Source organism: Streptomyces sp. KL116D, assembly GCF_030766975.1.
GTDB classification, from domain to species: domain Bacteria; phylum Actinomycetota; class Actinomycetes; order Streptomycetales; family Streptomycetaceae; genus Streptomyces; species Streptomyces longispororuber_A.
Map to the genome: position 1 here is coordinate 55,625 of NZ_JASERH010000109.1, position 56,618 is coordinate 112,242.

The following is a 56,618-nucleotide window of genomic DNA, read 5'->3' on the forward strand; positions in this document are numbered from 1 at the left end:
CTCCTCGCGATGCAGGGCAGGCAGGAACCCGAGGACGCGCAGGGCTAGCCGCTACCATCCCCGCTGAGGATTCCGGTGGCACCTGGGGAGGGGCTCATGCAGGGACAGGGCGGGGAGACGCGGACGGGCGCAGGGGAGGCGGGGGAGGCCGGGGAGCACGTGGAGCTGGAGTACCTGCCGACGCGTGCCGACGTGCGTGCGGGGATCGGGGTGCGGGAGCACCTGCGGCGGATCCACCTGGTGCGGTGGGGGCTGGTCGGCTTCTTCCTGCTCCTGGCCCTGCTCACCGTGGTGGCCTCGTTCTCCCTCTTCTCCCTGCTGGTCGCGCTCTTCTGCGCGGCCGTGATCTGGGCGATCCCGACGCTGCAGGCCCGTCAGGTGCACGGTCTGGTCGGCTGGCAGGGGGCGTACCGCACGACCGTGGGCGAGGCGGGCATCACCGACGTCACCGCGCACATGCGGCTGCTCCAGCGCTGGTCCGTCTTCCGCGGCTACCGCGAGACCCACGGCCACTTCGTGCTGGTCGGCGCCGACCCGGGCATGCAGATCCTGGTGGTCCTGCCCAAGCGGGCCACGCAAGAGCCCGGGGGCGCCGTCACGACGGACGCCCTCCGGGCTCTGCTGGACCGGCACAGCCGCCGGGGCTGACTCAGCTCTGGGCGGGCGCCGCCGCGCACTCCGCGCACGTACCGAAGATCTCCACCGTGTGCGCCACGTTCACGTAGCCGTGCTCGGCGGCGATCGCCTCGGCCCACTTCTCCACCGCCGGGCCCTCCACCTCCACGGCCTTGCCGCAGACGCGGCACACCAGATGGTGGTGGTGGTCGCCGGACGAGCACCGGCGGTACACCGACTCGCCCTCCACCGTGCGCAGGACGTCGACCTCGCCCGCGTCCGCGAGGGACTGGAGCGTGCGGTAGACCGTGGTCAGGCCGACCGAGTCGCCCTTGTGCTTGAGCACGTCGTGCAGTTCCTGGGCGCTGCGGAACTCGTCCACCTCGTCGAGCGCCGCCGCCACGGCCGCGCGCTGGCGGGTCGACCTGCCTCGAACCGGGGCTGCCACGGGTTCCTCCTCACATCCCTGCCACCTACGTACCGCCGCCATTGTGCCAGGCTGCGTCATGGCCGGGTCATCCACGAACCGAGGGAACCGGGGCCTGCTGTCCCGGGATCGCGCACTCCGCCGGGTCGCCGGCCGCCGTCGTCGCCGCGCGGGCCCGGCGCCGCGCCAGCGGTGTCGCCAGCAGCGTCAGGACGATGAAGACCGCGATCGTCAGGAGCACGATCGTGGCGCCCGGGGGCACCGGCTGGTAGTACGACGTCACGGTTCCGCCGAGCGTCACGACGACGCCGATCGCGACCGCGACGACGAACGTCGCCCGGAAGCTGCGGGTCAGCTGCTGCGCCGCCGCCACCGGGACGACCATCAGGGCCGACACCAGGAGCAGGCCGACCACGCGCATCGCGACCGTCACCGTCACCGCCGCCGTGACCGCGACGAGGAGGTTCAGGGCGCGCACCGGCAGACCCGTGACCCGGGCGAACTCCTCGTCCTGGCTGACCGCGAACAGCTGCCGGCGCAGGCCGACCGTCACCAGGATCACGAACGCGGCGAGCCAGCAGATGGCGGTGACGTCGGACGGCGAGACGGTGGTGAGCGAGCCGAAGAGGTACGACTGGAGGTTGGCCGTGGAGCCGCCGGGCGCGAGGCTGATGAGCATCACGCCGCCCGCCATGCCCCCGTAGAAGAGCATGGCGAGCGCGATGTCGCCGCGCGTCTTGCCGTACCAGCGGATCAGCTCCATGATCAGCGCGCCGACGACGGAGACGGCCATGGCCGTCCACACCGGTGACGTCGACAGCAGGAAGCCGAGGCCGACGCCGGTCATCGCGACGTGGCCGATGCCGTCGCCCATCAGGGCCTGGCGGCGCTGGACCAGGTAGATGCCGATCGCGGGGGCCGTGATGCCGATGAGGACGGCGGCGAGCAGGGCCCGCTGCATGAAGTCGTACGCGAGGAAGTCCATGTCAGCTCAGCAGTCCCGTGCGGATCGGTTCGGCGTCCGCAGCGGAGTGCGGGTGTACGTGGTCGTGGCCGGGCAGCGCGTGCTGGCCGACGGCCTTGGGCGGCGGCCCGTCGTGCAGCACGCAGCCGTCGCGCAGCACCACCGCGCGGTCGATCAGCGGCTCCAGCGGGCCGAGCTCGTGCAGGACGAGGAGGACGGAGGCGCCCGTCGCGACCTGCTCGCGCAGGGTCGTGGCGAGGATCTCCTGGCTCGCCAGGTCGACGCCCGCCATCGGCTCGTCCATGATCAGCAGCTCGGGCTCGGCGGCCAGGGCGCGGGCGATGAGGACGCGCTGGTGCTGGCCGCCGGAGAGCGCGTCGACCGAGTCCCCGGCCCGGTCCGCCATCCCGACCAGGTCGAGGGCGCGGCCCACCGCGGCCCGGTCCGCCTTGCGCAGCAGGCCGAAGCGGGCCCGGGACAGCCGGCCCGAGGAGACCACCTCGGCGACCGTCGCGGGCACGCCGCCCGCGGCCGTGGTGCGCTGCGGCACGTAGCCGACGCGCGCCCACTGCCGGAAGCGGCGCCGCGGTGTGCCGAAGATCTCGATCTCGCCACCGGTGAGCGGGACCTGGCCGATGATGCCGCGCACGGCGGTGGACTTGCCGGAGCCGTTGGCCCCGAGCAGCGCGACGACCTCGCCGCGCCCCACCGTCAGGTCGATGCCGCGCAGGACGGGGCGTCCGCCCAGTTCCGCCGTCACCTTGCGCAAGGTGATCACGGGGTCACTCATGTCCGCGCCGCCCTTCGAGCTGCTTGATCGGTACGTCACTTGGCGCCGAGAGCCTTCTGCAGCGCCGCGAGGTTGGACTTCATCACCTGGAGGTAGTCGTCACCCTGGGACTTGTCGGTGATGCCCTCGATCGGGTCGAGGACGGCGGTCGTGAGCTTCGCGTCGTTCGCCAGGGTCTTCGCGGTCTTGTCGCTGACGAGGGTCTCGTAGAAGACGGTGGTCACGCCGTCGGCCTTCGCCATCTCCTGGAGGTCCTTGACGCGCGAGGCGCTGGGCTCGGACTCCGGGTCGAGGCCGCTGATGGCCTCCTCGGTGAGGCCGTAGCGCTCGGCGAGGTAGCCGAAGGCGGCGTGCGTGGTGATGAAGACCTTGGAATCGGTGTTCTTCAGGCCGTCCTCGAACGTGGTGTTGAGCTGGTCCAGCTCCTTCACCAGGGCCGCGGTGTTCTTCTCGTAGTCCGCCGCGTGGTCCGGGTCGGCCTTCTGGAGGGCCTTGCCGACGCCCTCGGCGACCTCGGCGTACTTCACCGGGTCGAGCCAGATGTGCGGGTCGGTGCCCTCTTCGCCGCCGTGGTCGTGGCCGTCGTGCTCCTCGGCGTGCCCGCCGACCTCGCTGCCGTGCTCCTCCAGGGTGGTCAGGGACGCCGCGTCGACCTTGGTGGAGATGCCGGACTGGCTGATCGCCTCGTCGACGGCGGGCTGCAGGCCCTTGAGGTAGACCGCGGCGTCGGCCTCCTCGAGCTGGGCGCGCTGCTGGGCGCTGACTTCCAGGTCGTGGGGCTCCTGGCCGGGCTTGGTCAGGTTCGTGACGGAGACGTGGTCGCCGCCGATCCTCTCGGCGAGGAACTGCATCGGGTAGAACGACGCCACGACGTCCAGCTTGCCGTCGCTGTTCTTGCTGTCGGCGGCGGAGGAGCCGCACGCGGTGAGCGTGCCGAGGCCCAGCACCGTGGTGGCGGCGACGGCGGTCGTGGATATGAGGCGGCGGCCGGGACGGCGACCGGAGAGGCGTACGTTCATGACAGTCATTTTCAACAAAACTGGAAACGATTGTCAACAAGCTCTTCGTGCCGCCCTTCGTCCTGCTCTGTACCGACTCCGGCCCGGGAACCGATTTGGTTCGGGGGGTGGGCCCGCCGGTAACCTGAAGCTTCGCTCCCGGAGCGCGTATCCAGCGCGCTCACCGCCGTCGTAATGAAGAGAGCACCGTGGCCGCCGACAAGATCGACACCATCGTCAGCCTCAGCAAGCGCCGTGGCTTCGTCTACCCCTGCAGCGAGATCTACGGCGGTCAGCGTGCCGCCTGGGACTACGGGCCGCTGGGCGTGGAGCTGAAGGAGAACATCAAGCGTCAGTGGTGGCGCTACATGGTCACCTCGCGCGAGGACGTCGTCGGTATCGACTCGTCGGTGATCCTGGCCACCGACGTCTGGCAGGCATCCGGCCACGTCGCCACGTTCACCGACCCGCTCACCGAGTGCACCTCCTGCCACAAGCGGTTCCGCGCGGACCACCTGGAAGAGGCGTACGAGGAGAAGAAGGGCCGCGCTCCCGAGAACGGCCTGGCGGACATCAACTGCCCGAACTGCGGCACCAAGGGCGCCTTCACCGAGCCCAAGCAGTTCTCGGGCCTGCTCGCCACGCACCTCGGCCCGACGCAGGACAGCGGCTCGATCGCCTACCTGCGCCCCGAGACCGCCCAGGGCATCTTCACCAACTTCTCGCAGGTGCAGACGACTTCGCGCCGCAAGCCGCCGTTCGGCATCGCCCAGATGGGCAAGTCGTTCCGCAACGAGATCACGCCCGGCAACTTCATCTTCCGCACCCGTGAGTTCGAGCAGATGGAGATGGAATTCTTCGTCAAGCCGGGCGAGGACGAGAAGTGGCAGGAGTACTGGATGGAGCAGCGCTGGAACTGGTACACCGGTCTCGGCCTGCGCGAGGAGAACATGCGGTGGTTCGAGCACCCGCAGGAGAAGCTCTCCCACTACTCCAAGCGCACCGCTGACATCGAGTACCGCTTCCGCTTCGGCGGCAGCGAGTGGGGCGAGCTGGAGGGCGTCGCCAACCGCACGGACTACGACCTGTCCGCGCACTCCAAGGCCTCCGGCCAGGACCTCTCCTACTTCGACCAGGAGAAGGGCGAGCGCTACACGCCGTACGTCATCGAGCCCGCGGCCGGTGTCGGCCGCACGATGCTGGCGTTCATGCTCGACTCGTACTTCGAGGACGAGGCGCCGAACGCCAAGGGCAAGATGGAGAAGCGCACGGTCATGCGCTTCGACCCGCGCATCGCCCCGGTGAAGGTCGCGGTGCTGCCGCTGTCCCGCAACCCGGAGCTGTCGCCGAAGGCCAAGGGTCTGGCGCAGGCGCTGCGCCAGCACTGGAACATCGACTTCGACGACGCCGGCGCCATCGGCCGTCGCTACCGTCGCCAGGACGAGATCGGTACGCCGTTCTGCGTGACGGTCGACTTCGACACCCTGGACGACAATGCGGTGACCGTGCGCGAGCGCGACACCATGAAGCAGGAGCGGGTGTCTCTCGACCAGATCGAGGGGTATCTGGCGGCGCGGCTGATCGGCTGCTGATCGCCTCTCCGGCGTGGGTCCGGGTCTTCCGCTGCGGCGGGGGCCCGGGCCCTTTTTCTTGCGCCTTGCCGGGGTGACGTCTCGGGGCTCTGCCCCGGGCCCCGCTCCTCAATCGCCGGAGGGGCTTGAGGGGGCGGAGGTTGATTTGTTGGCGAACTGCTTGGGCAAAGGCGGGAGTTGATGTTCGTCATGCGCCACACTGCCGCTGTGCCTCATATGACGAGCAGCAGAGTGAGCCGCTGGGACCAGCACGGCCGGGGGCATGTCGTCCTGGTCGAGAAGGCGGGGATGCAGCGGCAGTTGACGTGCGAGACGTGCGGGTGGCGCAGGACCGCCCAGTTCCTGCCGTGGCTCAAGGCGCAGGAGCACCTGGAGCAGGAGCACCAGGCCACCGTGGACCCGGCGGCCGGCGACTGACGCGCTAGCGCGTCGCGATGCCGCGCAGTACCAGCGCCACCACGGCGTCGAACGCCTCCGTGCTGTCCGGCTTCGACCAGTCAGGGGCGTACACCGGGTCGTGGAAGTGGGCGGTGGCCTCGAAGACCGCGCGGGCCGTCGCCGCGACGTCCTGCGTCTCGAACTCGCCCCGGTCCACGCCCTCCCGGACGATCGCGGTCAGCTGGTCCGTGAGCTCGCCGATGTGCGCGTCGACCACGCCGCCGTTCTCGGTCGTCAGCACCGTGTAGGTGGCGAACAGCTCCGGGTCGTCGCCCGCCTTGTGCCGCTTCGCCTCGAAGAGTGCCGTGAGCCAGTGCCGCAGCTTGGCGGCCGGGTCCTCGGAGCCCGCGACGACCGCCGCGAGGATCCCGGTGGTCCGGTCCAGCCACCGCTTGGTCACGGCGCCGCGCAGCTCCGCCTTCGTACGGAAGTGCCGGTACACCGTGCCGTGGCTGACCCCGAGCGCCCGCGCCACGTCGACGACGGTGGCCTTCGCCGCGCCGTGCCGGCGCAGCACCTCCTCGGTCGCGGCGAGGATGCGCTCGGGCGTCAGGGTCTCGGTGGTCGGTGCCATGTCAGTGACCGTACCGGGCGTTGATCAGCGCTCGCTGTCGAGGTGTGCCATCTGGGCGGCCGGGTACCGCTCGCCCGCCGCGGCGTCCGCGGGGACGGCCTCCTCGATCGCGGCGAGGTCGGCGGCGTCCAGGGTGACGTCGAGCGCGCCCAGCGCCTCCGTCAGACGGTCGCGGCGGCGCGCGCCGACCAGCGGCACGATGTCGTCGCCCCGGCCCAGCACCCAGGCGATGGCGATCTGCGCGACGCTCACGCCCTTCTGCTCGGCGATCTTCCTGAGCCGGTCGACGAGGTCCAGGTTGTGCTGGAGGTTCTCGCCCTGGAAGCGGGGGCTCATGCCGCGGAAGTCGTTCGCCGCGAGCTTGCGGTCGCGGGTGAAGTGGCCGGAGATCAGGCCGCGGGAGAGGACTCCGTACGCGGTGACGGAGATGCCCAGCTCACGGGTGGTGGGGAGGATCTCCTCCTCGATGCCGCGGGTGATGAGCGAGTACTCGATCTGGAGGTCCGAGATCGGGGCGGTGGCGGCGGCCCGGCGGATGGTGTCCGCGCCGACCTCGCTGAGCCCGATGTGCCGCACGTGGCCCTTCTCGACCAGTTCGGCGATGGCCCCGACGGTCTCCTCGATCGGTACGTCGGGGTCGACGCGGGCGATCCGGTACACGTCGATGTGGTCGACGCCGAGGCGCTGCAGCGAGTACGCGGCGAAGTTCCGCACCGCGGCCGGGCGGCCGTCGTAACCGGACCAGCCGCCGTCCGGGTCGCGCAGGGCGCCGAACTTCACGCTGGTCAGCGCCTTCTCGCGGGCGGCGGCGGACGCGCCGCGCAGGGCTTCGCCGATCAGCATCTCGTTGTGCCCCATGGCGTAGAAGTCGCCGGTGTCGAGGAGCGTCACGCCCGCGTCGAGCGCGGCGTGGATCGTCGCGACGGACTCGGCGCGGTCGGCGTCGCCGTACAGCGCGGACATGCCCATGCAGCCGAGGCCGAGGGCGGACACCTGGGGGCCGGTCGTTCCGAGAGTGCGCGTGGGAAGGTTCATGCCTCCAGGTTGCCATGACAGATGACAGATTTCAATATCTGTCATCTGTTACCTGTCATCTGTCATGCGTAGTTCGCGCGGGCCGGACGCCGGGCGGGGGAGTTCAGACGCCGATGGCCCCGTCGATCCGCTCCCTGAGCAGGTCCGCGTGGCCGTTGTGGCGCGCGTACTCCTCGATCATGTGGATCACCACCCAGCGCAGCGACACCGTGCCGCGCCAGGAGTCCGTGCCCTCGACGTCCAGGTCGGGCGCCTCGGCGAGGAAGCGGTCCGCGAAGGCGCACTCCGCGCGCCAGGCCGACCAGGCGGCGGCGACGGCCGCCGGGTCCGCGTCCCGCGCGCCGTCGAAGTCGCCGTCCGGGTCGTCCGGCGCCGAGTACAGCGCCGGGGCGTCCTGCCCGGCCAGCACCTGGCGGAACCAGCGCCGCTCCACATCGGTCAGGTGCCGGACGAGACCGAGCAGCGACAGCGTCGAAGGGGTCACGGAACGGGTCGCCAACTCGGCCTCCACGCCCGCGCACTTGAGCTCCAGGGTGGTGCGCTGCGCGGTCAGGAACGCGGCGAGCATCCGGCGTTCGTCGCCGGTGGCCGGTGTGTGGAAGCGGGACTCGGACGCGGGGGCAGGGAAGACGTCGCCCCGGCGGGTGGGCCCGGACGCGTCGGCGGTGGTCGTCATGACGGCGCAGGCTAGCCGAGGGCGGGCAGCCTGCGCGGTTCGATGCGTTCCTCCTCGGCCGTGCCCCCGGGACCGCTCCGGCGGACGATGTACGCGCCCTTGCCCGGCACCTCCGTGACGGCCTCGACGAGCCGGGTGCCCCGGTAGACGAGCCCCACCCCGTCGTCCGTGCAGTGGGTCTCGGGCAGGGTGCCGTCGGCGACCAGCCGGTGGGCGAGGGGGCGACGGCCCGGATCGCCGTCGTAGTGCACGCCGTTGCCGTACGGCAGGATGCCCAGCGCATCGGTCACCGGCCGGAGTTCGGGACCGTACGAGTCGGTCGTGCCGCCCTCGAACCAGCACAGCGAACCCGCGCTCACCCCGCTGAGCACCACCCCCGCCCGCCACGCGCGCCGGAACACGCCGTCCAGGCCGTGCACCCGCCACACCGCGAGCAGGTTCGCGACGGAGCCGCCCATCACCCACACCACGTCCTGCTCCAGGACCGTGCCCTCGATGTCCGCCACGTTCGGCATGGGGAACAACTGCAGTGGCGTGAAGTCGAATCCGGCGACCCGCGCGGCCTCGCCCATCCGCGCGGTGAAGTGCTCCGCGTCGCCGATCGCCGTCCCCACGTACATCAGGCGCGGTCGGCGCCCGTGGACGCCGGACAGGTCCACCGCGTGGTGCACGAGCGCGTCGAAGGTCACCCGGGTCCGGCCGCCGACGCGGTGTCCGCCGGAGGTGGCGACGATGGTGGGTTCAGAAGCGGGCATGGTCGGACCCTACTCGGCCGCCGCTGCGCCCCGGTCAGCCGATCGACCGCGGCAGCCGCAGGCTGAGTCCCACCGTCAGGGCCACCGTGGCGAGTTGGACGAGCAGCGTCGTCACCAGCGCGTCGCGCATGCCCAGCGCGGGCGTCAGCGACAGGAACAGCGAGCCGAGCGTGGCCACGCCCAGGGCGAGGGCCGCCTGCTGCGCCGTCGTCATGACGCCGCTGCCGACGCCCGCCCGGTCCGCGGGCACCTCGGACAGGATGATCCGGAAGAGGATGGGCAGTTGCAGCGCCTGGCCCGCGCCCGCGAGCGCCGCGCCCGGCAGCAGTTGCGCCACCCCGAGGTCCGGCCAGGTCCGCCAGGCCGCGAGCGCGATCAGCGCCACCCCGGCGCCTTGCAGCAGACCGCCCGCCGTGACGACCCGGCTGCCCCAGCGGGCCACCAGCCGCGGACCGGCCAGCGACGTCGCGAAGAACACCGCCGCCATCGGCGCGAGCGCGAGACCCGCCGCCGTCGCGCTCTGCCGCTCGCCCTGCTGCAGGGCCACCGCGATCACGAACATGAAGCCGCTGAAGCCGACGGAGAAGGGCAGCACCATCACCAGCCCCCGGCGCAGGGACAGGATGCGGAAGAGGGACGGCGGCACCAGCGGGGTGCGGCCCGCGCGGTCGGCCCGGCGCTCCACCGCGTAGAACGCGCAGGCGAGCCCGGGGAACGCGGCCAGCGACAGCCACGTCCACAGCGGCCAGCCCGCCGCCCGGCCCTCCGTCAGCGGGGCGAGCAGCGCGGTCAGGGCGAGGGCGAGCAGCACCGTGCCGGGACCGTCGACCGGCTCCGGACGCGGCGAGCGGGTCTCGGGGACCGTACGGGCGGCGAGCACCAGGGCGACGATCGTCACCGGCACGTTCACGAGGAACACCGAGCGCCAGCCGGAGCCGAGCACGTCCGCCGAGACGAGGACGCCGCCGAGCACCTGGCCCGCCACCATCGACAGGCCGGCCGTCGCCCCGTACATGCTCATCGCGCGGGCCCGGCGCGGGCCGCTCGTGGTGGCCTGGATCGTGGCGAGGACCTGCGGCAGCAGCGCCGCCGCGGCCGCGCCCTGGGCGACCCTGGCCGCCACCAGCGTCCAGGCGGTGGGCGCCAGACCGCAGGCCAGCGACGTCAGGCCGAAGGCCGCCATGCCGCCGACGAACAGCCGGCGGCGGCCCAGCAGATCGCCGAGCCGGCCGCCGAGGACGAGGAGGACGGCGTACGCGATGCCGTACCCGGCGACGACCAGCTCCAGGACCGGCTCGCTCGCGGACAGGTCACGGCCGATGGTGGGCAGGGCGACGTTGACGATGAAGAAGTCGATGAGCGGCAGGGCGCCGCCCAGCAGAACGGTGAGCAGACCCGGGCCGCCGAGCGCCGGCGCGACGGGCCCGGCGGCGGCACGGACCGCGGGAGACTGCGTGTGGGTGGTCATGCACCGAGCCTCGGCCGTCCGTCAGACGGGTACCAGAGTGTTCTTATCCTGGTAGAACCTCTACCTGGAAACAGGTTCGCGGTCGGTCCAGGCTGGGAGCGTGACCACCATGACGCAGGACGTGCAGTACGGGGCCGACGCCCGGCCCGGGGAGATCCGGCGGCACGAGCTGGCCGGGTTCCTGCGCAGCCGCCGCGAGCGGATCACGCCCGAGGAGGTCGGCCTGCCGCGCGGACCGCGCCGCCGCACCCCGGGGCTGCGCCGCGAGGAGGTCGCGCACCTCTCCGCGGTCGGCGTCACCTGGTACACGTGGCTGGAGCAGGCCCGCGACATCCAGGTCTCCGCACAGGTCCTCGACGCCCTCGCCCGCACGCTGCGGCTCGACGCGAGCGAACGCGTCCACCTGTTCGGCCTGGCCGGCGCGATCGACCCGACACCGGCGGCCAGCTGCACCACGCTCACCCCCGAACTCCTCGACGTGATCGCCCAGTTGGAGCCGTTCCCGGCCTGCGTGCAGAACAGCCGCTACGACATCCTCGCCTACAACAGCACCTACCGGATGCTGCTGTGCGACCTCGACGCGATCCCGCCCGAGGACCGCAACTGGATGCTCCTGGCGTTCACCCACGAGGACTGGCGGTCGGCGATCGTGGGCCTCGACGACGTGCTGCGCGTGATGGCCGCCAAGTTCCGCTCCGGCATGGCCGAGCACCTCGCCGAGCCCGCCTGGAAGGTGGTCCTGAAACGGCTGACCGAGGAGTCCGCCGAGTTCCGCGAGCTGTGGGAGCGCCACGAGGTGGTGCAGTCCGTGCCCAGCAAGGTGAAGCACTTCCACAATCCGTACGTGGGGCCGCTCGACGTCGTCCACACCGACCTGTGGCTCGGCCGGGACTGCGGGGCGCGCATGGTCACGTACACGCCCGCCGACGACGCGACCCGGGAGCGCCTCGGCCGGCTGCGGGAGCTGGCGCTCAGCCGGAGCTCGTGAGGTCGGCGTCCGCGCGGACCTCAGGATCCGAGAGCCGCTCCGCCGTCCGCCGCGCCGTTCCCCGCGCCCACCGCCCGCTGGTCAGCGCGCCCAGCAGCAGCACCGCGAGACCGCACCCGGCGATGATCCACCAGCAGGTCCGGCTCGCGCCGACGAACGCGTCCGCGTACGACGATCCGGCGACGCCCGAGGCGAGCACCGCGCCGATGACGGCGACGCCGAGGGTCTGGCCGATCTGCCGGCTCGTGGAGGCGACGGCCGCCGCGACACCCGCCTGCGTCCGGGGCATGCCGGAGACGGCGGTGTTCGTGATGGGGGCGTTCACGAAACCGAAGCCGATGCCGAACAGCACGTAGCCGACGAAGAGCGTCACGTTCGAGGTCTCCGCGTCGAACGCCGCGAACAGGACACCGCTCGCGGTCATCATCACGCCCGCCACCAGGAGCGGCAGCCGCGGCCCCCGGTTGCCGACGAGACGGCCCGACAGCGGCGCGCAGACCAGCGTCATCGCCGCCATCGGCAGCATCCACAGGCCCGCGTGCAGCGCGTCGAGACCGCGGACGTCCTGGAGGTACAGCGTCGACAGGAACAGGAAGCCGCCGAGCGCGGCGAACCCGCAGATCGCGATGACCGTGGCGCCGCTGAACGGCGCCGAGCGGAAGAACCGCAGGTCGATGAGGGGTTCGGCGCGGCGCGGCTCGTAGTACAGCAGACCGGCCAGCGAGGCGACGGCGAGCGCCGCGAAGGCGATGGTCCGGCCCGACGTCCAGCCCGCGTCCGGCGCCTCGATGATCGCGTACGTGAGGGAGCCGAGCAGCGTGATCACCAGGAGCTGGCCGACCGGGTCGGGGCGGCGGGCCCTGGGGGCGCGGGACTCGGGGACGTAGCGGACCGTCAGCAGGAGCGCGGCCAGGCCGACGGGCAGATTGACCCAGAAGATCGACCGCCAGCCGACCGAGTCCACGAGCAGGCCGCCGACCAGCGGGCCCGCCGCCATCGAGATGCCGACGACACCGCCCCACACCCCGATGGCGCGGGCCCGCTCGCGCGGGTCGGTGAACGTGTTCGTGATGATCGACATCGCCACCGGGTTGAGCATCGAGCCGCCCACCGCCTGCACCATCCGGAACGCCACCAGGGCCTCCAGGTTCGGCGCGAGCGAGCAGGCCACCGAGGCCGCGGTGAAGACGATCAGCCCGATCTGGAAGACCCTGCGCCGCCCGACCCGGTCCGCGGTCGAACCGGCCAGCATCAGCAGCGCGGCGAGGACCAGCGTGTACGCGTCGATCGTCCACTGCATGCCCGACAGCGTGGCGTCGAAGTCCTTCGCCATGGACGGCAGGGCGACGTTCAGGATCGTGTTGTCGAGGCTCACGATCAGCAGGCTCATGCAGCAGATGGCGAGGACGAGCAGGCGCCGCCGGTGGCTCAGGGACTGTGGTGCATCGGGCATGTATTCGACGGTATCCGGAGCGGCTCCGGGACGGGTACGTGAGGTCATGCCCCCACGGTCGTCGCCCGCTCAGCCGGGTACCAGAGTCTCCTTATCGTGTTACAGGCAGTACCTGGCAACAGGATGAGCGCGGGAGCATCCTGGTGGCATGACCCCCGCCGCCGCCACCGCCGCAGCCGCATCGGCCGACGGACTGCGCCGCGCCGAGCTGGCCGCGTTCCTGCGCAGCCGCCGCGAGCGCATCACCCCGGACCAGGTCGGCCTGCCCGGCACGGCCCGGCGCCGCACCCCCGGCCTGCGCCGCGAGGAGGTCGCGCACCTCGCCTCGGTCGGCATCACCTGGTACACGTGGCTGGAGCAGGGCCGCGCCATCAACGTCTCGGCCGCGGTGCTGGACGCCATCGCCCGCGCGCTGCGGATGGACCCCGCCGAGCGGGCCCACGCCTTCGCGCTCGCCGGGACCACCGACCCGCGCGCCGAGCCCGACCGCCCGGCCGTCACGCCCACCGTCCTGCGGCTGCTGCGGCGCCTGGAGCCCTGGCCGGCCGAGGTGAAGAACGCCCGGTACGAGATCCTCGCGCACAACGCGGCGTACGCCGGCGTCTTCGGCGACCCCGCCGAACTCGAACCCGGGCACCGCAACGCCCTGTGGATGATGTTCATGAACCACCGCAGGGGCGTGCAGTACCTGGACCGCGACGTGATGCTGCCCGAGCTCCTCGCCAAGTACCGCAAGGCGATGGCCGAGCACGTCGCCGAGCCGGCCTGGAAGGCGCCGGTCGAGGAGCTCCTCGCGGTGTCGCCGGAGTTCCGCGAGCTGTGGGAGCGGCGCGAGGTCGCGCCGATGGTCTCGCACGTCAAGCGCTATCTGCACGCGGACCCGGAGATCGGCCTGCTGCGCCTGGAGCACCGCCACATGTGGCTGGCCCCGGACAGCGACGCGTACCGGGTCGTCGCCTACGTCCCCGCGGACGACGAGACCGAGGAACGCCTGGAGAAACTGGCGGGGCGGACGGCCCTGACGGGGTGAGCGCCGGGTGAGGGACAATGGAGCTCTGTCCGTGCCCCATGAAGGTTTTCTCGTACGTCTCCGGAGACCGCCCCGATGACCCAGCAGCCGCTCCACGTCGGCCCGCACACCGTGCAGCCGCCGGTGGTCCTCGCCCCCATGGCGGGGATCACGAACGCGCCGTTCCGCACCCTGTGCAGAGAGTTCTCGGGCGGCAAGGGCCTCTTCGTGAGCGAGATGATCACGACGCGCGCCCTGGTCGAGCGCAACGAGAAGACCATGCAGCTGGTCCACTTCGACGAGACCGAGAAGCCGCGCTCGATCCAGCTGTACGGCGTCGACCCGGCCACCGTCGGCAAGGCCGTCCGCATGATCGCGGAGGAGGACCTCGCCGACCACATCGACCTGAACTTCGGCTGCCCTGTCCCCAAGGTGACCCGCAAGGGCGGCGGCTCCGCGCTCCCGTACAAGCGCAACCTGCTGCGCGCGATCCTCAAGGAAGCGGTCTCGGGCGCGGGCGACCTCCCGGTCACCATGAAGATGCGCAAGGGCATCGACGACGACCACATCACCTACCTCGACGCGGGCCGGATCGCGGTCGAGGAGGGCGTCACCGCGATCGCGCTGCACGGCCGCACCGCCGCCCAGCACTACGGCGGCACGGCCGACTGGGACGCGATCGCCCGCCTCAAGGAGCACGTCCCGGAGATCCCCGTCCTCGGCAACGGCGACATCTGGTCCGCGGACGACGCGCTGCGCATGGTCCGCGAGACCGGCTGCGACGGGGTCGTCGTGGGGCGCGGCTGCCTCGGCCGGCCGTGGCTGTTCGCCGATCTGGTGGCGGCGTTCGAGGGACGCGAGGAGCGGGTCCGTCCGACCCTTCGGGTGGTGGCCGACGCGATGGTCCGCCACGCGATGCTGCTCGGTGAGTGGATCGGCGACGAGTCGCGCGGCGTCATCGACTTCCGCAAGCACGTCGCCTGGTACCTGAAGGGCTTCTCGGTCGGCTCCGAGATGCGCAAGCGTCTCGCGATCACGTCGTCGTTGGCCGAGCTCCGGGCCGGCCTCGACGAGCTGGACCTCGACCAGGACTGGCCCGACGGCGCGGACGGTCCCCGGGGGCGTACCTCCGGCAACAACCGGGTCGTTCTCCCGGACGGCTGGCTCAAGGACCCGTACGACTGCGCGGGCCTCTCGGAGGACGCGGAATCGGACACGTCCGGCGGCTGAGCCCGGTACGGCTCCGCGCCCGCGGGGTTCGGTTCGCCGTGTCGTGCCCGGCCACGCAGTTCCCCGCGCCCCTGGGCGTCTGCCGTGTTGCGGCGGGTTCTTCGAGTGCGGGTCTCGTCGTGGCTGTTCGCGCAGTTCCCCGCGCCCCTGAAGGCATGCGCTTCGCGCAGCCTTCCCCCGCCGGGGAGAGGCCGCCCGAAGGGCGCATCTCCAGGGGCGCGGGGAACTGCGCGAGAAGCTCCACCGGGCCGCGGTCGAAGAACCCGCCGCAACACGGCAGACGCCCAGGGGCGCGGGGAACTGCGCGACCAGCCCCCACGCAGCCGCAGCCGGACCCCGACCTCAACCCCCGACGGCGCTGAGCAGTGCCAAGGGGGCCGCCGCCGAGCGGGACTCGCGGACGCACGCGTACGGGTAGGGGACGGGCGCCGGGTACGCCTCCCGCTCGTACCCGGCGAGCACCTCCGGAAGCCGCCCGCCGCAGGCGCCCGCCGCCGACACCAACCCCTGCGCCACCGCCCGCGCCTCGTCGTGCAGCCCGTACCGCGCGAGCCCCAGCGCGATGAGCGCGTTGTCGTGCGGCCACACCGAACCCCGGTGGTACGACAGCGGGTGGTACGCGGCCTGGCCGGAGGCCACCGTGCGGACGCCCCACCCGGAGAAGAAGTCCGGTTCCAGGAGCCGCCGCCCGACCGCCTCGCCGTACTCCTTGTCGAGCAGCCCCGACCACAGCAGGTGCCCCGCGTCGGACGCCAGCGCGTCCACCTGCCGCCCGTCACCGTCCAGGGCCAGCGCCGGGAACCCGTGCTCGGCCATCCAGAAGTCCCGCAGGAACCGGTCCCGCAGATCGGCCGCGGCTTGTTCGAGGAGCTCGGCGTACACCACGTCGTCCCACACGGTCCTGGCCAGCGCGGCCGTGCGGCGCAGCGCGTCGTACGCGTAGCCCTGCGCCCCGGCCGCCATCACGGGCCCCGTGGCCCGGCTGCCGTCGGCGCAGCAGATCGCGCCGGGGGAGTCCTTCCAGTTCTGGTTGGCGAGCCCGCCCTGGTCGGCGCGGTAGACGAGATAGCCGCGCGACGTGAGCCCGCCGTGGTCGAGCATCCAGCCGACCGCGGCCCGCGCCGCCGGCTCCAGGCGCCGCGCGAGCCGGAGGTCCGCGGTCTGCTCGGTGTACGCGCCGAGCAGCACCAGGAACAGCGGTGTCGCGTCGACCGACCCGTAGTACCGCCCGTACGGCACCTGCCCGAAGTGCGCGAGCTCGCCGTGCCGCACCTCGTGCACGATCTTCCCGGGCTGCGCCACGGCCCCGTCGATCCGCTCGGTGGCCTGCGTCGCGGCGAGCACCGGCAGGGTGGCGGCGGCCAGCTCGGGCCGGTACGGCAGCGCGAACAGGGACGTCAGGAGCGCGTCCCGGCCGAGCAGCGTCAGGAACCACGGCACCCCCGCCGCCGGCACCAGCTGCCGCTCCCCGTCGGGCCCGGCCGCCGGAACCCGCAGCACCGCGAGGTCGGCGAGCCCGCGCGAGCACGCCGCCGCCAGCTCGGGCCAGGCCCCGGGCAGCTCCACCCCGGCCGCGAAGTCCCGTACGGTGTCCGCGAGTTCGGCGGCCACGGACGCCGGGCTCAGCGGCGCCCGCCCGCCGTTCGCCACCACCCGCAGCGTCAGCTCGGCGCTGTCCAGCGGGTCGAGGTCGAGCGCCCACACCAGGCGGCGCGCCCCGGTGCCGGTCTCCTCGACCGCGTCCGGCGCCGGTTCGCTCGTCACCGTCGTCGAGGACCGCCAGTCCCCGCGCGTGTACGTGAACTCCACGCCGTCGTCGAGGACGTCACGGGTGCGGACGGCGCCGGTCTTGACGTACGTACGGTGGTCGGCGCGCAGCTCGAACTGGTCGGCGAAGTCCGCGTCGACCGTCAGCGCGAGCCGTACGGTCATCGGCTCCGGACGGTTCGACACCACCCGAAGGAGCTCCACGAACGATCCTTCCCCGACGGCCTGTTCACGGAAGAGCGTGTACGCGGCGGGTTCCTGGCGGCCGCCGCCGCGCGGCACGAGGACGCAGCGGGCGGCGCCCCCGGTCGCGTCGTCGTACGTCATCCGGGAGAGCACGTCGGGCGCGGCCCCGTCGGCCGTGAGCTGCCAGCGGCACAGGTGCCGGGCGTCCCGTACGAACAGGCCGTCCATCGAGGACCCGCCGCGCACCGCCGTCAGCGCCCCGCCCGCGTCCATCGCGGCGAACGTGGCCCCCCGGACGAGGAGTTGGCGTGCGTGTCCGTGCTCATCGGTCATCCCGAGGTCCTCTCGCCCAGCAGATCAAGGGTCAGCGCGGCCGTCCAGCCGAACCCGCGGGCGCCGCAGCCCGCTCCCGTGTACGGGTCGACGTACTCGGCGAAGTCCGACGTCCCGGCCGTGTCGAGCAGCGCGGCCCGCAGCAGCGCCGCCCGCGCGTGCTCGCCGTGCAGCCGGAGCCCGCGCTCCAGCAGCCAGTTGGTGTTGAACCAGGCGGGCCCGCGCCAGTACCGGTGCGCGTCGAACGCCGCCCCCAGCAGGTCGTAGCTCGGCGCGAGCCGCACCTGGTCGCCCACGCCGAAGTGCGGTCCGCACGCGGTGCGCACGAGCGCGGCCACCACGTCGCGCGGCAGGGCGGGCAGGATCAGTGGGATCAGCCCGGAGACCGTGTACTCCTCGACGAGCCGGCCGCCGTGCAGGTCCCGGCCGAAGAACATGCCCGCCGCCGGGTCCCACAGCCGGTCCACGAGCGCCGCCGTCAGCCGCTCCGCGCGCGCGTGCCGGGCCGTGCCCGCGGCCCCCAGCTCGCAGGCGATCCGGGCCAGGGCGTGCTCGGAGGCGGCCAGCAGTGCGTTGAAGGAGGGGTCCTCGACGGCGAACTGCCCCTGCCCGTCGGCGTATTCACCGTCGCGGTAGTCCATGGCGAGTCGCACGTAGCGGCCGTAGTCCAGGTCCGTCGGGCGGTCGTCGGCCGCGCCGTGCTCCAGGTCCGCGCGCCGGAAGGTGCGCGCGGGGGCCGGTGTCACCCGGCTCAGCGGGGCGTCCCAGCACGGGCTGTTGTCCATGCCCTGCTCCCACGGGTGCACCACCGACGCGAGGCCGCCGCCGCCCAGGTCGCGGCGGTGCAGGAGGTAGCGGTGCCACGCGGCGAGTCCGGGGTAGACGCGGGTCAGGAAGCCGCGGGAGCGGGACAGCGCCGGGTCGGCGCGGTGCACCAGCCACGCGGCGAGCGCGTGGACCGGGGGCTGCACGATCCCGGAGGTCTGCACGGTGCGCGGGGCGCCCGCCGCGCGGCCCGCGCCGGACGAGCGCCAGAAGTCGGGGCTGGGGAAGTACGCGTCCAGCGGGACGTCCGGGTTGAAGACGATGTGCGGGATGCGGCCGTCGCCCCACTGGGCGGCGATGAGGGTCTCCAGCTCCACCTGGGCGCGCACGGGGGAGACGTGCCGCAGTCCGATGGCGATGAACGCCGAGTCCCACGACCACTGGTGCGGGTACAGCGTGCGCGACGGGACCGTCGACGTCCCGGTCCAGTTCGCGTCGAGGGCCAGGACCGCCCGGTCCCACAGCGTGCCGTGCCGCGCGGCCGCGCTCGTGGGGGTGCGCCGCTCGGTGATGTGCTCCACATGCTCTCCCGCGGGACTGCCGGGCTGCCGGTTACGCAGCGGGCAGCATAGAGTTACGTCTGCATGACACGCAAAACCCAGAATGTAACGCGCAGTTGATGAACGCAAGGGGGTTGGCGGCCATGGCGGGGAACCAGGCGAGCGCCGGGGATCTGCTGCAGCTCGTCCGCAGCGGACGGGCGACCACGCGCGGCGCGCTCCAGGAGGTCACGGGCCTGTCCAGGGCCACGGTCGGGCAGCGCCTCGACCGGCTCTTCCGGGCGGGCTGGCTGCGCGAGGGCGCGGCCGGGCCGGTCAACTCCCGGCTGGGCGGCCGCCCTTCGATCCATCTGGAGTTCGACGACGCGCACGCGGTGGTGCTCGCCGCCGTCCTCGACACCCGGCACGCCCGCGCCGCCGTGCTCACCCTGTCCGGGGAGGTGCTCGCCGAGCACACGGACGACCTCACCGTCGAGGACGGCCCCGAGGCGGTGCTGCCGCGGCTCGGCGGCTGGTTCGGCGATCTGCTCAAGGAGGCCGGGCGCGCCGCGGACACGGTGTGCGGCATCGGCCTCGCGGTGCCGGGCCCCGTCGACATCGACACCGGCCGCGTCGTGCAGCCGCCGATCATGCCGGGCTGGGACGGCTACGACATAAGAGGCCGCCTCGCCCGCGCCGCCGCCGAGCACGCCGCGACCGCGCCGGACGTCCCGGTCCTGGTCGACAACGACGCCAACCTCATGGCGTACGGCGAACAGCGCACCGGCCACCCGGACTGCCGCGCCTTCGCCCTGGTCAAGGTCTCCACCGGGATCGGCGCGGGCGTCGTGGTGGACGGCGCGATCTACCGCGGCATCGACGGCGGCGCGGGCGACATCGGGCACGTCCGGGTCCCGGCGGGCGCCGACGCCCTGTGCAAGTGCGGTTCGTACGGCTGCCTGGCCGCGGTCGCCAGCGGCCGGGCGCTGGCCCGCCGGCTCACCGAGGCCGGGGTGCCCGCGGCCTCCGGCTCGGACGTGCGGGACCTGCTGGCGGCCGGGCACCCGGAGGCGGTGCGGCTGGCACGGGAGGCCGGGCGCAGCGTCGGCGAGGTGCTGGCCACCGTCGTCACCCTGCTGAACCCCGGTGTGCTGGTGATCGCCGGAGATCTGGCCGGAACTCCCTTCCTCACGGGCGTGCGCGAACTCCTCTACCAGCGGGCGCTGCCCCGCTCGACGGCCCATCTGGTCGTGGCCCCGGCCCGGCTCGGCGAGCGCTCCGCGCTCATCGGAGCGGGAGCGCTGGTGGTGGAGGAGCTGTACGCCCCCGCGCGGGCCGAGCGGCGGCTCGCGGCGCTGGGCGTGTGACGGGCCCGTTCCGTCCCCGGGACCTGTCCGGATGCTGACATCGGGCCGTCCGAAGCCCCCTTCAAACGGCGTGATTCTCGCCACCCCTGATCACCCTTGCGCTCAGATGAGCGCCAAATCGACGCCTGCACTTCTCCAACTCGTGGCACTGAGTGCCAATGCTCGATCATTTATGACGTGAACACACATGAGAGTAGAGCCTGCTCATGTGAGCGATTATCGGGCTCTACGGGGGTTGACCGTTCAAGAAGTGAACGCATTGACTGGATCTCGGATACCCATCGGTCACTTTCGATCTCCTGGCGGACGGGTGGTTACGGCCGCATGACGGCTAAGTGGACGTACCCAGAGGCCTTGGATCTGGGTATGTTCCTCGCCGTCAGGGCAGCCACCCGAGCCTCGAGGAGTCGAGACCCGTGTCGGAAAACAAAGATCCTCAGGTAACGAAGTTCGTTTACGACTTCACCGAGGGAAACAAGGACCTCAAGGACCTTCTCGGCGGCAAGGGTGCCAACCTCGCCGAGATGACCAACCTGGGGCTTCCCGTCCCTCCGGGCTTCACCATCACCACCGAGGCCTGCAAGGTCTACCTCGACAGCGGCGCCGAGCCGGTGGCACTCCGTGACGAGGTCAGCGAGCACCTCGACGCGCTCGAGCAGCAGATGGGCAAGAAGCTCGGCCAGGCCGACAACCCCCTTCTGGTGTCGGTCCGTTCGGGCGCGAAGTTCTCCATGCCCGGCATGATGGACACCGTCCTCAACATCGGTCTCTCCGACAAGTCGGTGCAGGGCCTCGCCAAGCAGGCCGGCGACGACCGCTTCGCGTGGGACTCGTACCGCCGCCTCATCCAGATGTTCGGCAAGACCGTCCTGGACGTCGACGGCGAGCTCTTCGAGGACGAGCTGGAGAAGGCCAAGCGCGCCAAGAAGGTCACCGTCGACACCGACCTGGACGCCGCCGACCTCAAGAAGCTCGTCACGCGCTTCAAGAAGATCGTGAAGACCGAGGCGGGCCGCGACTTCCCGCAGGACCCGCGCGAGCAGATGGACCTCGCCATCCACGCCGTCTTCGACTCGTGGAACACCGACCGCGCCAAGCTCTACCGCCGCCAGGAGCGCATCCCCGGCGACCTCGGCACCGCGGTCAACGTGTGCTCGATGGTCTTCGGCAACCTCGGCCCCGACTCGGGCACCGGTGTCGCGTTCACCCGCGACCCCGCCTCGGGACACCAGGGCGTCTACGGCGACTACCTGCAGAACGCGCAGGGCGAGGACGTCGTGGCGGGCATCCGCAACACGGTGCCGCTCGCCGAGCTGGAGCAGATCGACAAGAAGTCGTACGACCAGCTCATGCAGATCATGGAGACCCTTGAGAACCACTACAAGGACCTCTGCGACATCGAGTTCACCATCGAGCGCGGCCAGCTGTGGATGCTGCAGACCCGCGTCGGCAAGCGCACCGCCGGTGCCGCCTTCCGCATCGCGACGCAGCTCGTCGACCAGGGCCTGATCGACGAGGCCGAGGCGCTCCAGCGGGTCACCGGCGCGCAGCTCGCGCAGCTGATGTTCCCGAAGTTCGACGAGGAGGCGAAGGTCGAGCAGCTCGGCCGCGGCATCGCCGCCTCGCCGGGCGCCGCGGTCGGCAAGGCCGTCTTCGACTCGTACACCGCCATCAAGTGGTCGCGCTCCGGCGAGAAGGTCATCCTCGTGCGCCGCGAGACCAATCCCGACGACCTCGACGGCATGATCGCCGCCGAAGGCATCCTCACCTCGCGCGGCGGCAAGACCTCGCACGCCGCCGTCGTCGCCCGCGGCATGGGCAAGACCTGTGTCTGCGGCGCCGAGGACCTGGAGGTCGACACCAAGCGGCGCCGCCTCACCGTCGGCAGCACCGTGGTCGAGGAGGGCGACGTCATCTCCATCGACGGGTCCACCGGCAAGGTCTACCTCGGTGAGGTCCCCGTCGTGCCGTCCCCGGTCGTCGAGTACTTCGAGGGCCGCATGCACGCCGGCGCCGACGACGCCGACGAGCTCGTCGGCGCCGTGCACCGGATCATGGCCTACGCGGACCGCGTACGCCGCCTGCGCGTACGCGCCAACGCCGACAACGCCGAGGACGCGCTGCGCGCCCGCCGGTTCGGCGCCCAGGGCATCGGCCTGTGCCGCACCGAGCACATGTTCCTCGGTGAGCGCCGCGAGATGGTCGAGAAGCTGATCCTCGCCGACACGGACACCGAGCGCGAGGACTCCCTCAAGCAGCTCCTGCCGCTCCAGAAGCAGGACTTCGTCGAGCTGTTCGAGGCGATGGACGGGCTGCCCGTCACCATCCGCCTGCTCGACCCGCCGCTGCACGAGTTCCTGCCCGACATCACCGAGCTGTCGGTGCGCGTCGCGCTCGCCGAGTCCCGCCAGGACAACAACGAGAACGACCTGCGGCTGCTCCAGGCCGTGCACCGGCTGCACGAGCAGAACCCGATGCTGGGTCTGCGCGGCGTCCGGCTCGGCCTGGTCATCCCCGGCCTGTTCGCCATGCAGGTCCGCGCCATCGCCGAGGCCGCCGCCGCCCGCAAGAACGCCAAGGGCGACCCGCGCGCCGAGATCATGATCCCGCTCGTCGGCACCGTCCAGGAGCTGGAGATCGTCCGCGAGGAGGCCGACCAGGTCATCGCGGAGGTCGAGGAGCAGACCGGCGTCAAGCTGAAGCTGTCCATCGGCACCATGATCGAGCTGCCCCGGGCCGCCCTCACGGCCGGACAGATCGCCGAGGCCGCCGAGTTCTTCTCCTTCGGCACGAACGACCTCACGCAGACGGTCTGGGGCTTCTCCCGCGACGACGTGGAGGCGAGCTTCTTCACCGCGTACCTGGAGAAGGGCATCTTCGGCGTCAGCCCGTTCGAGACGATCGACAAGGACGGCGTCGGCTCGCTGGTCAAGGCCGCCGCCGAGGCCGGTCGCGCCACGCGCCCCGACCTCAAGCTCGGCGTCTGTGGCGAGCACGGCGGCGACCCGGAGTCGGTCCACTTCTTCCACGAGGTCGGCCTGGACTACGTCTCCTGCTCGCCGTTCCGCATCCCGGTCGCCCGCCTCGAGGCCGGCCGCGCGGCCTCCACCTCCGTGGGCAGCGACCACCGGTAGGACCCGCAGAACCCCCGGAGCCGCCGTCGGTCCCCGACCCTCACCGATCGGCGACGGCTCCGGTGCTCGACGAAAGGGCGGTACCCCTGTGCGGGGGGACCGCCCTTTCGGCATGAGCTCTCCTCGGGGCTTGAGTTCTTCGCGTTCCGGCGGAACGATGCCTGCCTCATTACCGTCCGGTAAGTCGACCGGCGGGCAGACCCGTCACCCAGGGAGCAGGGCCATGAGCGGCTGGAGCGCGCGTGACATCCCGGACCGGAGCGGCACCACCGCCGTGGTCACCGGCGCCAACAGCGGCATCGGGTACGTCACCGCGCGGGAGCTGGCCAGGGCGGGCGCCCACGTCGTCCTCGGCTGCCGCAGCGAGCGGCGCGGCGTCGCCGCGGTGGAGCGGCTGCGCGCCGAGGTGCCGGGCGCCGACGCCGAGTTCGGGCCGCTCGACCTGGGCGACCTCGGCTCCGTACGGGAGTTCGCGGCGGCCCTCAGCGGCCGGCCGCTCGACCTGCTCGTCAACAACGCCGGGGTGATGGCGCTGCCGTACGCCCGCACCGTCGACGGGTTCGAGATCCAGTTCGGCGTGAACCACCTCGGGCACTTCGCGCTCACCGGACTGCTGCTGCCGAGCCTCCTCGACGCGCCGGCCGCCCGCGTCGTCACCGTCTCCAGCGCTCTGCACGCGCTCGCCGACCTCGACCCGGGCGACCTCAACAGCGAGCAGGGGTACCGGAGGTGGATCGCGTACGCGCGCTCCAAGACGGCCAATCTGCTCTTCGTGCACGAGCTGGCCCGCCGCGCCGCCGCGGCCGGGGCCGCCCTCGTCGCCGCCGCCGCGCACCCCGGGTACGCCGCGACGTCCCTCCAGGCGCGGGGCGCCCGGCTGGAGGGACGCAAGGGGATGGAGCGGTTCTACGCCGTGGGGAACCGGGTGTTCGCGCAGTCCGCGGAGGGCGGGGCGCTGCCCACGCTGTACGCCGCGACGGCCCCCGGGGTGCGGGGCGACGACTTCTACGGGCCGCGGGTGATGATGTGGCGCGGGGCGCCGGGCCGGTCGTGGCGGGCGTCGTGGACGCGCGGCGACGTGGCGGGGGAGCGGTTGTGGGCGGCGTCGGAGCGGTTGACCGGGGTGGAGTGCGGCGCCCTGAAGGGGTGAGCGTCGCGGGGGTCCGGGCAGGGTGCGTCAGGTCAGGTCCGACGCATCGAAGATGGCCTTCGCCTCTTCCTCGTCCACCTGGGCGCCCAGGGTGCGGAGCACCTCGACTCCCGTCACCAGCAGGCCGTTCGCCCGGGCCCGGCCGGCCCCCGTCTCGACCCGGTGCCACAGCAGCGGGTTCGCCGTGAGGATCTGCGGGTCCAGCTCCACCCGGGCGCCCAGGGTGTCCCGCAGGACCAGGCGCGGGGTCAGGCCGTCGGCGCGGCGGGCCGAGACCAGCAGGTCCGTGCAGACGTGCCGGCGGCGGAACAGGCCGCGCACCGCGAGCCAGCCGGGGCCCGCCGTGACGCGCGGCGGGTGCAGCACGGCGTACAGGGGCAGCGAGAGGCCCGTCCACAGCAGGACGCGCGGCGGGGTCAGGGTGGAGTGGGCCGCGTCGACGGTCAGGGCGAGCCCGAACACCAGCGCCGTGCTGAGCAGAGCGGCCCGCAGTTCGTGTGCCCAGGCCCGGTCGGTCACCGTCGCCGTCGCGGGGCGGACGGCACCGGTCCGGGTGCCGGGCCCCGACGTCCTCACATTGCGTCCCATGGAGCGCACCGTAGGCCGTAGGGCGGGGCGCTCCGGCGGTTTTTGACTCTGTCCTGACCCGTAACGACTGCTTTTTGACGCGGAACTGACGTTTAGGCCGCCGCGCCGCCGTCGATCACCAGGTCCGCGCCGACCACGGACGCGGCGTCGGACGAGGCGAGGTACAGGACGGCCGCGGCGACCTCCTCCGTCGTCGAGACCCGGCCGAGCGGGGACTGCTCCTTCATCCGGACGTCCCGTTCGGCGGGGGTCTCGTCGGGGCGCAACGACATCGTGGTGTCGGAGGCGCCGGGGCTCACCGCGTTGATGCGGATGCCCTCGGCGACGTGGTCGAGGGCGGCGCCGCGGGTCAGGGCGGAGACGGCGGCCTTCGAGGCGCCGTAGGCGGTGACGCCGGGCCGGGAGGCGTGGGGGCCGAGGTTCGAGGAGACGTTCACGATCGCGCCGCCCGACTCCTGGGTCCGCATCTGGGCGACCTCGGCCTGCAGCGAGTTCAGCACCCCCGTGACGTTGATGTCGAGGAGCGTGCGCCAGTCCTCGGCGGGCAGGTCGGCGACGGGGGTGCCGCCGCGGAAGACGCCCGCGTTGTTGACGGCGACGTCGAGCGTGCCGAAGCGCTCGACCGCTGTACGGACCAGGGCCTTCGTGTCGTCGGCCCGGGACACGTCGGCCGGCTGCGCGAGGGCGGTGCCGCCCGCGGCCTCGATGAGCGCGACGGTCTCGGCGAGGGGCCCGTGCGTCCGCCCGGCGACGACCACGTTCGCGCCCTCGGCGGCGAGGGCGAGCGCGACGGCCCGGCCGAGGCCGGAGCCCGCGCCGGTGACGAGGGCGGTCCGGCCGGTGAAGCGGTGGCGGGAGGCGTGCGACACGGGAGACATGGGTTCCTCTTTCTTGACCGATCGGTTCAGTATGAGGGCAAGTGAAAGACCCTCCGGGCGGAGGGCGAACCGGCTGGTTGGTCGGCTGGCTGGTGTGGTGTCAGTCGAGGAGGGTGAGGGCCTGTGCGGCGGCGTCCCTGACCCGTGCGGGGTCCTGGGACGCCTTGCCGACGACGCGCATGCCCTGCATCAGGACGAGCAGCAGCCGGGCGAGTGCCCGGGGGTCGCGCCCCGCGGGCAGCTCGCCCTGCGCCTGGGCGCGGGTGAGCGTGGTGCGCAGCAGCGTCTCGACGTGCTCCCAGCTGCGCTCGACGCGGCGGGCGGCCTGGGGGTCGTGCGGGGCGAGCTCCGCGGCCGTGTTGGTGACCAGGCAGCCCGTCAGGCGCTGGTCGGTGGTGGTCGACTCCGTGGCGAAGCGGTGGATCAGGGCGCGGACCGCGGGGAGGGCGGGGCCGGCCTGCGACAGTTCGTCGAGCACGGTCGAGTCGGCGGACTCGGCGTACCGGTCCATCGCCTTCAGGTACAGGTCGTGCTTGTTGCCGAACGTGGCGTAGATGCTGGCGCGGCCGATGCCGAGGTGGTCGACGAGGTCCGCCATCGACGTCGCCTCGTAGCCGCGCCGGTGGAACAGCTCGAGGGCCGCTTGCAGCGCGGCGTCCGGATCGAATTCCTTGGTCCTGGCCACGAACCAGACCCTATAGGTATGTGGAACGGTCGGTCAAGTATGACGTGTTCCCCCTGAAGGCTCGACTGCGTCTGCCGGGCCGGTCGTTCGTCGCGGGCTGCCGGCTGTGGTGGGTCGCTCGCGCAGTTCCCCGCGCCCCTGGAGCATGCGGCTCCGCCGCAGCCCCATAGGCGCCCCCTGAGAGGCCGCACGAAGTGCGCCTCGCAGGGGCGCGGGGAACTGCGCGAGAAGCCCCACCGGCCCGCGCTCGGCGGACGGGCGGCCGTGGCGCGTGGCCGTGCTTTTTTGGGGGCGCGGGGAACTGCGCGAGAAGCCCCGCCGGCCCGCGCTCGGCGGACGGGCGGCCGTGGCCATGGCGCGTGGCCGTGCTTTTGGGGGCGCGGGGAACTGCGCGATCAGCCATGACGGCGTGCCAGTCGAACCGTAGGCCGGGCCTACGCCGCACGTACCGCGTAGGCCCGGACGGAGACCGTGTCGTCGTCCAGGCAGCGGCCCGTCTCCAGGTCGAAGCGCTGCTTCAGGAGTGGCGACGCCACGAACGGCCGGCCGAGGGCGGAACCGAGCAGGCCGCGCGAGAGCACCGCCGCCCCGGTGAACGGATCCGTGTTGTCGACGGCGTGCACCCGCCCCGCCCGGTCCAGGAAGACCGCGGCCTGACGGCCGTCGGGCAGCAGTGCCGCGACGCCCCGCCCCGGCGTGAGCCGGTCCAGTTCGCACACGGACAACCACTCGTCGTCCAGGCCGAGTTGCACCATTACCGTCGTCTTCTCGGGAGCGATCGTCATCGTACGGCGAGTCCTTCCAGGGGGATGAGGGGCAGCTCGGGCTTGATCTGGTCGCGCTCGGGGACGAAGCGGACCGTCGGGTCCGGGGTGTCGGGGGCGTTCACGAACGAGACGAAGCGGGACAGCCGCTCGGGGTCGTCGAGGGTCTCGGCCCACTCGTCCCGGTAGTGCGCGACGTGCGCCCGCATCAGCGCCTCCAGCTCGTCGCAGATGCCGAGCGAGTCGTGCACGACGACGTCCCGCACGTGGTCGAGGCCGCCGTCGATCCGGTCCAGCCAGGCCGCCGTGCGCTCCAGGCGGTCGGCCGTGCGGATGTAGAACATCAGGAACCGGTCGATCAGCCGGATCAGTTCCGCGTCGCTCAAGTCCTGTGCGAGCAGGTCGGCGTGACGGGGCGTCATGCCGCCGTTGCCGCCCACGTACAGGTTCCAGCCGTTGGCGGTGGCGATGACGCCGAAGTCCTTCGACTGGGCCTCGGCGCACTCGCGGGCGCAGCCGGAGACCGCCGACTTCAGCTTGTGGGGGGACCGCAGGCCCCGGTAGCGCAGCTCCAGGTCGATCGCCATCCGCACCGAGTCCTGCACGCCGTAGCGGCACCAGGTCTGCCCGACGCAGGACTTCACGGTGCGCAGCGACTTGCCGTACGCGTGCCCGGACTCGAAGCCGGCGTCCACCAACCGTGCCCAGATCATGGGCAGTTGATCGACCCGGGCGCCGAAGAGATCGATGCGCTGACCGCCGGTGATCTTCGTGTAGAGCCCGAAGTCCCGCGCCACTTCGCCGATCACGATGAGCTTCTCGGGAGTGATCTCGCCGCCCGGGATGCGCGGCACCACCGAATAGGAGCCGTTCTTCTGCAGGTTGGCGAGGAAGTGGTCGTTCGTGTCCTGCAGGGCCGCCTGCTCGCCCTCCAGGACGTAGCCGTCCGCGCCGATCGACGGGGCCAGCGACGCGATGATCGAGCCGACCGCCGGCTTGCAGACCTCGCAGCCCTCGCCGCCGCGCGCCTCCTCGCGGCCGTGCTCGTCGAGCAGCTGGGCGAAGGCCGTGACGCGCTTGACGCGGACGATCTCGTACAGCTCCTGGCGCGTGTGCCGGAAGCAGCCGCACAGGCCGTCGTCGCCGGACTTCGGCAGCAGCTGCCCGATGAGCTTGACGCAACTCCCGCAGCCCGTACCCGCCTTGGTGCACTTCTTCACCTCGGGCAGCGAGGTGTGCTCGCAGATCTCGCCCTTGGTCACGTTGTGGCAGGAGCAGATGACGGCGTCGGCGGGCAGCGCGTCCGGGCCGAGCTGGGCGGGCGCGCCCGCACCGGCCGGCAGCACCAGCGCCTCGGGCGCGACCGGCGGCACGGTCCCGGTGAGCGCGCGCAGCGTGCCGTAGGCCTCCGCGTCACCCACCAGGATCCCGCCGAGCAGCTCGCCCTCGCTGCCGATGACGAGCTTCTTGTACGTGCCCGAGCGCGAGTCCGAGTAGACGACGTCGAGGCAGCCCTCGGTCGCGCCGTGCGCGTCGCCGAACGAGGCCACGTCGACCCCGAGCAGCTTCAGCTTGGTGGACAGGTCGGCGCCGGTGAACGACGCCTCCGTGGACTCCTCGGCGATGGCCGCGGCGGCCGTCAGGGCCATCTCGTAACCGGGGGCGACGAGCCCGTAGACCCGGCCGTCGGCGGCGAGGGCGCACTCGCCGATCGCGAACACGTCGGGGTCGCTGGTGCGGCACCGCTCGTCGACCGTGATGCCGCCCCGCTCGCCCACCGACAGGCCCATGTCGCGGGCGAGTTGGTCGCGCGGGCGGACACCGGCGGAGAAGACGACGAGGTCGGTGGCGAGCTCGGAACCGTCCGACAGCTTCATGCCGCGCACCGCGCCCGACGCGTCGTCGGTGACGATCTCCTGCGTGCCGACCCCCGTGTGGACGTCGATCTTCATGTCGCTGATGGTCTTCAGGAGGGCCGCGCCGCCGCCCTCGTCGACCTGCACGGGCATCAGCCGCGGCGCGAACTCCACGATGTGGGTGGCGAGTCCGAGCCCCTGCAGCGCACCCGCGGCCTCCAGGCCGAGCAGTCCACCACCGACCACGGCGCCGACCGTCGCGTTGTTCTTGGCGTAGTCCTCGATCGCGTACAGGTCCTCGATGGTCCGGTACACGAAACAGCCGGTGGCGTCCTTGCCGGGGACGGGCGGCACGAACGGGTACGAGCCGGTGGCGAGCACGAGCGTGTCGTACGCGACCTTCAGGCCGGAGCGCGCGTGCACGACACGGGCGTCCCGGTCGACGACCACGGCGGGGTCGCCCACGTACAGCTCGATGCCGTGCTGGTCGATGAACTCCGGGTCCGTCATGGAGAGTTCGTCGGGCGTGGTGCCCGAGAAGTACGAGGTGAGGTGCACCCGGTCGTAGGCGGGGCGCGGCTCCTCGCACAGGACGACCACGCGGTGCGTCCCGGTCAGGCCGCGCTCGGCCGCCGCTTCGAGGAAGCGCTGGCCGACCATGCCGTGGCCGACGAGGACGAGGGTGGGCTTGGCCGTTGTGGCCGTGTCGGTCGCCATGTCAGAGGCCTCCGTCGTGAGTGAGCAGGTGCAGCAGCGGCGGGGCGCCGGCATCGGTGGCGGCGGGCAGGGATTCGTCCGACTCCCAGGCGTGGGCGAGCGCGCCGACACTGGCGAGCTCGCCGACCAGGACGCCGCCGACGAGGCGGTCGCCACGGACCACGACCTTGCGGTACGTGCCGCGGGTCGCGTCCGTGAGCTGCACGACGTCGTCGCCGGGCAGCGCCTCGGTCTCGCCGAACGCGGCGAGGTCCAGCGGGCCCGCCTCGTGCGGGAGGGTGAGCCGGGTCAGGGTGCGGGTGCCGGTGTACGCCGTCGTACGGCCGGTCCCGGTGAGCAGACCGGCGAGGGCGTCGGCCTGTTCCAGGGCGGGGGTCGCGAGTCCGTACACGGTGTCGGCGTGCTGGGCGCAGTCGCCGACCGCGCGGATGTGCGGATCGCTGGTGCGCAGCTCGTCGTCGACCACGACGCCCTTGCGGACGTCGAGCCCCGCGGCCTGCGCGAGACCGGCCCGCGGCCGGACCCCGCAGGCCAGCACGGTGACGTCGGTGTCGAGGACGTAGCCGTCGTGCAGTTCGACCCGGCGTACGTGACCGTCCTCGACGCGGACGCCGCGCACCCGGCACTCCGTGTGGATCTCGACGCCGAGCGCGGTGAGATGGCGGCGGACGAGTTCGGAGGAGCGCGGGTCGAGCTGGCGCTCCATCAGCCGCTCCGCCTGCTGGGTGAGGACGACCTGCGCGCCGCGCCGGGCCAGCGCGCGGGCCGCGGACACCCCGAGCAGGCCGCCGCCGATGACGACGGCGCGGGTCCCTTCGGTGACGGCCCCGGACAGGGCCAGACAGTCGTCCATCGTGCGGAACGGGTGGACGCCGCCCGGCAGTTCGGTCGCCCCCGGGGCGAACAGGCCGCGCAGCGGGGGCAGGACCGGGTTCGAGCCCGTCGCGAGCACCAGGGTGTCGTAGGCGACCTCGGCGCCGTTCTCGCACTGGACGAGGCGGCGGTCGCGGTCGATGCGGACGGCGCGCGTGCGGAGGCGGGGGCCCGGGGTGCGGGGGAGCTCGATGACGTCCGGGCCGTACGTGCCGGCCAGGACCTCGGCGAGCAGCACCCGGTTGTACGGGGCGTGCGCCTCCTCGCCGATCAGCACCGCGCGGTCGCCCAGGCGCTGGGCGAGGCGGGTGCCGGCGAGGCCGGTGCCGATGACGACGACACGGTTCCCGTCCCGGGGGGCGTCGTGATCGTGCTCGTGCGGTGCGGTCATGCTCCGCAGCGTGCGGGGCGGGTGTTTCCCGGTGGCGTCCCGATGGTTTCTCCGGGGGAACGGTGGGCTCAGCGGTGGGGCTGGCCGGGTGTGAGGGCCGATTTCGGGTGGGCGGGTCTGGGGGTGGGTGGGTGCGGGTCCGGTGGGGGCGGTCCGCGCAGTTCCCCGCGCCCCTGGGCGTCTGCCGGGTTGCGGGGTGTTTTCGACCGAGGTCCGGTGGGGCTTCTCGCGCAGTTCCCCGCGCCCCTGAAGGCATGCGCCGGCGCGCAGCCTTCCCCGCCGGGGAGATGCCGCCCGAAGGGCGCACCTCCAGGGGCGCGGGGAACTGCGCGAGTAACCACGACGCGACGTGCAGACGGATTCGGTCCGGGGCGTGGCAGACGCTCCAGGGGCGCGGGGAACTGCGCGAGCAACCACGACGTGACCCGCACCAGAAAACGATGCGGGACATGGCAGACGCTGAAGGGGCGCGGGGAACTGCGCGGGCAACCACGGCGTGACCTGTAGACGGAGACGCTCCCGGGGCGCGGGGAACTGCGCGATCCGGTCCCAGCGGTCCGCGCCCGGCTTAACGCCCGCTCAGCGAGTCCTCAAGGCCACCTTAAGGATCACGGACACCCACCTGACCAGCGGATTCGCCCGCCTAACCTGCGGAGCGTGAGCAGCGACAACCCCCAGATCACGCCCCGCACCCTCCGCACCACCATCACCGCGGGCGCCACCGTGGTGATCGCCCTGTGGGCCGCGCAGGCCCACCCCTCGGCCCGCCCGGACGCCCTGTTCGCGACCGGCGCCCACCTCACGGGGCTGCTCGCCGGGTACGGAATCCTGGTCATGCTCTTCCTGATGGCCCGGGTCCCCGCGGTGGAGCACGGCATCGGCGCCGACCGCCTCGCCCGCCATCACGCCCGCGGCGGCCGCCACGTCCTCACCCTGTGCGCCGCCCACGTCGTCCTCGCCCTGTGCGGCTACGCCGTGCACACCGGCACCGACCTGGTCACCGCCGTCACCGACCTGCTCGGCTACCCGGCCCTGGCCGCCGCGGCCGCCGGCACCGCGCTGCTGGGCGCGGTCGGCGTGAGCAGCGCCCGCGCGGTCCGCCGCCGCGTGGGACACGGCACCTGGCGCGGCCTGCACCTGCTCACCTACCTCGGCGCCGCCCTCGCCTTCGCCCACCAACTGTCGGGCCCGGACGTCGCGGGCGGCCCGCTGAGCCTCGGCCTGTGGTGCCTGCTGCACGCGACGGTCGCCGTGCTGCTCGTCTGGTACCGGGTCGTCGTCCCCGTACGGCAGGCGCTCCGGCACGACCTGCGCGTCGTCGACGTCCGCGTCGAGGGCCCGGGCGTCGTGTCGGTCCTGATGCGCGGCCGCGACCTCGCCCGGCTCCGCGCGGAACCGGGCCAGTTCTTCCGCTGGCGGTTCCTGCACCGGCGGCTGTGGCGCACTGCGCTGCCGTTCTCGCTGTCCGCGCCGGTCGACGGCGACCACGTACGGATCACCGTGAAGGCCGTCGGCGACCACACGCGCCGGGTCCGCAGGCTGCGGCCGGGGGTCCGGGTCGCGGCCACCGGACCGTTCGGCGCGCTCACCGCCCACCGGCGCACCCGCCGCAAGGTGCTGCTGCTCGCCGGGGGAGTGGGCATCACACCGTTGCGCGCCCTGTTCGAGACGCTGCCCGGCGCACCCGGCGACCTCACGCTCCTCTACCGCGCGAACAACGCCGAACAGCTCGTCCTGCGCGAGGAGTTGGAGACCATCGCCCGCACCCGGCAGGCCGGACTGCACTACCTCCTCGGCCCCTCGGACGCGTCCTTCGACCCGCTCGCCCCGCAGGCCCTGCGCAACCTCGTGCCCGGACTCGCCGAGCACGACGTCTACCTGTGCGGGCCGCCCGGGATGACCGCCGCCGCGACGACGGCCCTCGTCCGGGCCGGTGTCGCCGAGGAACGCATCCACGCCGAGTCCTTCACGTACTGACAGCCCCCCCGCACCCCGCCCCGCCCCGACCTCCGGAGAGACCGCCCATGGGCCGCCACCGCAGAACCACCCGCCCCGCCCCCGCCCCCACGCTCCGGTCCCGCCGGCAGCTCACCGCCTGCCTGGCGTCGGCCAGCGCGCTGTTCGCGGCCTGCCTCGCGCTGACCGTGGACCCGGCCGCGCCGCCCGCCCCCGACCGGGCCGTCCCGCATGCCGGGACGGCAAGCTCAGAAGACGCTCAACTCTCCACACATTCGTGGACGGCACACGTATCGCGTCCATAGGGTCGCGATCATGCCTGACATATCGCTGACCGCCGTCGTCGTCCTCTGTATCGCCGCGCTCGCCGCGGGCTGGGTCGACGCGGTGGTGGGCGGCGGCGGCCTCCTGCTGCTCCCCGCGCTGCTGCTCGGCCTGCCGAACTCCTCGGCGGCCGGCCCGTACGCACTCGGCACGAACAAGGCCGTCGCCATCGTCGGCACCGCCGGCGCCGCGATCACCTACACCCGCAAGGCCACGGTCGACGTACGCCTCGCCGTCCGCATCGGGGTCGCGGCCCTGCTCGGTTCGACGGGCGGCGCCCTGCTGGCGGCGGGCATGAGCACGGAGGTCCTCAAGCCGATCGTGATGGTGGTCCTGGTCGGCGTCGGCGCCTTCGTGATCTTCCGCCCGTCGTTCGGCACGGCCCCGACGGCCACCCCGGTCTCGCCCCGCCGCGTCCTCGCCGCGATCGGCTTCGCGGGCCTGGGCATCGGCTTCTACGACGGCCTGATCGGCCCCGGCACCGGCACGTTCCTGGTCCTCGCCCTGACCGCGATCCTCCACCTCGACCTGGTCACGGCCTCCGCCACCGCCAAGATCGTCAACTGCTGCACCAACGGCGGCGCCCTCGCGATGTTCGCCCTCAAGGGCACCGTCTACTGGCAACTGGCCGCCCTGATGGCCGTCTTCAACCTGGCCGGCGGCATGATCGGCGCCCGCACGGCCCTCAAGCGCGGCGCGGGCTTCGTGCGCATCGTGCTGCTCACGGTGGTCTGCGCGCTCGTCCTGAAGATGGCCTACGAGCAGTGGGTGGCCTGAGCGCCCGTCAGGAGACGTCCTCGCGAGCCCCGGCCCGCCGGCCCACCCGCCTACCGGCTCCCCGTCAGATGCGCGAACACGACCACGTTGCCCTGGTACCCGGTCCTGCGCGAGTACGGCCCCCCGCAGGTGATCACCCGCAGCTCCGGCCGCGCGGCCGCCCCGTACACCTTCTCGTCCGGGAAGGACTTCGCGTCGTACACCTCGACGGAGTCCACGGTGAACACGGCGACCGAGCCGTCCCGGCGGTCCACCTCGATGGTCCGGCCGCGGGTCAGCGCGCCCAGGTCGTAGAAGACGGCGGGCCCCACCGCGTTGTCGACGTGGCCCGCGACCACCGCCGTACCGGTCTCGCCGGGCGTGGTGCCGGCCTCGTACCAGCCGGCCAGGTTCTTCCGTTCGGGCGGCGGTACGTCGAGGCTGCCGCTGCGCGTCAGGCCCAGCCCCATCAGGGGCGCGTCGACGCGGATCGACGGGATGCGGATGCGGTCCGGCGGGGACGGGGCGAGGGACGCGGCGGCCGGGGCCTCGTGGCCGCCGCCCGCACGGGCCTGCGCGGCGGACGGCTGCGGCGGCGGATGGCCCTCGGAACCGCTGGCCAGGAGCCAGGCCCCGGCGCACAGGGCGAGCGCGGTGACGATCCCTATGACGGCGTTGACCGGGTTCCCGGCACGCTTGCGCACGCGCACGAGTGCTCCTGACGTCTCGACAGATGGGTCCCCTTCCCCTCCGGTCCGCGAGGGGATGCGGCCGGAGGGGAGAGGACTGGCGGTACCGGGGAACGGACGGGCAGGCGGACGGCGGAGGGGGTCCGCGGCGTCCCGTCAGATCCCATCGCCTCTCGCCCGGCGATGCAGGAGCCAGGTACCGCCCGCGGCGGCGACGGCCAGAGCCGCCACGCCCGCCGCGGTCTGCACGGGGTCGGGACCGAGCGCGCCGCCGACCCCCGTCTTCACATGGCCTTTCGGCATCTGCGCGCCCGGTGCGCCGGCCACGCCGAGGGACACGATGAGGTCGCCGGTCACCTCGGCGCCGCCGGAGCACCGGGCGACGATCTCGTACGTGCCGGGCTGCGCGGACGCCGGTACCGCGAACCGCCCGGCGGCGTCCGGGGAGTCGGCCTCGGGCGCCAGCGTGAACGCGCCCGCCCCGACCGCACTGGCGTCACCGGCGGCCGTGCCCTGCGCACCGCAGGCCGTGGTGTCCACGCTGACCGTGCTGCCCGGGGCCGCCGTCGCCGGGTAGACCTCCAGGCCACCCTGGGCGGCGGCCACGGGAGCGGCCGCGAAGCCGGCGACGGCGACGGCGAAAGCGGCGGCGATCAGCGGACGGCCAGTGCGCATCGTGCGTGCTCCTTCGCGGGCGTCGGACGCGCCCTGCAAGCACGAGGTAAGTACCAGTCGCGCCCCCACGCCTCCTGATGTGGCGTCAGAAACCCAGTCCCGCCACCTCTCCTGACACCCCGACGGCAACATTCCAGCAGGTCACCGGCGTGTCGGCGAAAAGTACCCGAAGGGCACGCCGTGGCGTGCGACCGGGTGACCCGGCCGCACGCCGCCGGCTCTCAGTTCACGGAGACGGCGGACCAGGCCGCCGCCACCGCCGCGTACTGCGCGCTGCCCGCCCCGTACAGGTCCTCGGCCGCGCTCAGCGTGGCCGTGCGGGCGCCCGCGTACTTCGTCGACGACGTCATGTACACCGTCAGCGCCCGGTACCAGATCCTGCCGAGCGCGTCCTTGCCGATGCCGGTGAGCGTCGAGCCGTCGCACGTGGTGCCGTCGTGCTGGACGCCGCCGATCACCTTCGGGCCGCTGCCCTCGGCGAGCAGGTACGCGAAGTGGTTCGCGACGCCGGACGAGTAGTGCACGTCGAGGTTGCCGACGCCCGAACTCCAGCAGTCCGCCGAGTTCCCGTCCTTGCTCGGCCGGTCCATGAACCGCAGCGCGGCCTTCCCGAACCCGGGCTTGACGATCTCCTCGCCGATCAGCCAGTCGCCGGGGTCGGAGGCGTTCGCCGCGTGGAACTCGACGAGGGTCCCGAAGATGTCGGAGGTCGCCTCGTTCAGGCCGCCGGACTCACCGGAGTAGGTGAGCGCCGCGGTCTTGGACGTCACCCCGTGCGACATCTCGTGCCCGGCGACGTCGAGCGCGACGAGCGGGCCGAACGTGGTCCCGTCGCCGTCCCCGTACGTCATGCAGAAGCAACTGTCGTCCCAGAAGGCGTTGTTGTACTTGCTGCCGTAGTGGACCCGGTTGTACGAACCTTTGCCGTCGCCGGCTATGCCGTTGCGGCCGTGGACCTCGCGGTAGTAGTCCCAGGTCTGGTCCGTGCCGTACTGGGCGTCGACGGCCGCGGTGGCCCGGTCGGTGTCCGCGCCGGTGCCCCAGTGGTTGTCAGTGTCCGTGAGGACGACCGCGGGGGCGCGGCTCCAGCAGATGCCCAGGATGCAGCCGTCTGTCTTGTTCTGTGCGTCACCGGTGTAGGTGCCGCCGCGGCTCGCGTCCTTGAGCTGGTACGCCGATCCGGACCCGGTCGTCTCCAGCGGGACGGTGCCCGAGTAGAGGGACCGGCCGTCGCCCGTCACCGTCTCGATGCTGTCCCACGCGTCGATCTGGCGACCGGTCAGGGCGTCGGTGAGGACGGTCCTGGCGACCGGGTTGCCGAGGGAGTCCTTCGCCGTGGCGTTCGTGCGCCAGGCGAGGGCGGGGGCGCCGTGCAGGGCGTCGACGACGAGCTGCGGCCTGGCCGTCAGCTTGCGCAGCAGTTCCCCCGGGTTGGCGGAGCGCAGGGCGCCGGCGGCGAGATCGGCGGCGCGCGGTGCGGCGACCTTCGGCGCGGTGCCGGGGACGGCGAGGTCCCCGGCGACGGCCCGGTCGGTGCGCTCGCGGGTGCCGTCGGGTGCCAGGTGGACCACGAAGTCGCCGCCGAGCACGGGCAGACCGCGGTAGGCGCTGTCGTAGCGGACGTGCCGGCTGCCGTCCCGGTCGACGACGACGTCGCGGACGGAGACGGCCGTGGGGGCGGCGGTGTCTTGCGCGGCGGCCGGGGTGGGGGAGAGGGTGGCGGCCAGCAGGGCGGCGGCGGCCGCGGCGGTGCCGGCGACGGTGAGGCGCGATGCGGTCCTGGTCGGTCTCATCGGGCTCCTACGGGGACGTGGAGGGCGGCTCTCTGATGTCCTCTCAGTTTTAAGTGGGCATGACAATGCCGGTCCAGGGTGCCGCCGTGCCGGACCTGTGAAGGTCACAATGGGAGACGTGCAGATTCCCCAGCCGAACGCGCTCCTGACCGTCCTGACCACCACGGACACCCCCACGAAGGCCACCGACCTGGCCCGCGGCGCCGTCCAGGCCCGCGTGGCGGCGTGCGCCCAGATCTCCGGACCGATCACGTCGGTGTACCGGTGGGACGGCGCCCTGGAGACGGCCCAGGAGTGGCAGGTCGTCCTGAAGACGACGACGTCCCGATACCCGGCCCTGGAGACGTGGCTGACGCAGCATCACGACTACGACACGCCGGAAATCATCGCGACCCCGGTGACCACAGCCAGCGAGGCCTACGCAACCTGGGTAACCACAGAAACAACCCCTACCTAGCCCCCGTCAGGGGCGCGGGGAACGGCGCGAGCAACCACGACGAACCCGAGCCCGGCAGACGCACCCCCGCAGGGGGCCCGGAGGGCCCATCAGGGGGCGCGGGGAACTGCGCGAGCAACCACGACGTACCCGAGCCCGGCAACGAACCCCTCCCGGCAGACGCACCCCCGCACGGGGCCCGGGGCACAGCCCCGCGACGTCAACCCCGGCGCGGCGGAAACCCACCTACCCGACCCGCTCCACCCGCACCGCACACACCTTGAACTCCGGCATCCGAGACACCGGATCAAGCGCAGGATTCGTCACCGCGTTGACCCGCCCCGCCCCACCCCAGTGGAACGGCATGAACACCGTGTCCACCCGGATCGTGCCGACGACCCGCGCGGGCGCCACCGCCCGCCCCCGCCGCGACACCACCGCCACCTCGTCCCCCTCCACCACACCGAGCCGCGCCGCGAGCCGCGGATGCAGCTCCACGAACGGCCCCGGCGCCGCCTTGTTCAGCTCGTCCACCCGCCGGGTCTGCGCCCCCGACTGGTACTGCGCCACGACCCGCCCCGTCGTCAGGTACACCGGATACTCCGCGTCGGGCTCCTCCGCCGCCGCCCGGTGCGCGACCGGCACGAACCGCGCCCGCCCGTCCTCCGTGGCGAACCGGTCCAGGAACAGCCGGGGCGTGCCCGGGTCGTCCGTGGCCGGGCAGGGCCAGAAGACGCCCTCGCCCCCGTCCGCGGCGAGCCGCTCGTACGAGATCCCCGCGTAGTCGGCGGGGCCGCCCGCCGAGGCGCGGCGCAGCTCGTCGAAGACCTCCTCCGGTTCGACGGGGAAGCCCTTCTCCAGGCCGGGGGAGAGTCGGGCGGTCAGTTCGTGGAGGACGTCGAGGTCGGAGCGGACGCCCGGGGGCGCGGTGATCGCGCGGCGCCGCAGCAGCACCCGGCCCTCCAGGCTGGTGACGGTGCCGGTCTCCTCGGCCCACTGGGTGACGGGCAGGACGACGTCGGCGAGTTCGGCCGTCTCGGAGAGGACGACGTCGGCCACGGCCAGGAAGTCCAGCGACCGCAGCCGCTCCTCCACGTGGGCGGCGCGCGGCGCCGACACCACCGGGTTCGACCCCATCAGGAGCAGCGACCGGATCTCCCCGCCCAGCGCGTCCAGCAGCTCGTACGCCGAACGGCCGGGCCCGGGAAGGGAGGCCGGGTCCACGCCCCACACCTCGGCGACGTGCGCACGGGCCGCCGGGTCGGTCAGCTTCCGGTAACCGGGCAGCTGGTCGGCCTTCTGGCCGTGCTCCCGGCCGCCCTGCCCGTTGCCCTGCCCGGTCAGACAGCCGTAGCCGGACAGCGGTGTACCGGGCCGGCCGGTGGCCAGCGCCAGATTGATCCACGCGCCGACCGTGTCGGTGCCCTTGGACTGCTGCTCGGGCCCCCGCGCGGTGAGCACCATCGCGGTCTCCGCGTCCGCGAACAGGCCGACGGCCGCCCGCAGCTGGGGAACGGGTACCCCCGTGACCCGCTCCACGTACTCCGGCCAGTGCGCCATCACCCCGGCCCGCGCCTCGGCCCAGCCCCGGGTGCGCTCCCGGATGTACGCCTCGTCGGTGCGGCCCTCCGCGACCAGCAGGTGGAGCATGCCGAGCGCGAGCGCGAGGTCGGTGCCGGGGCGCGGCGCCAGGTGCAGATCGGCCTGTTCGGCGGTCCGGGTGCGGCGCGGATCGACGACGATCAGCTTGCCGCCGTTGGCCTTGAGCTCGGTCAGGTAGCGCAGCGCGGGCGGCATCGTCTCGGCGAGGTTCGAGCCGACCAGGATCACGCACCCGGTCCGCGGCAGGTCCTCCAGCGGGAACGGCAGCCCGCGGTCGAGCCCGAACGCCCGCTGCCCGGCGGCCGCCGCCGACGACATGCAGAACCGGCCGTTGTAGTCGATCTGCGAGGTGCCGAGGACGATCCGGGCGAACTTGCCGAGCGCGTACGCCTTCTCGTTCGTCAGACCACCGCCGCCGAACACCCCGCACGCGTCCGCGCCGTGCACCGCCCGGGTGCGGGCGAGCCCGCCGGCGATCGCGTCGAGGGCCGCCTCCCAGGTGGCGGGCGCGAGCCGGCCGGTCGCGGGGTCCCGGACCAGCGGCCCGGTCAGCCGCACCCCGCGGGAGAGCACCGCGGCGGCGCTCTGCCCCTTGCCGCACAGCGCGCCCCGGTTCACCGGGAAGTCCGCGCGGCCGGTGACCGCGACGCCCTCGCCCGACGCGTCCGGCGTCAGCTGCATGCCGCACTGCAGGGCGCAGTACGGACAGTGGGTGGGCGTCGGGGCGGGCTGTGTGTGCATGCGGCCCAGCGTGCGGGGGCGTTGTTACGGGTCGGGGGACCGGCCCGTTACGCAGCGGGTACGCAGATCTCGCAGCGCCCCGCGCCCCGCCGTGAGGTCACCGGGACCGGTCGAGCGCCTTGCGCACCCCGTCCTCGCGGGCGCCCAGGAAGTGCGGTGCCGGGCGCACCACGGCGTCGAGCGCCGCCTTGCCCGCGGCCAGCACCTCCCGCGCCCCGCCCGCGTACCAGGTCGTGTCGTGCGGCTCGTCGACCCCGACGCCGTACGACGCCACCCCGGCCGCCTCGCACAGCGCCACCGCCCGCCGGATGTGGAAGCCCTGACTGATCAGGACCGCCCGGTCGACGCCGAAGATCCGCTTCGCCCGGACGCACGAGTCCCAGGTGTCGAACCCCGCGTAGTCGCTGACCACGGCCGCGGACGGGACGCCGTGCCGGGTCAGGTAGCGGCGCATCGCGTCCGGCTCGTCGTACTCGGTGCGGCTGTTGTCGCCGGTGACCAGGACGACCCTGATCCGGTCCGCCCGGTACAACGCGGCCGCGGCGTCCAGCCGGTGCGCCAGGTACGGGGACGGCTCGCCGTCCCACAGCCCCGCCCCGAACACCACCGCGACGTCCGTGCGCGGCACGTCGTCGCCGGCCCGCAGCCGGTCCCCGGTCGTCGTGAACAGCCACGTCGAGGGGAGCAGCGCCAGCACGCAGACCGCCATCACCGCCTGGACCGTCCGCCGCTGCCCCCGGCGGGTGCGCGGGAGCCGCAGGAGACGGTGTCGTGGCAGGTGCATCGGGGTCCCCCGGGGGCTCGCGTGATCGGGCTCTCGCAGGGAGGAGACGCGTCGTACGCCCCGGTGGTTCGCTCACCTCCCGCCGGTCCCCGCGGTGAAGTACCGGCAACCACCCGTCACCGCCGCGCAACAGACCGGCAACCCCCGCCCGGCAGGATCGCTCCATGACGGACGAGTCGGGCGCCACCACGCGACACCGCACGACCCCCACCGACCACAGCACTCGCACCGACGGCACGACCCACTCCGACCGCACGACCCCCATCGACAGCACGGCCAGCACGGCGGGACTCCTCACCATGATCAGCAATCAGCTCGGCAGCAGGCTCGGCCAGGTCTCCCCCCTGCGGGCCCGGCACCAGGAACCGGCCCTGGTCCTCGTGGCCCACGGCAGCCGCGACCCGCGCGCCCTCGCCACCGTCACCGAACTCGTCGGCCTGATCCGCGCGCGGCGGCCCGGACTGACCGTCCGCCTCGGCCACATCGAGCTGAACGAGCCCCTGCTCGACGACACCCTCGCCGCGCTCCCGGCGGGCCGCGCCGTGCTGGTCCCGCTGCTGCTCTCCCGCGGCCACCACGCCAAGCGCGACATACCGGAGGCGGCCGACGCCGCCGGCCACCTGCTCACCCGTGTCGCCGCCCCGCTCGGCCCGCACCCGCTGCTCGTCGACGCCCTGCACGACCGGCTCCTGGCGGCGGGCTGGCCCGACCGGCCCACCGAGTCCGCCCGCCGCCGCGGCGGCGTCGTCCTCGCCGCCGCGGGCTCGCGCGACCCCGAGGCCGCCGACGACACCCGCCGCACCGCGGCGCTCCTGGCCCACCGGCTCGGGGTCCCCGTCGTCCCCGCCTTCGCCTCCGCCGCGGGCCCCGACGTCGCCACCGCCGTCCGCTCCCTCACCGCCCGCGGCCGCCACCGCGTCGCCGTCGCCTCCTACTTCACCGCCCCGGGCCGCTTCGCCACCGAGACCGCGGCGGCCGCCCCCGGGATCGCCGCCGCCCCGCTCGGCACCCACCCGGCCCTCGCCCGCCTCGTGCTGCACCGCTACGACGAGGCGCTGACGGCCGCCCCGCTGGCCGACGGACGGCACCTGGCGTCCGCCTGACCCCACGGACCCGCCCCGTTTGTCGGTGCCTGGCCTTACTGTCAGTGCATGGAAGGCAGCAGCACGTCAGAAGGCGCCGGTCCGTACGACGAGGGCGCGGTCGAGCGCTGGGCCCCCGAGCCCGACAAGCGCCCGGGCCGCACCGCGTTCCAGCGCGACCGGGCCCGCGTCCTGCACTCGGCCGCGCTGCGCCGCCTCGCGGGCAAGACGCAGGTCGTCACGCCCGGCACCCGCAGCAGACACTGGGACGCGAGCCCCCGCACCCGTCTCACCCACTCCCTGGAGTGCGCCCAGGTCGGCCGGGAGCTGGGCGCCGCGCTCGGCTGCGACCCCGATCTGGTCGAGACGGCCTGCCTCTCGCACGACCTGGGCCACCCGCCCTTCGGGCACAACGGCGAGCAGGCACTGAACGAGGTGGCGCAGGACTGCGGCGGATTCGAGGGCAATGCCCAGTCGCTGCGCCTGCTCACCCGCATCGAGCCCAAGCGCTTCGTCCGCGCGGACGGCAGCGGCGAGCTGACCAGCGTGGGACTGAACCTGACGCGGGCCGCGCTGGACGCCGCCACGAAGTACCCGTGGCCGCGCGGCGAGCACCCCACCGACCCGGCCTCCTCGAAGTTCGGGGTCTACGAGGACGACCGGCCGGTCTTCGACTGGATCAGGAAGGAGGCCCCCGGGCGCCGCACCTGCTTCGAGGCACAGGTCATGGACTGGGCGGACGATGTCGCGTACTCCGTGCACGACATCGAGGACGGCCTGCACGCGGGCCACCTCGATCCGAACGTGCTGCACGCCGAGCCCGAGCGCGCCGACGTCTTCGCCGTCGCCATCGGCCGTTACGTGCCGCACGACACCGACCCGGCCGAGCTGTCCGCCGCCCTCGACCGGCTCCTCGACCAGGAGTGGTGGCCGCACGGGTACGACGGGACGGCCGTCGCCCAGGCCCGCCTCAAGGACGCCACCAGCCAGCTCATCGGCCGGTTCTGCCTCGCCGCGGAGGGCGCGACCCGGGCCGGGTACGGGACGGGACCGCTGACCCGGTACGACGCGGAGCTCGTCGTCCCGCGCGCCGCGCGGTACGAGTGCGCGGTGCTCAAGGCCGTCGCCGACCGGTACGTGATGCAGCGCCCCCAGCAGGAGCGGCTCCGCGCCGACCAGCGGGTGGTGGTCGCCGAGCTGGCCGAGTCGCTGGTCGCCCGCGCCCCGGACGGCCTCGACCCGCAGTTCCGCGCCCTGTTCGACGCCGCGCCCGACGACCGGACCCGCAAGCGCGTCATCGTCGACCAGATCGCGTCGCTGACCGACGCCTCGGCCCGCTCGCTGCACGCCGCTCTCAGAGCCGACCGCCCATGAGCGCGTCGCCCAGCGCGGTGCGGCGGTGCGGCACGGTCGCCGCCCTCTCGCCGAAGCGGCCATCGACCACTGGGCGTGACGAGATGTAGGGAAAAACCAGAGGAAACGTGCCCTGTTCGGGCCACGCCCCCTTCCCGCATCACGCTCCGTGCGGGACGCTCGCATATGACGGCATGGCAACAGGGAGGCATCAAGTGGTCGACGCGGACCAGACGTTCGTCATCGTCGGGGGAGGTCTCGCCGGGGCGAAGGCAGCCGAGACGCTCCGCTCGGAGAACTTCACCGGCCGGGTGATCCTCATCGGCGACGAACGGGACCACCCGTACGAACGCCCACCCCTGTCCAAGGGGTACCTCCAGGGCAAGGAGGAACGGGACAGCGTCTTCGTCCACGAACCGGCCTGGTACGCGAGCAACGACATCGAGCTGCACCTCGGCCAGACGGTCACCGCCATCGACCGGGCCGCCAAGACGGTGCGGCTCGGCGAGGGCACCACCATCCGCTACGACAAGCTGCTGCTCGCCACCGGCGCCGAGCCGCGCCGCCTGGACATCCCCGGCACCCATCTGGCCGGCGTCCACCACCTGCGCCGCCTCGCCCACGCCGAGCGGCTCAAGCACGTCCTCGCCTCGCTCGGCCGGGACAACGGACACCTGGTCGTCGCCGGCGCCGGCTGGATCGGCCTGGAGGTCGCCGCCGCCGCCCGCGAGTACGGCGCCGAGGTCACCGTCGTGGAGCCGGAGGCCACCCCGCTGCACGCGGTGCTCGGCCCCGAGGTCGGCCAGATCTTCGCCGAGCTGCACAGCGACCACGGCGTCCGCTTCCACTTCGGCGCCCGGCTCACCGAGATCACCGGCCAGGACGGCATGGTCCTCGCCGCCCTCACCGACGACGGCGAGGAGCACCCGGCGCACGACGTGCTCGCCGCGATCGGCGCGGCCCCGCGCACCGCGCTCGCCGAGTCCGCGGGCCTCGACATGGTCGACCGGCGGCACGGCGGCGGCGTCGCCGTCGACCGCGGCCTGCGCACCTCCGACCCGGACATCTACGCCGCGGGCGACGTGGCCGCGGTCCAGCACCCGCTCTTCGACACCCGGCTGCGCGTCGAGCACTGGGCGAACGCGCTGAACGGCGGGCCCGCCGCCGCCCGCGCCATGCTCGGCCAGGACGTGACGTACGACCGCGTGCCCTACTTCTTCTCCGACCAGTACGACCTGGGCCTGGAGTACTCGGGCTGGGCGCCCCCCGGCTCGTACGACCAGGTGGTGCTCCGCGGCGACGCGGGCAAGCGCGAGTTCATCGCGTTCTGGCTGAAGGACGGACAGGTCCTGGCGGGGATGAACGTGAATGTGTGGGACGTCACCGAGCCGATCCAGCAGCTGATCCGCTCCGGCGCCCGCCCCGGCACCGAACGGCTCTCGGACCCCTCCGTCCCGCTGGGCGACCTCCTGGAGGAGTGACCCGGTGGTGACCGCGGCGCACGGGAGTGTCGGACGCTCACCGTAGACTTGCCGCGTGGCAGGCAGGATCAATGACGAGGATGTGAAGGCGGTTCGGGACGCGGTCCCGATCGACGCCGTGGTGTCCGAGTACCTGCAACTGCGCAACGCGGGCGGCGGGAACCTGAAGGGCCTGTGCCCCTTCCACGACGAGAAGTCCCCGTCCTTCCAGGTCAGCCCGAGCAAGGGGTTCTTCCACTGCTTCGGCTGCCAGGAGGGCGGCGACACCATCACGTTCGTGATGAAGGTCGACCACCTCACCTTCTCCGAGGCGGTGGAGCGGCTCGCCGGCCAGGCGGGCATCACGCTGCGGTACGAGGAGGGCGGGTACAACCCCGCCCACCAGCGCGGCGAGCGCATCCGCCTGGTCGAGGCCCACAAGGTCGCCGCCCAGTTCTACGTCGACCAGCTGGAGTCGCCCGAGGCCGAGATCGGCCGCAAGTTCCTCGCCGAGCGCGGCTTCGACCAGGCCGCCGCCGCCCACTTCGGCGTCGGCTACAGCCCGGCCGGCTGGGACCACCTGACCCGCTTCCTGCGCGGCAAGGGCTTCACCGACAAGGAGCTGACCCTCTCCGGCCTCTCCCAGGAGGGCCGCCGCGGACCCATCGACCGGTTCCGCGGCCGCCTCATGTGGCCGATCCGGGACATCGGCGGCGAGGTCGTCGGCTTCGGCGCCCGCCGCCTGCGCGACGACGACAACGGGCCGAAGTACCTGAACACGCCCGAGACGCCGATCTACAAGAAGTCGCAGGTCCTCTACGGCATCGACCTCGCGAAGAAGGACATCGCCAAGTCCAGCCGCGCCGTCGTCGTCGAGGGCTACACCGACGTGATGGCCTGCCACCTCGCCGGGGTCACCACCGCCATCGCGACCTGCGGCACCGCCTTCGGCGGCGACCACATCAAGATCCTCAGGCGCCTCCTGATGGACAACGGCTCGGCCCGGGTGATCTTCACCTTCGACGGTGACGCGGCGGGCCAGAAGGCCGCCCTGCGCGCCTTCGAGGACGACCAGAAGTTCGCCGCAGAGACGTACATCGCCATCGCCCCGGACAACATGGACCCGTGCGACCTGCGCCTCGCCAAGGGCGACGAGGCCGTCGCGGACCTGGTCCAACCCCGCACCCCGCTCTTCGAGTTCGCGCTCCGCCAGATCGTCTCCCGCTACGACCTGGAGACCCCGGCCGGCCGCGCCGCCGCGCTCGACGAGGCGGCGCCCGTCGTCGCCCGCATCAAGAACAGCGCCTCGCAGCACGAGGTCGCCGTCCAGCTCGCCGGCATGCTCGGCATCCTCGACACCCAGTTCGTCGTCAAGCGGGTGGCCCAGCTGGCCCGTTGGGCGCGCGATCGCGGCGGCAAGGGCCCGGCCCCCGCCCGCGGCCCGCAGGCCCCGCCGGCCGCCGCCCCGGCCCCGGCGTTCGGCGGCCCCGCGCTCACCCTGCGCAACCCGGTGTTCACGACCGAGCGCGAACTGCTCAAACTCGCCCTCCAGCACCCGCACCTGGTCTCCCCGGCCTTCGACGCGTACGGCATCGACGAGTTCACGGCCCCGCCGTACGCCGCCGTGCGCCTGGCCATCCTGGAGGCCGGCGGCGCCGAGCCGGGCACCCAGGACCCGCACGAGTACCTGGTCAGGGTCCGCGACGCGGCGCCCGACGACGCGGTCCGGGCCATGGTGACCGAGCTGGCCGTCGAGGCGATCCACCGCAAGACGGTCGACGAGGCCTATGCCGGCGAGCAGCTCGTCACCGTCCGCAGGCGCGCGGTGGAGCGCCGCATCCGCGACGTCCAGGGCACCTTCACCCGCCTCGGCTCGGGCGGCGACCCGGCGCAACTGACGGCCGTGCAGAACGAGTTGTGGGTGCTCCAGCAGTACGGCCAGGCACTGCGCGAGCGGGGCGCGGAAGCGCTGTAACCGCTCCGGCGTGCGCCCGCGCGCCGTTTGGGCCCGTTACGCCCAGGGAAGAGCGGGCATTCGTACAGCACGGTAACCGTGCGGTCACGCACCGGACTCAAAAAGTCATCGCACGCCCCTCGTGGCGGCGCTGTGTCGTACTCCACACTGGGTTGCGGTGCCTGAGTCCTCGGAGCGCGGCTGGAACCCGGACAACGGGTCCGACACCCCCGCGGTTCCGCTCATCGCGTACGGGACGGGCAACGGCGAGGCCGCCGTTCCCGCCCCCCTGCCGCACGCCTCAGCAGCGATCACCTTGGAGGTCGCCCCCGTGCAGACCCAGACCCTCAGTCAGAGCGACAGCACAGCGCAGGCCCTCGCCGAACCGGGCGCCGAACCGGACAGCGCCGGGGACGGCGACGTCCTCACCACGGTGCCGCCGCAGAGCCGCGCCGCGCACCACCCCGAGGCGGACGGTGCCGAACCCGAGGCGCCCGCCGCCGAATCCGTGGACCCGCCCGAACCGGTGCGCGGCGCCCGCACCGACACCGGCGGCCCCTCGTCCGACCTGTTCCGCCAGTACCTGCGCGAGATCGGCCGCATCCCGCTGCTCACCGCCGCGGACGAGGTGGACCTCGCGCGCCGCGTCGAGGCGGGCCTGTTCGCCGAGGAGAAACTCACCCACGCCCCCGATCTGGACTCCCAACTGGCTCTCGATCTGGACAAGTTGGTGGTCATGGGGCGGATGGCCAAGCGCCGCCTCATCGAGGCGAACCTGCGCCTGGTCGTCTCCGTCGCCAAGCGGTACGTGGGCCGCGGACTGACCATGCTCGACCTGGTCCAGGAAGGGAACCTCGGCCTGATCAGGGCGGTCGAGAAGTTCGACTACGCCCGCGGCTACAAGTTCTCGACGTACGCGACCTGGTGGATCCGCCAGGCCATGAGCCGCGCCCTCGCCGACCAGGCCCGCACGATCCGCGTCCCGGTCCACGTGGTGGAGCTCATCAACCGCGTCGTCCGCGTCCAGCGCCGCATGCTCCAGGAGCGCGGCTACGAGCCGACCCCCGAGGAAGTGGCCGCCCACCTCGACCTGCCCCACGAGCGGGTCAGCGAGGTCCTCCGGCTGGCCCAGGAGCCGGTCTCGCTGCACGCCCCGGTGGGCGAGGAGGACGACGTGGCGCTCGGCGACCTCATCGAGGACGGCGACGCCACGAGCCCGGTGGAGTCCGCGGCGTTCCTGCTGCTCAGGGAGCACCTGGAGGCCGTCCTGTCGACCCTGGGGGAGCGCGAGCGCAAGGTCGTCCAGCTCCGCTACGGCCTGGCCGACGGGCGCCCCCGCACCCTGGAGGAGATCGGCCGCATCTTCGGGGTGACCAGGGAACGGATCCGCCAGATCGAGTCCAAGACCCTCAACAAGCTCCGCGACCACGCCTTCGCCGACCAGCTCCGGGGCTACCTCGACTGAGGCGGCCCCGGAACACCGGCCGGACGGCGCTCAGTCCACCTCGGCGACCGCCTGCGCGAACTGGGCCTCGTACAACCGCTGGTACGCCCCACCGGACTCGACGAGCCGATCGTGCGAGCCCTGCTCCACGATCGCCCCGTTCTCCATGACCAGAATCGTGTCGGCATCGCGGATCGTCGACAGACGGTGCGCGATGACGAACGAGGTCCGCCCGGCGGCGAGCCGGGCCATGGCCTTCTGGATGAGCACCTCGGTGCGGGTGTCGACGGACGAGGTCGCCTCGTCGAGCACCAGGATCACCGGGTCGGACAGGAAGGCCCGGGCGATGGTGATGAGCTGCTTCTCGCCCGCGCTCACTCCGGTCCCCTCGTCGTCGATGACGGTGTCGTACCCCTCGGGCAGCGTCCGGATGAAGCGGTCGGCGTGCGCGGCCTTCGCCGCCGCCTCGATCTCCTCGCGCGTGACGTCCTTCGCGGCGCCGTACGCGATGTTCTCCGCGATGGTGCCGCCGAACAGCCAGGTGTCCTGGAGGACCATGCCGATCCCGGCGCGCAGCTCGTCGCGGGACATCTTCGCGATGTCGACGCCGTCGAGCGTGATGTGCCCGCCGGTGACCTCGTAGAACCGCAGCAGCAGGTTCACCAGCGTGGTCTTGCCGGCGCCCGTCGGGCCGACGATGGCGACCGTGTGGCCCGGCTCCGCCGTCAGCGACAGGTCCTCGATGAGCGGCTTGTCCTTCTCGTAGCGGAAGGCGACGTGCTCGAACTCCACGTGCCCGCGCAGCCGCTCGGGCCGCAGACCGGGGACCGGATCGGCGGACTGCTCCTCGGCGTCGAGCAGTTCGAAGATCCGCTCGGCCGAGGCGACGCCCGACTGCACCAGGTTCGCCATCGACGCGACCTGCGTCAGCGGCATCGAGAACTGCCGCGAGTACTGGATGAACGCCTGGACGTCACCGATCGACAGCGATCCCGACGCCACCCGCAGACCGCCGACCACCGCGACGAGCACGTAGTTCAGGTTCGAGATGAAGAACATCAGCGGCTGCATGATGCCGCTGTTGAACTGGGCCTTGAACGACGCCTCGTACAGCGCGTCGTTCTGCTCGGCGAACTGCTCGGCCGACTCCTTCTGCCGCCCGAACACCTTCACCAGGTTGTGGCCGGTGTACATCTCCTCGATGTGCGCGTTCAGCACGCCCGTCGTCCGCCACTGCTGGACGAACTGGGGCTGCGACCGCTTGCCGACCTTCGCCGCGACGAGCACCGACAGCGGCACCGTGACGAGCGCGACCAGCGCCAGCAGCCACGAGATCCAGAACATCATCACCAGCACGCCGACGATCGTCAGCAGCGAGTTGAGCATCTGCCCCATCGTCTGCTGGAGCGTCTGCCCTATGTTGTCGATGTCGTTGGTCGCCCGGCTCAGCACCTCGCCGCGCTTCTGCTTGTCGTAGTACGACAGCGGCAGGCGCTGCAGCTTCGCCTGCATGTCCGCCCGCAGCTTGGCCACCGCCAGGTTGATCGCCCGGTTGGCGAGCCGGGTGCCGATCATCATCGCCAGGCCCGCGCACGCGAACACCGCGAGCCCGATGAGCAGCACCTGGCCGATCCGGTCGAAGTCCACGCCCTGGCCGGGGGTGAAGTCGACGCCGCCGAGCATGTCGGCCATGCCGCCGTCACCCTTGGCCCGCAGCCCCTCGATGACCTGCTGCTTGGTCTGTCCCGGCTCCATCTGCCCGCCGACGATGCCGCCGAACAGCAGGTCCGTCGCGTGGCCGAGGATCTTCGGCCCGACGACCGAGAGCCCCACACTGATCACCACGGCGAACAGCACGCCGAACACCGAGGCGCGGTGCGCCGCGAGCCGGGTCAGCAGCCGCTTGCCGGACCCCTTGAAGTCCATCGAGCGCGAACCGGGCCCACCGGCCGCCATCCGCGCCGCCATCGGCCCGCTCATCAGGCGGCCTCCGCTTCCGTCAGCTGGGAGAGCACGATCTCCCGGTAGGTCTCGTTGTCCGCCATCAGCTCGTGGTGCCGCCCGGTGCCGACCACCCGGCCCTCGTCGAGGACGACGATCCGGTCGGCGTCCCGGATGGTCGCGACCCGCTGGGCCACGATCACCACGGTCGACTCCGCCGTCTCGGCGCCCAGCGCACGGCGCAGCGCCGCGTCCGTGGCGTAGTCGAGCGCGGAGAACGAGTCGTCGAACAGGTAGATCTCCGGCCGCTGCACGAGCGTGCGCGCGATGGCGAGCCGCTGCCGCTGACCGCCGGAGACATTGGTGCCGCCCTGGGTGATGGGCGCGTCGAGGCCGCCCTCCAGCTCGCTCACGAAGTCCTTGGCCTGCGCCACCTCCAGCGCGTGCCACAGGTCCTCGTCGGTCGCGTCCGGACGCCCGTAGCGCAGGTTCGAGGCGACCGTCCCGGAGAACAGGTACGGCTTCTGCGGCACGAGCCCGACGGTCTTCGCCATCAGGACGGGATCGACCTCGCGGACGTCCTCACCGTCCACGTAGACGACCCCGGCCGTGGCGTCGTACAGCCGCGGCACCAGCCCGAGCAGCGTCGACTTGCCGCTGCCCGTGGAGCCGATGATCGCGGTGGTCTCGCCGGGCAGCGCGAGCAGGTCGACGGCGCGCAGGACCGGCTCCTCGGCGCCCGGGTAGCCGAAGTCGGCGCCCCGGATCTCCAGGTGGCCGCGGCGCCGCAGCTCGCGGACGGACGACTCCGGGGCCGGCGGGACCACGCTCGACTCGGTCGCGAGGATCTCCTGGATGCGCTCCGCGCACACTTCCGCGCGCGGCACCTGCATGAACATGAACGTGGCCATCATCACGCTCATCACGATCTGCATCAGATACGCGAGGAACGCCGTCAGGTCACCGATCTGCATCCCGCCGCTGTTGATCCGGTGGGCGCCGAACCAGACGACGGCGATCGACGCGACGTTCACGATCGTCATCACGAACGGGAACATCAGCGCCATGATCCGGCCGGTGGCCAGCGAGGTCTCGGTCAGGTCCCAGTTGGCCCCGCCGAACCGGCCCTTCTCGAAGTCGTCCCGCACGAAGGCCCGGATGACCCGGTTGCCGGTGATCTGCTCGCGCAGCACCCGGTTCACGGTGTCCAGCTTGACCTGCATGGACCGGAACAGCGGCCGCATCTTCCGGATGATCAGCGACAGCACGATCGCCATGACGGGCAGCACGGCGAGCAGCACCCCGGACAGCGGCACGTCGAGCCCGAGGGCCATGACCACGCCGCCGACGCACATGATCGGCGCCGACACCATCAGCGTGAAGCCGAGCAGCACCAGCATCTGGACCTGCTGCACGTCGTTCGTGGTCCGGGTGATCAGCGAGGGCGCGCCGAACTGGCCGACCTCACGGGCGGAGAAGGACTGCACCCGGTCGAAGACGGCGGCCCGCACGTCCCGGCCGAGCGCGGCGGAGGTCCGCGCACCGTAGTAGACGGCGCCCGTGTTGCAGACGACCTGGACGACCGTGACGCCCAGCATCAGGGCGCCGAAGGTCAGGATGTAGCCGGTGTCGCCGTTCACGACACCGTTGTCGATGATGTCCGCGTTCAGAGTGGGCAGGTACAGCGCGGCGCAGGTCTGCAGGAACTGGAGCAGCACCAGCAGCCCGATGGGTTTCTTGTACGGACTGAGGTAGGCCCGCAGGAGTCGTATGAGCACGCTCGGTCTCTCGGTGTCGGCGATCGTGAGTGTGTTGACGCATGGACCCCCATCGTCGAACACTCCACCCGCGTTACCTCAACCGATTAACCCAAGAGAGCTCAAAAAGCGGACGGTCCGCCAGGACCTGTCCTCCTCCGCCAGAACCTGTCCTCCTAGGCGAACGCGCCGGGGTGGATCTGCTCCCGCACCGCGCGGTACTGCTGGCGCACCGCCTGCCCCACGGGCAGCTCCTCACCCGGTTCGAAGACCTGCGCGGCCGCGCCCTGCCACAGCGGCAACTGCCCGCTCAGCGCCCACGCGGCCTGCCGCGCCGCCCCGATCGCCGCGTAGTCCGCGGGCTGCGGCACCACGACCTGCGTGCCGAACAGCATCGGCGCGGCGGCCTGCACGGCGTGCAGCTCGGCCGCCGCCCCGAGGAGGAACACCCGCCGGATCTCCACGCCGCGCCCGCGCAGCACGTCCATCGCGTCGGCGAGCGCGCACAGCATGCCCTCGAAAGCGGCCCGCGCCAGGTGCTCCGGCCGCATGGACTCCCGCCTGAGCCCGGAGAGCGTCCCGGCGGTGTGCGGCAGGTTCGGCGTCTTCTCGCCCTCCAGGTACGGCAGGAGTACGAGTCCGTGGGAGCCCGGCGTCGACTTCATGGCGAGCTCGGACAGTTCCTCGAGCCCTCCGTCGAGCCCCAGCATCTCCGCCGTACCGCGCAGGGCGCGCACCGCGTTCAGCGTATGCACGACGGGCAGATGCATCCCGGTCGCGTCGGCGAGCGACGTAATGGCGCCGCTCGAATCGACGAGTGCCTCGTGGTGGACGGCCATCACGGACCCGGAGGCGCCCAGCGAGACGACGGCGTCGCCCGTCTGCACCCCGAGCCCGAACGCGGCCGCCATGGTCTCCCCGGTGCCGGCCGAGATGATCAGCCCCTCCGGAGTCGTCCCCGCCGCGTCGCCCGGACCGAGCACCTCCGGCAGCATCGCCTGCTGTCCGAGCGCCAGCTCCACGAGATCGGGCCGCCAGGACCCGGAGGCCGCCGACCAGTAGCCGGTGCCGGACGCTCCGCCGCGGTCGGTGGTGCGCCGCGAGGGCCGGCCGAGCAGCTGCCACACCAGCCAGTCGTGCGCCTGCATCAGCAGGGCCACCCGCCGCGCGTTCTCCGGCTCGGTCCGCGCCAGCCAGCGCAGCTTGGTCACCGGCTGCGCCGACTGCGGTACGGACCCGACGGCCTCGGCCCACGCCTCGCGCGAGCCGAGCCGGTCGATCAGGTCCGCGGCGGCCGCCTGCGCCCGCTTGTCCCCGCCGACCATGGCGGGACGCACGGTGTTGCCCTGGTTGTCCATCGGCACCAGCGCGTTCTGCTGCGCGGAGACGCCGATGGCCTGCACTCCTTCGAGCAGCCCGCCGCCGGCGGCCTCGCCCAGCGACAGCAGCCAGGCCTGGGGATCGACGTCGGCCGGCCGGCCTCCGCCCTCCGCGGTCTCCAGCGGATGAGCGGCATACCCCTGCCGCAGTACGGCCCCGGTGTCGGAGTCACAGACCACAATGCGCGTGAAATCGGGCGAACTGTCCAGCCCGGCGACTATCCCCATGACAGAAATTCTGCCGTACTGCGAGGGACTCCCGCGCCGCTAGGGCCTGTCGCCCGGATCCCTCCTGCCCCGCGACGCCTGGCACGCGCTCTCGCCGCACCGGGCCCAAGGCCGAGTACATCCAGTACGAGGCCTTGGGCCCGGCACGCCGAGAGCACGCACCAGACGCCGCGGGGCCCGCCCTTCGGGCGGACGGAGGGATCCGGGAGACAGGCCCTAGGTGTTGCTGGTGCCCCAGTCGTCGTCCTCGGCGCCGGTGCCACGCTCCCGCAGCGACCGCACCCGGTCGGCCACCGAGTCCGGCACCTTGCTCTCCACCTTCTCGCTCACGGAGTGGAACGCCTTGCCCGCGACGCTGCGCGTCTGCTGGGCGGCCGACTCCGCGGTGTTGCGCACGGCGGGGTTCTGGGCGATCTCGCGGGCGGTCTTCTTCAGCTTCTCGTACCGCTCGCGTCCGGCCCGCGTCCCCAGCACGTAACCCAGGGCCAGACCGGCGATGAATGTGAGCCGGTAACGCATGTCGGCCACCCTTCCGTAGCGAGGTTCGAGGTCGTACCTGACAGGGTCGGTGATCACCGGAGGGATACCGATTGGCGGAGCACCCCCCTGCTTGCGCTAATGTATGTGTCGCAGCGAGCGCACGCCGCCTGGCAAGTACCCAGGTAGGTACGTTCGAAGCAACGAGACATTCCCCTGTAGCTCAATTGGCAGAGCAGCCGGCTGTTAACCGGCAGGTTACTGGTTCGAGTCCAGTCGGGGGAGCTCGATCTCCTGTAGCTCAATTGGCAGAGCAGCCGGCTGTTAACCGGCAGGTTACTGGTTCGAGTCCAGTCGGGAGAGCTGTCGAACAAGCCCTTCGGAGACACTCCGGAGGGCTTTTTCGTGCCTGGTGGAACCGCCGGCGCGGCCGTGGAGTCCTCAAGGTCGTGCAGAGCCGAACCATCCGAGGCAGGAGATCGTATGAGCGGCTATGCTGCGGCAGACGGCGCGCACAAATGTGCGCGGCGCGCCGTAAGGGGCGGTAGCTCAGCCGGTTAGAGCAGCGGACTCATAATCCGTCGGCCGTGGGTTCGAGTCCCACCCGCCCCACCACTGGGTAGTGGTGAAGAATCGTTGTGACCAGCGGTTACGTAACCTGATGGCCCGTCACCAAAACGGTGGCGGGCCATCTGTCACTCAAAAGGCCGCAGCGCGCCGACGCGGACGGCTTCCTACGCGGGCCGCGCCGCCACGTGTTCGACGAGGGTCAGCAGGACGTCCTTGCCCGAGGCGCGCTCCCGGGCGTCGCACAGCACCACCGGGACCCGGGGATCGAGGTCCAGGGCGCGGGCGACCTGCGGCGCCGTGTGGTCGCGGACGCCGTCGAAGCAGTTCACGGCGACGACGAACGGGATCGCGCGGTGCTCGAAGTAGTCGACCGCCGCGAAGCAGTCCGCCAGCCGGCGGGTGTCGGCGAGGACCACGGCGCCGAGCGCGCCGGTGGCCAGCTCGTCCCAGAGGAACCAGAAGCGGTCCTGGCCCGGGGTGCCGAAGAGGTAGAGCGCCAGGCGGTCGTGGAGCGTGATGCGGCCGAAGTCCATCGCCACCGTCGTGGTCCGCTTCGCCGTCACCCCGGTGAGGTCGTCGTGCGGGACGGACGCCGCCGTCAGCCGCTCCTCGGTGCGCAGCGGCCTGATCTCGCTGACCGAGCCGACCAGGGTCGTCTTGCCGACGCCGAAGCCTCCGGCCACCAGGATCTTGAGCGCCGTCAGTTCGTCAGAGTGCGCGGAGGCCATGGATCACTTCCTGGAGGACGGCCGGGGAGGGGCGGTGCGGGCCCGGACGGGTGGTGGCGGGGGCCGTCACGCGGATCAGCCCTGCGGTCAGCAGGTCACCGAGCAGGACCCGGACCACGCCGAGCGGCAGACCCGTGTCGGACGCCAGGTCGGCCACCGGCGCCGGGGCGTGCCGGCAGCGGGTGAGCAGGGCGCGCTGTTCCGGGGGCAGCGGCGGGTCGTCGCGGTAGGTGGGGACGGGGTGGACCGCCGTCATCAGGTCGAAGCGTTCGGCGGTGGCGGGGCGGGCCCTGCCGCGGGTCATCGCGTACAGGCGGACGAGCGGGCCCGCCGCGTCGTCGTAGTGCTCGGGCGGGCCGGCCGGACCGGGGCGGGGGTCCTCGGTCATGCGCCGCCGTCCGCGCGGTACGGGACGCCGAGATGGTCGCCGACCCGGTGCAGCAGCAGTTCCAGCTCGTACGCGACCAGGCCGATGTCGGCGCCCGCTCGGGTGAAGACGCCCAGGCAGGAGCCGTCCGCGGCGGCCACCACGAAGAGGAAGCCGCCTTCGAGTTCGACCAGGGTCTGGACGACCCGGCCGGCCCGGAAGTGCCGGCCCGCGCCCTTGGCCAGGGCGTGCAGGCCGGCGGCGATGGCGCTGAACCGTTCGCTCTCGTCACGGCCCAGACCGGCCGACGCACCGGCCACGAGGCCGTCCGCGGACAGGAAGACCGTGTGCCGGACGTCCTGGACGCGGGTCGTGAAGTCGTCCAGGAGCCAGTCGAGCGAACCGGCCGGGCGGTGGCTGGGGTGAGGAGTCGTCACTGGGGTGTGCCCTTCCGGGTTTCCTGGGCGCGGCGCCGGCCCGAGTGCAGGGCGGCGAGGGTGGCGCGGGCCGTTTCGGGGGTGCGGGGCGGCAGGGGTGCGGGGGTGTCGGCGGGGGCCGGCCGGTCGGTGGTGGGGTCGGTGGGCGTCGCGCCTGCGCCTGCCCTTGCCGTTGCTGCTCCTGCTCCTGCTCCTGGACCTGTCCTGATCTCGGTCTCGGTCTCGGTCCCGGTCTCGGGTTCGGTCTCGGTCAGGAGTTCCGGGGCGAGGTGGGTGAAGCGGGTGCGGCGCGGGAGGGCGTCCTCGGTGAGTGCGGGGGCCGCGTGCCGGGGCGTCGGGGCGGGCAGTTCACGAGGCTGCGGTGACCGGGGTGGCTGCGGTGGCAACGGGGGCGGGGGCGGGGTGAAGCGGGCGCGGCGGCGCAGGGCGGCGTCCGGGGACGTCGACTCGTGCTCGTACAGGAGCGCGTAGGGCAGGGCGACCATGGCGGTCACGCCGCCGTGCGGGGAGTGCCGCAGCGTCACGTCGACGTGCTGGCGGCGCGCGAGGCGGTTGACGACGAACAGGCCCAGCTGCCGGGTGTCGAGGAGGTCGACGCCGTCGGCGGCGATCCGGGCGTTGGCGGCGGCCAGGGCCTCGTCGGTCATGCCGAGCCCGTGGTCCTCGATCTCCAGGACGAT

At 72.6% G+C, this 56,618-nt stretch carries 49 protein-coding genes and 3 tRNA genes (2 of these 52 running past the window's edge); 21 read left to right on the forward strand and 31 right to left on the reverse strand.

Annotation, left to right across the window (positions count from 1 at the left end; all coding sequences use genetic code 11):
- On the forward strand, positions 1-48 hold the final stretch of the coding sequence (locus tag RBJ77_RS42540) for an isoprenyl transferase (RefSeq protein WP_372349897.1). 804 nt of this gene lie to the left of the window's left edge; only the last 48 of its 852 coding nucleotides appear in the window; the start codon falls outside the window, past its left edge; it ends in the stop codon at positions 46-48.
- Positions 49-96: 48 nt separating this feature from the next.
- On the forward strand, positions 97-648 hold the full coding sequence (locus RBJ77_RS42545; protein ID WP_372349898.1) for a YcxB family protein: 552 nt from the start codon (positions 97-99) through the stop codon (positions 646-648).
- 1 nt (position 649) lies between these two features.
- Here the strand turns inward: RBJ77_RS42545 and RBJ77_RS42550 are convergent, their stop codons facing one another.
- Genes RBJ77_RS42550 through RBJ77_RS42565 form a run of 4 tightly spaced genes read right to left on the reverse strand, consistent with a single transcriptional unit; the run spans position 650 to position 3,815 of the window.
- Complete coding sequence (locus tag RBJ77_RS42550; RefSeq protein ID WP_372349945.1) at positions 650-1,105, reverse strand: Fur family transcriptional regulator; 456 nt, start codon at positions 1,103-1,105, stop codon at positions 650-652.
- A gap of 25 nt (positions 1,106-1,130) precedes the next feature.
- Positions 1,131-2,027 carry a metal ABC transporter permease gene (locus RBJ77_RS42555; protein ID WP_372349899.1) on the reverse strand — a complete coding sequence of 299 codons (897 nt, stop codon included), beginning with the start codon at positions 2,025-2,027 and terminating at the stop codon, positions 1,131-1,133.
- Position 2,028: 1 nt separating this feature from the next.
- On the reverse strand, positions 2,029-2,796 hold the full coding sequence (locus RBJ77_RS42560) for a metal ABC transporter ATP-binding protein (protein WP_372349900.1): 768 nt from the start codon (positions 2,794-2,796) through the stop codon (positions 2,029-2,031).
- Between the two features lie 35 nt (positions 2,797-2,831).
- Entirely contained in the window at positions 2,832-3,815 is a 984-nt protein-coding gene (locus RBJ77_RS42565) for a metal ABC transporter substrate-binding protein (protein WP_372349901.1), read from the reverse strand.
- A gap of 188 nt (positions 3,816-4,003) precedes the next feature.
- On the opposite strand from RBJ77_RS42565, the gene RBJ77_RS42570 reads away from it, so the two are divergent.
- Both RBJ77_RS42570 and RBJ77_RS42575 read left to right on the forward strand, forming a co-directional pair.
- Complete coding sequence (locus tag RBJ77_RS42570; protein WP_255976829.1) at positions 4,004-5,386, forward strand: glycine--tRNA ligase; 1,383 nt, start codon at positions 4,004-4,006, stop codon at positions 5,384-5,386.
- A gap of 207 nt (positions 5,387-5,593) precedes the next feature.
- Positions 5,594-5,803 carry a hypothetical protein gene (locus RBJ77_RS42575; protein WP_255976831.1) on the forward strand — a complete coding sequence of 70 codons (210 nt, stop codon included), beginning with the start codon at positions 5,594-5,596 and terminating at the stop codon, positions 5,801-5,803.
- 4 nt (positions 5,804-5,807) lie between these two features.
- Here RBJ77_RS42575 and RBJ77_RS42580 read toward each other — a convergent pair whose 3' ends face one another.
- From RBJ77_RS42580 to RBJ77_RS42600, 5 genes are all read right to left on the reverse strand, one after another.
- Positions 5,808-6,398, reverse strand: coding sequence for a TetR family transcriptional regulator (locus RBJ77_RS42580; RefSeq protein WP_372349902.1), 591 nt, complete (start codon positions 6,396-6,398; stop codon positions 5,808-5,810).
- A gap of 24 nt (positions 6,399-6,422) precedes the next feature.
- On the reverse strand, positions 6,423-7,433 hold the full coding sequence (locus RBJ77_RS42585; protein WP_372349903.1) for an aldo/keto reductase: 1,011 nt from the start codon (positions 7,431-7,433) through the stop codon (positions 6,423-6,425).
- A gap of 103 nt (positions 7,434-7,536) precedes the next feature.
- A complete protein-coding gene (locus tag RBJ77_RS42590; protein WP_372349904.1) occupies positions 7,537-8,109 on the reverse strand; it encodes a DinB family protein in 573 nt (190 codons plus the stop codon).
- An 11-nt stretch (positions 8,110-8,120) separates the two neighbouring features.
- Entirely contained in the window at positions 8,121-8,864 is a 744-nt protein-coding gene (locus RBJ77_RS42595; protein WP_372349905.1) for a Type 1 glutamine amidotransferase-like domain-containing protein, read from the reverse strand.
- A 34-nt stretch (positions 8,865-8,898) separates the two neighbouring features.
- Positions 8,899-10,332 (reverse strand): MFS transporter, encoded by a 1,434-nt coding sequence (locus RBJ77_RS42600; protein ID WP_372349906.1) that lies wholly within the window; start codon positions 10,330-10,332, stop codon positions 8,899-8,901.
- A gap of 109 nt (positions 10,333-10,441) precedes the next feature.
- Between RBJ77_RS42600 and RBJ77_RS42605 the strand changes: the two genes are divergently transcribed.
- The gene (locus RBJ77_RS42605; RefSeq protein ID WP_372349946.1) at positions 10,442-11,320 is read left to right on the forward strand and encodes a helix-turn-helix transcriptional regulator; all 879 of its coding nucleotides are present in this window, start codon (positions 10,442-10,444) and stop codon (positions 11,318-11,320) included.
- Here RBJ77_RS42605 and RBJ77_RS42610 read toward each other — a convergent pair.
- Positions 11,304-12,773 (reverse strand): DHA2 family efflux MFS transporter permease subunit, encoded by a 1,470-nt coding sequence (locus RBJ77_RS42610; protein ID WP_372349907.1) that lies wholly within the window; start codon positions 12,771-12,773, stop codon positions 11,304-11,306. The two genes, RBJ77_RS42605 and RBJ77_RS42610, sit on opposite strands and share 17 nt — an antisense overlap.
- A gap of 148 nt (positions 12,774-12,921) precedes the next feature.
- On the opposite strand from RBJ77_RS42610, the gene RBJ77_RS42615 reads away from it, so the two are divergent.
- Together RBJ77_RS42615 and dusB are read left to right on the forward strand one after the other, a co-directional pair.
- Positions 12,922-13,803 carry a helix-turn-helix transcriptional regulator gene (locus RBJ77_RS42615; protein WP_372349908.1) on the forward strand — a complete coding sequence of 294 codons (882 nt, stop codon included), beginning with the start codon at positions 12,922-12,924 and terminating at the stop codon, positions 13,801-13,803.
- 75 nt (positions 13,804-13,878) lie between these two features.
- The gene (gene dusB / locus RBJ77_RS42620) at positions 13,879-15,012 is read left to right on the forward strand and encodes a tRNA dihydrouridine synthase DusB (RefSeq protein WP_372349909.1); all 1,134 of its coding nucleotides are present in this window, start codon (positions 13,879-13,881) and stop codon (positions 15,010-15,012) included.
- 342 nt (positions 15,013-15,354) lie between these two features.
- Here dusB and RBJ77_RS42625 read toward each other — a convergent pair whose 3' ends face one another.
- Both RBJ77_RS42625 and RBJ77_RS42630 read right to left on the reverse strand, forming a co-directional pair.
- Complete coding sequence (locus RBJ77_RS42625) at positions 15,355-17,298, reverse strand: glycogen debranching N-terminal domain-containing protein (RefSeq protein WP_372349910.1); 1,944 nt, start codon at positions 17,296-17,298, stop codon at positions 15,355-15,357.
- Positions 17,295-18,635, reverse strand: a complete 1,341-nt coding sequence (locus tag RBJ77_RS42630) for a hypothetical protein (RefSeq protein WP_372349947.1) — start codon at positions 18,633-18,635, stop codon at positions 17,295-17,297. Before RBJ77_RS42630 ends, RBJ77_RS42625 begins: the two co-directional genes overlap by 4 nt.
- Before the next feature lie 131 nt (positions 18,636-18,766).
- Here RBJ77_RS42630 and RBJ77_RS42635 point away from each other — a divergent pair, with 131 nt between their 5' ends.
- The 3 genes from RBJ77_RS42635 (at position 18,767) to RBJ77_RS42645 (ending at position 24,253) form a co-directional block, all read left to right on the forward strand.
- The gene (locus tag RBJ77_RS42635) at positions 18,767-19,969 is read left to right on the forward strand and encodes an ROK family protein (RefSeq protein WP_372349911.1); all 1,203 of its coding nucleotides are present in this window, start codon (positions 18,767-18,769) and stop codon (positions 19,967-19,969) included.
- Between the two features lie 416 nt (positions 19,970-20,385).
- Positions 20,386-23,103 carry a pyruvate, phosphate dikinase gene (ppdK, locus tag RBJ77_RS42640; protein ID WP_372349912.1) on the forward strand — a complete coding sequence of 906 codons (2,718 nt, stop codon included), beginning with the start codon at positions 20,386-20,388 and terminating at the stop codon, positions 23,101-23,103.
- Positions 23,104-23,326: 223 nt separating this feature from the next.
- Positions 23,327-24,253, forward strand: a complete 927-nt coding sequence (locus RBJ77_RS42645) for an oxidoreductase (protein WP_372349913.1) — start codon at positions 23,327-23,329, stop codon at positions 24,251-24,253.
- Between the two features lie 27 nt (positions 24,254-24,280).
- Here the strand turns inward: RBJ77_RS42645 and RBJ77_RS42650 are convergent, their stop codons facing one another.
- The 6 genes from RBJ77_RS42650 to RBJ77_RS42675 all read right to left on the reverse strand — a co-directional run bounded on the left by RBJ77_RS42650 (position 24,281) and on the right by RBJ77_RS42675 (position 31,005).
- Positions 24,281-24,841 (reverse strand): hypothetical protein, encoded by a 561-nt coding sequence (locus tag RBJ77_RS42650; RefSeq protein WP_372349914.1) that lies wholly within the window; start codon positions 24,839-24,841, stop codon positions 24,281-24,283.
- Between the two features lie 92 nt (positions 24,842-24,933).
- On the reverse strand, positions 24,934-25,719 hold the full coding sequence (locus tag RBJ77_RS42655; RefSeq protein ID WP_372349915.1) for an SDR family NAD(P)-dependent oxidoreductase: 786 nt from the start codon (positions 25,717-25,719) through the stop codon (positions 24,934-24,936).
- Between the two features lie 100 nt (positions 25,720-25,819).
- Positions 25,820-26,404, reverse strand: coding sequence for a TetR/AcrR family transcriptional regulator (locus tag RBJ77_RS42660; RefSeq protein ID WP_372349916.1), 585 nt, complete (start codon positions 26,402-26,404; stop codon positions 25,820-25,822).
- A 434-nt stretch (positions 26,405-26,838) separates the two neighbouring features.
- Positions 26,839-27,189, reverse strand: a complete 351-nt coding sequence (gene nirD / locus RBJ77_RS42665; RefSeq protein WP_372349917.1) for a nitrite reductase small subunit NirD — start codon at positions 27,187-27,189, stop codon at positions 26,839-26,841.
- The gene (gene nirB, locus RBJ77_RS42670; protein ID WP_372349918.1) at positions 27,186-29,741 is read right to left on the reverse strand and encodes a nitrite reductase large subunit NirB; all 2,556 of its coding nucleotides are present in this window, start codon (positions 29,739-29,741) and stop codon (positions 27,186-27,188) included. The genes nirD and nirB overlap by 4 nt, the downstream gene beginning before the upstream one ends.
- Before the next feature lies 1 nt (position 29,742).
- On the reverse strand, positions 29,743-31,005 hold the full coding sequence (locus RBJ77_RS42675; RefSeq protein ID WP_372349919.1) for an NAD(P)/FAD-dependent oxidoreductase: 1,263 nt from the start codon (positions 31,003-31,005) through the stop codon (positions 29,743-29,745).
- 657 nt (positions 31,006-31,662) lie between these two features.
- On the opposite strand from RBJ77_RS42675, the gene RBJ77_RS42680 reads away from it, so the two are divergent.
- Entirely contained in the window at positions 31,663-32,982 is a 1,320-nt protein-coding gene (locus tag RBJ77_RS42680) for a ferric reductase-like transmembrane domain-containing protein (RefSeq protein WP_372349920.1), read from the forward strand.
- Positions 32,983-33,276: 294 nt separating this feature from the next.
- On the forward strand, positions 33,277-34,062 hold the full coding sequence (locus tag RBJ77_RS42685) for a sulfite exporter TauE/SafE family protein (RefSeq protein WP_372349921.1): 786 nt from the start codon (positions 33,277-33,279) through the stop codon (positions 34,060-34,062).
- A gap of 50 nt (positions 34,063-34,112) precedes the next feature.
- On the opposite strand, the gene RBJ77_RS42690 is transcribed toward RBJ77_RS42685, so the two are convergent.
- From RBJ77_RS42690 to RBJ77_RS42700, 3 genes are all read right to left on the reverse strand, one after another.
- A complete protein-coding gene (locus tag RBJ77_RS42690; RefSeq protein WP_372349922.1) occupies positions 34,113-34,745 on the reverse strand; it encodes a class F sortase in 633 nt (210 codons plus the stop codon).
- Between the two features lie 141 nt (positions 34,746-34,886).
- The gene (locus RBJ77_RS42695; RefSeq protein ID WP_372349923.1) at positions 34,887-35,405 is read right to left on the reverse strand and encodes a hypothetical protein; all 519 of its coding nucleotides are present in this window, start codon (positions 35,403-35,405) and stop codon (positions 34,887-34,889) included.
- Between the two features lie 221 nt (positions 35,406-35,626).
- Positions 35,627-37,198 carry a M4 family metallopeptidase gene (locus RBJ77_RS42700; RefSeq protein ID WP_372349924.1) on the reverse strand — a complete coding sequence of 524 codons (1,572 nt, stop codon included), beginning with the start codon at positions 37,196-37,198 and terminating at the stop codon, positions 35,627-35,629.
- Between the two features lie 109 nt (positions 37,199-37,307).
- Between RBJ77_RS42700 and cutA the strand changes: the two genes are divergently transcribed.
- Complete coding sequence (gene cutA / locus RBJ77_RS42705; protein ID WP_372349925.1) at positions 37,308-37,655, forward strand: divalent-cation tolerance protein CutA; 348 nt, start codon at positions 37,308-37,310, stop codon at positions 37,653-37,655.
- A 225-nt stretch (positions 37,656-37,880) separates the two neighbouring features.
- Here cutA and RBJ77_RS42710 read toward each other — a convergent pair whose 3' ends face one another.
- Positions 37,881-39,977, reverse strand: a complete 2,097-nt coding sequence (locus RBJ77_RS42710; RefSeq protein ID WP_372349926.1) for a molybdopterin oxidoreductase family protein — start codon at positions 39,975-39,977, stop codon at positions 37,881-37,883.
- Between the two features lie 97 nt (positions 39,978-40,074).
- On the reverse strand, positions 40,075-40,761 hold the full coding sequence (locus RBJ77_RS42715) for a vancomycin high temperature exclusion protein (protein WP_372349927.1): 687 nt from the start codon (positions 40,759-40,761) through the stop codon (positions 40,075-40,077).
- 299 nt (positions 40,762-41,060) lie between these two features.
- Here RBJ77_RS42715 and RBJ77_RS42720 point away from each other — a divergent pair, with 299 nt between their 5' ends.
- The 5 genes from RBJ77_RS42720 (at position 41,061) to RBJ77_RS42740 (ending at position 48,075) form a co-directional block, all read left to right on the forward strand.
- The gene (locus RBJ77_RS42720) at positions 41,061-41,864 is read left to right on the forward strand and encodes a sirohydrochlorin chelatase (RefSeq protein WP_372349948.1); all 804 of its coding nucleotides are present in this window, start codon (positions 41,061-41,063) and stop codon (positions 41,862-41,864) included.
- 48 nt (positions 41,865-41,912) lie between these two features.
- Positions 41,913-43,217 carry a deoxyguanosinetriphosphate triphosphohydrolase gene (locus RBJ77_RS42725; protein WP_372349928.1) on the forward strand — a complete coding sequence of 435 codons (1,305 nt, stop codon included), beginning with the start codon at positions 41,913-41,915 and terminating at the stop codon, positions 43,215-43,217.
- Positions 43,218-43,411: 194 nt separating this feature from the next.
- Positions 43,412-44,677: an NAD(P)/FAD-dependent oxidoreductase gene (locus tag RBJ77_RS42730; RefSeq protein WP_372349929.1), complete on the forward strand. Its 1,266-nt coding sequence runs from the start codon at positions 43,412-43,414 to the stop codon at positions 44,675-44,677.
- Between the two features lie 55 nt (positions 44,678-44,732).
- Positions 44,733-46,631 carry a DNA primase gene (gene dnaG, locus RBJ77_RS42735; protein WP_255979881.1) on the forward strand — a complete coding sequence of 633 codons (1,899 nt, stop codon included), beginning with the start codon at positions 44,733-44,735 and terminating at the stop codon, positions 46,629-46,631.
- A 157-nt stretch (positions 46,632-46,788) separates the two neighbouring features.
- Positions 46,789-48,075: an RNA polymerase sigma factor gene (locus tag RBJ77_RS42740; protein ID WP_372349930.1), complete on the forward strand. Its 1,287-nt coding sequence runs from the start codon at positions 46,789-46,791 to the stop codon at positions 48,073-48,075.
- A gap of 30 nt (positions 48,076-48,105) precedes the next feature.
- On the opposite strand, the gene RBJ77_RS42745 is transcribed toward RBJ77_RS42740, so the two are convergent.
- The 4 genes from RBJ77_RS42745 to RBJ77_RS42760 form a co-directional block, all read right to left on the reverse strand.
- Entirely contained in the window at positions 48,106-50,034 is a 1,929-nt protein-coding gene (locus RBJ77_RS42745; RefSeq protein WP_372349931.1) for an ABC transporter ATP-binding protein, read from the reverse strand.
- A complete protein-coding gene (locus tag RBJ77_RS42750; RefSeq protein WP_372349932.1) occupies positions 50,034-51,773 on the reverse strand; it encodes an ABC transporter ATP-binding protein in 1,740 nt (579 codons plus the stop codon). The genes RBJ77_RS42745 and RBJ77_RS42750 overlap by 1 nt, the downstream gene beginning before the upstream one ends.
- A 155-nt stretch (positions 51,774-51,928) precedes the next feature.
- A complete protein-coding gene (locus RBJ77_RS42755; RefSeq protein ID WP_372349933.1) occupies positions 51,929-53,359 on the reverse strand; it encodes an FGGY-family carbohydrate kinase in 1,431 nt (476 codons plus the stop codon).
- 216 nt (positions 53,360-53,575) lie between these two features.
- Positions 53,576-53,878: a YtxH domain-containing protein gene (locus RBJ77_RS42760; RefSeq protein ID WP_372349934.1), complete on the reverse strand. Its 303-nt coding sequence runs from the start codon at positions 53,876-53,878 to the stop codon at positions 53,576-53,578.
- A gap of 170 nt (positions 53,879-54,048) precedes the next feature.
- Here RBJ77_RS42760 and RBJ77_RS42765 point away from each other — a divergent pair.
- The 3 genes from RBJ77_RS42765 to RBJ77_RS42775 all read left to right on the forward strand — a co-directional run bounded on the left by RBJ77_RS42765 (position 54,049) and on the right by RBJ77_RS42775 (position 54,451).
- A tRNA-Asn gene (locus RBJ77_RS42765) sits at positions 54,049-54,121 on the forward strand.
- 5 nt (positions 54,122-54,126) lie between these two features.
- A tRNA-Asn gene (locus RBJ77_RS42770) sits at positions 54,127-54,199 on the forward strand.
- A 175-nt stretch (positions 54,200-54,374) separates the two neighbouring features.
- Positions 54,375-54,451: transfer RNA gene (locus tag RBJ77_RS42775), tRNA-Ile, on the forward strand.
- Between the two features lie 119 nt (positions 54,452-54,570).
- On the opposite strand, the gene RBJ77_RS42780 is transcribed toward RBJ77_RS42775, so the two are convergent.
- The 4 genes in view from RBJ77_RS42780 to RBJ77_RS42795 are tightly spaced (each overlapping or abutting the next) and all read right to left on the reverse strand, a layout consistent with a single transcriptional unit that may run on beyond the window.
- Positions 54,571-55,134 carry an ATP/GTP-binding protein gene (locus tag RBJ77_RS42780; RefSeq protein ID WP_372349935.1) on the reverse strand — a complete coding sequence of 188 codons (564 nt, stop codon included), beginning with the start codon at positions 55,132-55,134 and terminating at the stop codon, positions 54,571-54,573.
- Positions 55,115-55,522, reverse strand: a complete 408-nt coding sequence (locus RBJ77_RS42785; protein ID WP_372349936.1) for a DUF742 domain-containing protein — start codon at positions 55,520-55,522, stop codon at positions 55,115-55,117. Before RBJ77_RS42785 ends, RBJ77_RS42780 begins: the two co-directional genes overlap by 20 nt.
- The gene (locus tag RBJ77_RS42790) at positions 55,519-55,938 is read right to left on the reverse strand and encodes a roadblock/LC7 domain-containing protein (RefSeq protein WP_255979899.1); all 420 of its coding nucleotides are present in this window, start codon (positions 55,936-55,938) and stop codon (positions 55,519-55,521) included. Before RBJ77_RS42790 ends, RBJ77_RS42785 begins: the two co-directional genes overlap by 4 nt.
- On the reverse strand, positions 55,935-56,618 hold the end of the coding sequence (locus RBJ77_RS42795) for a nitrate- and nitrite sensing domain-containing protein (protein WP_372349937.1). 1,683 nt of this gene lie beyond the right edge of the window; 684 of the gene's 2,367 nt are visible here — the last part of the coding sequence; the start codon falls outside the window, past its right edge; it ends in the stop codon at positions 55,935-55,937. Before RBJ77_RS42795 ends, RBJ77_RS42790 begins: the two co-directional genes overlap by 4 nt.

Coding starts and splice junctions, on each gene's coding strand:
- RBJ77_RS42545 (WP_372349898.1), top strand. CDS start 97: ATGCAGGGACAGGGCGGGGAGACGCGGACGGGCGCAGGGGAGGCGGGG.
- RBJ77_RS42550 (WP_372349945.1), bottom strand. CDS start 1,105: ATGGCGGCGGTACGTAGGTGGCAGGGATGTGAGGAGGAACCCGTGGCA.
- RBJ77_RS42555 (WP_372349899.1), bottom strand. CDS start 2,027: ATGGACTTCCTCGCGTACGACTTCATGCAGCGGGCCCTGCTCGCCGCC.
- RBJ77_RS42560 (WP_372349900.1), bottom strand. CDS start 2,796: ATGAGTGACCCCGTGATCACCTTGCGCAAGGTGACGGCGGAACTGGGC.
- RBJ77_RS42565 (WP_372349901.1), bottom strand. CDS start 3,815: ATGAACGTACGCCTCTCCGGTCGCCGTCCCGGCCGCCGCCTCATATCC.
- RBJ77_RS42580 (WP_372349902.1), bottom strand. CDS start 6,398: ATGGCACCGACCACCGAGACCCTGACGCCCGAGCGCATCCTCGCCGCG.
- RBJ77_RS42585 (WP_372349903.1), bottom strand. CDS start 7,433: ATGAACCTTCCCACGCGCACTCTCGGAACGACCGGCCCCCAGGTGTCC.
- RBJ77_RS42590 (WP_372349904.1), bottom strand. CDS start 8,109: ATGACGACCACCGCCGACGCGTCCGGGCCCACCCGCCGGGGCGACGTC.
- RBJ77_RS42595 (WP_372349905.1), bottom strand. CDS start 8,864: ATGCCCGCTTCTGAACCCACCATCGTCGCCACCTCCGGCGGACACCGC.
- RBJ77_RS42600 (WP_372349906.1), bottom strand. CDS start 10,332: ATGACCACCCACACGCAGTCTCCCGCGGTCCGTGCCGCCGCCGGGCCC.
- RBJ77_RS42605 (WP_372349946.1), top strand. CDS start 10,442: ATGACGCAGGACGTGCAGTACGGGGCCGACGCCCGGCCCGGGGAGATC.
- RBJ77_RS42610 (WP_372349907.1), bottom strand. CDS start 12,773: ATGCCCGATGCACCACAGTCCCTGAGCCACCGGCGGCGCCTGCTCGTC.
- RBJ77_RS42615 (WP_372349908.1), top strand. CDS start 12,922: ATGACCCCCGCCGCCGCCACCGCCGCAGCCGCATCGGCCGACGGACTG.
- dusB (WP_372349909.1), top strand. CDS start 13,879: ATGACCCAGCAGCCGCTCCACGTCGGCCCGCACACCGTGCAGCCGCCG.
- RBJ77_RS42625 (WP_372349910.1), bottom strand. CDS start 17,298: ATGACCGATGAGCACGGACACGCACGCCAACTCCTCGTCCGGGGGGCC.
- RBJ77_RS42635 (WP_372349911.1), top strand. CDS start 18,767: ATGGCGGGGAACCAGGCGAGCGCCGGGGATCTGCTGCAGCTCGTCCGC.
- RBJ77_RS42645 (WP_372349913.1), top strand. CDS start 23,327: ATGAGCGGCTGGAGCGCGCGTGACATCCCGGACCGGAGCGGCACCACC.
- RBJ77_RS42650 (WP_372349914.1), bottom strand. CDS start 24,841: ATGGGACGCAATGTGAGGACGTCGGGGCCCGGCACCCGGACCGGTGCC.
- RBJ77_RS42655 (WP_372349915.1), bottom strand. CDS start 25,719: ATGTCTCCCGTGTCGCACGCCTCCCGCCACCGCTTCACCGGCCGGACC.
- nirD (WP_372349917.1), bottom strand. CDS start 27,189: ATGACGATCGCTCCCGAGAAGACGACGGTAATGGTGCAACTCGGCCTG.
- nirB (WP_372349918.1), bottom strand. CDS start 29,741: ATGGCGACCGACACGGCCACAACGGCCAAGCCCACCCTCGTCCTCGTC.
- RBJ77_RS42675 (WP_372349919.1), bottom strand. CDS start 31,005: ATGACCGCACCGCACGAGCACGATCACGACGCCCCCCGGGACGGGAAC.
- RBJ77_RS42685 (WP_372349921.1), top strand. CDS start 33,277: ATGCCTGACATATCGCTGACCGCCGTCGTCGTCCTCTGTATCGCCGCG.
- RBJ77_RS42695 (WP_372349923.1), bottom strand. CDS start 35,405: ATGCGCACTGGCCGTCCGCTGATCGCCGCCGCTTTCGCCGTCGCCGTC.
- RBJ77_RS42700 (WP_372349924.1), bottom strand. CDS start 37,198: ATGAGACCGACCAGGACCGCATCGCGCCTCACCGTCGCCGGCACCGCC.
- cutA (WP_372349925.1), top strand. CDS start 37,308: ATGGGAGACGTGCAGATTCCCCAGCCGAACGCGCTCCTGACCGTCCTG.
- RBJ77_RS42710 (WP_372349926.1), bottom strand. CDS start 39,977: ATGCACACACAGCCCGCCCCGACGCCCACCCACTGTCCGTACTGCGCC.
- RBJ77_RS42715 (WP_372349927.1), bottom strand. CDS start 40,761: ATGCACCTGCCACGACACCGTCTCCTGCGGCTCCCGCGCACCCGCCGG.
- RBJ77_RS42720 (WP_372349948.1), top strand. CDS start 41,061: ATGATCAGCAATCAGCTCGGCAGCAGGCTCGGCCAGGTCTCCCCCCTG.
- RBJ77_RS42725 (WP_372349928.1), top strand. CDS start 41,913: ATGGAAGGCAGCAGCACGTCAGAAGGCGCCGGTCCGTACGACGAGGGC.
- RBJ77_RS42745 (WP_372349931.1), bottom strand. CDS start 50,034: ATGAGCGGGCCGATGGCGGCGCGGATGGCGGCCGGTGGGCCCGGTTCG.
- RBJ77_RS42755 (WP_372349933.1), bottom strand. CDS start 53,359: ATGGGGATAGTCGCCGGGCTGGACAGTTCGCCCGATTTCACGCGCATT.
- RBJ77_RS42760 (WP_372349934.1), bottom strand. CDS start 53,878: ATGCGTTACCGGCTCACATTCATCGCCGGTCTGGCCCTGGGTTACGTG.
- RBJ77_RS42780 (WP_372349935.1), bottom strand. CDS start 55,134: ATGGCCTCCGCGCACTCTGACGAACTGACGGCGCTCAAGATCCTGGTG.
- RBJ77_RS42785 (WP_372349936.1), bottom strand. CDS start 55,522: ATGACCGAGGACCCCCGCCCCGGTCCGGCCGGCCCGCCCGAGCACTAC.